At 64.2% G+C, this 57,482-nt stretch carries 50 protein-coding genes (2 of these 50 only partly in view); 39 read left to right on the top strand and 11 right to left on the bottom strand.

The features are described 5' to 3' along the window. The 4 genes from F3H26_RS09880 to F3H26_RS09865 form a co-directional block, all read left to right on the top strand. Positions 1-1,230 carry the 3' portion of an ABC transporter substrate-binding protein gene (locus F3H26_RS09880; RefSeq protein ID WP_149775895.1) on the top strand. Its footprint begins 441 nt before the window's first position, so only the last 1,230 of its 1,671 coding nucleotides appear in the window; its start codon lies off the left edge, out of view; the stop codon is at positions 1,228-1,230. A 137-nt stretch (positions 1,231-1,367) separates the two neighbouring features. Beyond that, on the top strand, positions 1,368-2,414 hold the full coding sequence (locus F3H26_RS09875; RefSeq protein WP_149775894.1) for an ABC transporter permease: 1,047 nt from the start codon (positions 1,368-1,370) through the stop codon (positions 2,412-2,414). Positions 2,415-2,427: 13 nt separating this feature from the next. Next, a complete protein-coding gene (locus F3H26_RS09870; protein ID WP_149775893.1) occupies positions 2,428-3,891 on the top strand; it encodes an ABC transporter permease in 1,464 nt (487 codons plus the stop codon). A gap of 92 nt (positions 3,892-3,983) precedes the next feature. After that, on the top strand, positions 3,984-6,071 hold the full coding sequence (locus F3H26_RS09865) for a dipeptide ABC transporter ATP-binding protein (RefSeq protein ID WP_149775892.1): 2,088 nt from the start codon (positions 3,984-3,986) through the stop codon (positions 6,069-6,071). A gap of 70 nt (positions 6,072-6,141) precedes the next feature. Here the strand turns inward: F3H26_RS09865 and F3H26_RS09860 are convergent, their stop codons facing one another. Further along, positions 6,142-6,720 carry a lytic transglycosylase domain-containing protein gene (locus F3H26_RS09860; RefSeq protein ID WP_149775891.1) on the bottom strand — a complete coding sequence of 193 codons (579 nt, stop codon included), beginning with the start codon at positions 6,718-6,720 and terminating at the stop codon, positions 6,142-6,144. A 204-nt stretch (positions 6,721-6,924) separates the two neighbouring features. Here F3H26_RS09860 and ssb point away from each other — a divergent pair, with 204 nt between their 5' ends. Together ssb and F3H26_RS09850 are read left to right on the top strand one after the other, a co-directional pair. Beyond that, entirely contained in the window at positions 6,925-7,407 is a 483-nt protein-coding gene (gene ssb, locus F3H26_RS09855) for a single-stranded DNA-binding protein (RefSeq protein ID WP_149775890.1), read from the top strand. A gap of 22 nt (positions 7,408-7,429) precedes the next feature. Beyond that, positions 7,430-8,500 carry a site-2 protease family protein gene (locus F3H26_RS09850; protein WP_149775889.1) on the top strand — a complete coding sequence of 357 codons (1,071 nt, stop codon included), beginning with the start codon at positions 7,430-7,432 and terminating at the stop codon, positions 8,498-8,500. 5 nt (positions 8,501-8,505) lie between these two features. On the opposite strand, the gene aroB is transcribed toward F3H26_RS09850, so the two are convergent. Beyond that, positions 8,506-9,618 carry a 3-dehydroquinate synthase gene (gene aroB / locus F3H26_RS09845; RefSeq protein WP_149775888.1) on the bottom strand — a complete coding sequence of 371 codons (1,113 nt, stop codon included), beginning with the start codon at positions 9,616-9,618 and terminating at the stop codon, positions 8,506-8,508. Beyond that, positions 9,619-10,206, bottom strand: a complete 588-nt coding sequence (locus F3H26_RS09840; protein WP_149775887.1) for a shikimate kinase — start codon at positions 10,204-10,206, stop codon at positions 9,619-9,621. It abuts the gene before it with no gap. Between the two features lie 79 nt (positions 10,207-10,285). Between F3H26_RS09840 and F3H26_RS19455 the strand changes: the two genes are divergently transcribed. The 9 genes from F3H26_RS19455 to F3H26_RS09800 all read left to right on the top strand — a co-directional run bounded on the left by F3H26_RS19455 (position 10,286) and on the right by F3H26_RS09800 (position 21,813). After that, entirely contained in the window at positions 10,286-10,435 is a 150-nt protein-coding gene (locus F3H26_RS19455) for a hypothetical protein (protein ID WP_188127738.1), read from the top strand. Continuing rightward, a complete protein-coding gene (locus F3H26_RS09835; RefSeq protein ID WP_149775886.1) occupies positions 10,425-11,951 on the top strand; it encodes a hypothetical protein in 1,527 nt (508 codons plus the stop codon). The genes F3H26_RS19455 and F3H26_RS09835 overlap by 11 nt, the downstream gene beginning before the upstream one ends. 2 nt (positions 11,952-11,953) lie before the next feature. Further along, complete coding sequence (locus tag F3H26_RS09830; protein ID WP_149775885.1) at positions 11,954-12,904, top strand: tyrosine recombinase; 951 nt, start codon at positions 11,954-11,956, stop codon at positions 12,902-12,904. Positions 12,905-12,972: 68 nt separating this feature from the next. Continuing rightward, a complete protein-coding gene (locus F3H26_RS09825; RefSeq protein ID WP_149775884.1) occupies positions 12,973-14,280 on the top strand; it encodes an HlyC/CorC family transporter in 1,308 nt (435 codons plus the stop codon). Positions 14,281-14,374: 94 nt separating this feature from the next. Continuing rightward, positions 14,375-16,792 carry a GcvT family protein gene (locus tag F3H26_RS09820; RefSeq protein WP_149775883.1) on the top strand — a complete coding sequence of 806 codons (2,418 nt, stop codon included), beginning with the start codon at positions 14,375-14,377 and terminating at the stop codon, positions 16,790-16,792. Between the two features lie 31 nt (positions 16,793-16,823). Beyond that, positions 16,824-17,429 (top strand): nucleotidyltransferase family protein, encoded by a 606-nt coding sequence (locus tag F3H26_RS09815; RefSeq protein WP_149775882.1) that lies wholly within the window; start codon positions 16,824-16,826, stop codon positions 17,427-17,429. Between the two features lie 745 nt (positions 17,430-18,174). Further along, entirely contained in the window at positions 18,175-19,602 is a 1,428-nt protein-coding gene (locus tag F3H26_RS09810; protein WP_149775881.1) for a DegQ family serine endoprotease, read from the top strand. 164 nt (positions 19,603-19,766) lie between these two features. Continuing rightward, on the top strand, positions 19,767-20,453 hold the full coding sequence (locus tag F3H26_RS09805) for a response regulator transcription factor (protein ID WP_149775880.1): 687 nt from the start codon (positions 19,767-19,769) through the stop codon (positions 20,451-20,453). Beyond that, complete coding sequence (locus tag F3H26_RS09800) at positions 20,440-21,813, top strand: sensor histidine kinase (RefSeq protein WP_149775879.1); 1,374 nt, start codon at positions 20,440-20,442, stop codon at positions 21,811-21,813. The genes F3H26_RS09805 and F3H26_RS09800 overlap by 14 nt, the downstream gene beginning before the upstream one ends. On the opposite strand, the gene F3H26_RS09795 is transcribed toward F3H26_RS09800, so the two are convergent. Then, positions 21,801-23,039 (bottom strand): cytochrome P450, encoded by a 1,239-nt coding sequence (locus F3H26_RS09795; RefSeq protein ID WP_149775878.1) that lies wholly within the window; start codon positions 23,037-23,039, stop codon positions 21,801-21,803. The genes F3H26_RS09800 and F3H26_RS09795 overlap by 13 nt on opposite strands. A 98-nt stretch (positions 23,040-23,137) precedes the next feature. On the opposite strand from F3H26_RS09795, the gene F3H26_RS09790 reads away from it, so the two are divergent. Continuing rightward, positions 23,138-23,488, top strand: a complete 351-nt coding sequence (locus tag F3H26_RS09790; protein ID WP_149775877.1) for a TfoX/Sxy family protein — start codon at positions 23,138-23,140, stop codon at positions 23,486-23,488. 67 nt (positions 23,489-23,555) lie between these two features. Here the strand turns inward: F3H26_RS09790 and ndk are convergent, their stop codons facing one another. After that, the gene (ndk, locus tag F3H26_RS09785) at positions 23,556-23,978 is read right to left on the bottom strand and encodes a nucleoside-diphosphate kinase (protein ID WP_040634798.1); all 423 of its coding nucleotides are present in this window, start codon (positions 23,976-23,978) and stop codon (positions 23,556-23,558) included. 142 nt (positions 23,979-24,120) lie between these two features. Between ndk and F3H26_RS09780 the strand changes: the two genes are divergently transcribed. The 10 genes from F3H26_RS09780 to F3H26_RS09735 all read left to right on the top strand — a co-directional run bounded on the left by F3H26_RS09780 (position 24,121) and on the right by F3H26_RS09735 (position 37,351). Next, positions 24,121-25,974 (top strand): ABC-F family ATP-binding cassette domain-containing protein, encoded by a 1,854-nt coding sequence (locus tag F3H26_RS09780; RefSeq protein ID WP_149775876.1) that lies wholly within the window; start codon positions 24,121-24,123, stop codon positions 25,972-25,974. Further along, positions 25,971-26,591 (top strand): MarC family protein, encoded by a 621-nt coding sequence (locus F3H26_RS09775; protein ID WP_149775875.1) that lies wholly within the window; start codon positions 25,971-25,973, stop codon positions 26,589-26,591. Before F3H26_RS09780 ends, F3H26_RS09775 begins: the two co-directional genes overlap by 4 nt. 42 nt (positions 26,592-26,633) lie before the next feature. Further along, complete coding sequence (locus F3H26_RS09770; protein WP_149775874.1) at positions 26,634-27,215, top strand: retropepsin-like aspartic protease family protein; 582 nt, start codon at positions 26,634-26,636, stop codon at positions 27,213-27,215. A 51-nt stretch (positions 27,216-27,266) separates the two neighbouring features. After that, positions 27,267-27,887, top strand: a complete 621-nt coding sequence (locus F3H26_RS09765) for an ImuA family protein (protein WP_149775873.1) — start codon at positions 27,267-27,269, stop codon at positions 27,885-27,887. Positions 27,888-27,953: 66 nt separating this feature from the next. Continuing rightward, complete coding sequence (locus F3H26_RS09760) at positions 27,954-29,168, top strand: MFS transporter (RefSeq protein ID WP_149775872.1); 1,215 nt, start codon at positions 27,954-27,956, stop codon at positions 29,166-29,168. Continuing rightward, positions 29,165-29,761, top strand: coding sequence for a YceI family protein (locus tag F3H26_RS09755; RefSeq protein WP_149775871.1), 597 nt, complete (start codon positions 29,165-29,167; stop codon positions 29,759-29,761). The genes F3H26_RS09760 and F3H26_RS09755 overlap by 4 nt, the downstream gene beginning before the upstream one ends. 74 nt (positions 29,762-29,835) lie before the next feature. Then, on the top strand, positions 29,836-31,059 hold the full coding sequence (locus F3H26_RS09750) for an MFS transporter (RefSeq protein WP_149775870.1): 1,224 nt from the start codon (positions 29,836-29,838) through the stop codon (positions 31,057-31,059). Between the two features lie 69 nt (positions 31,060-31,128). Further along, positions 31,129-32,847 (top strand): methionine--tRNA ligase, encoded by a 1,719-nt coding sequence (gene metG / locus F3H26_RS09745; RefSeq protein ID WP_149775869.1) that lies wholly within the window; start codon positions 31,129-31,131, stop codon positions 32,845-32,847. Between the two features lie 187 nt (positions 32,848-33,034). After that, a complete protein-coding gene (locus tag F3H26_RS09740) occupies positions 33,035-34,213 on the top strand; it encodes an efflux RND transporter periplasmic adaptor subunit (protein ID WP_149775868.1) in 1,179 nt (392 codons plus the stop codon). A gap of 3 nt (positions 34,214-34,216) precedes the next feature. Next, the gene (locus tag F3H26_RS09735; RefSeq protein ID WP_149775867.1) at positions 34,217-37,351 is read left to right on the top strand and encodes an efflux RND transporter permease subunit; all 3,135 of its coding nucleotides are present in this window, start codon (positions 34,217-34,219) and stop codon (positions 37,349-37,351) included. A 70-nt stretch (positions 37,352-37,421) separates the two neighbouring features. Here the strand turns inward: F3H26_RS09735 and glpD are convergent, their stop codons facing one another. Further along, positions 37,422-39,017: a glycerol-3-phosphate dehydrogenase gene (glpD, locus tag F3H26_RS09730; RefSeq protein WP_149775866.1), complete on the bottom strand. Its 1,596-nt coding sequence runs from the start codon at positions 39,015-39,017 to the stop codon at positions 37,422-37,424. Between the two features lie 226 nt (positions 39,018-39,243). Between glpD and F3H26_RS09725 the strand changes: the two genes are divergently transcribed. The 6 genes from F3H26_RS09725 (at position 39,244) to F3H26_RS09700 (ending at position 43,989) form a co-directional block, all read left to right on the top strand. Beyond that, positions 39,244-40,005: a DeoR/GlpR family DNA-binding transcription regulator gene (locus tag F3H26_RS09725; RefSeq protein WP_149775865.1), complete on the top strand. Its 762-nt coding sequence runs from the start codon at positions 39,244-39,246 to the stop codon at positions 40,003-40,005. A gap of 99 nt (positions 40,006-40,104) precedes the next feature. After that, entirely contained in the window at positions 40,105-40,260 is a 156-nt protein-coding gene (locus tag F3H26_RS09720) for a DUF5993 family protein (RefSeq protein WP_223162474.1), read from the top strand. A gap of 9 nt (positions 40,261-40,269) precedes the next feature. Continuing rightward, complete coding sequence (locus F3H26_RS09715; protein WP_149775863.1) at positions 40,270-40,839, top strand: disulfide bond formation protein B; 570 nt, start codon at positions 40,270-40,272, stop codon at positions 40,837-40,839. 34 nt (positions 40,840-40,873) lie between these two features. Continuing rightward, entirely contained in the window at positions 40,874-41,227 is a 354-nt protein-coding gene (locus F3H26_RS09710) for a DUF3302 domain-containing protein (protein ID WP_149775862.1), read from the top strand. Between the two features lie 21 nt (positions 41,228-41,248). After that, positions 41,249-42,394, top strand: a complete 1,146-nt coding sequence (locus F3H26_RS09705; protein WP_149775861.1) for an HlyD family secretion protein — start codon at positions 41,249-41,251, stop codon at positions 42,392-42,394. A gap of 2 nt (positions 42,395-42,396) precedes the next feature. Beyond that, a complete protein-coding gene (locus F3H26_RS09700) occupies positions 42,397-43,989 on the top strand; it encodes an efflux transporter outer membrane subunit (protein ID WP_149775860.1) in 1,593 nt (530 codons plus the stop codon). Between the two features lie 3 nt (positions 43,990-43,992). Here F3H26_RS09700 and mprF read toward each other — a convergent pair whose 3' ends face one another. Together mprF and F3H26_RS09690 are read right to left on the bottom strand one after the other, a co-directional pair. Continuing rightward, positions 43,993-46,602 (bottom strand): bifunctional lysylphosphatidylglycerol flippase/synthetase MprF, encoded by a 2,610-nt coding sequence (gene mprF / locus F3H26_RS09695; protein ID WP_188127737.1) that lies wholly within the window; start codon positions 46,600-46,602, stop codon positions 43,993-43,995. 94 nt (positions 46,603-46,696) lie between these two features. Beyond that, entirely contained in the window at positions 46,697-47,125 is a 429-nt protein-coding gene (locus F3H26_RS09690; RefSeq protein ID WP_005983707.1) for an Lrp/AsnC family transcriptional regulator, read from the bottom strand. 86 nt (positions 47,126-47,211) lie between these two features. Between F3H26_RS09690 and rocF the strand changes: the two genes are divergently transcribed. Genes rocF through F3H26_RS09675 form a run of 3 tightly spaced genes read left to right on the top strand, consistent with a single transcriptional unit; the run spans position 47,212 to position 50,103 of the window. Beyond that, positions 47,212-48,132 carry an arginase gene (rocF, locus tag F3H26_RS09685; protein ID WP_149775859.1) on the top strand — a complete coding sequence of 307 codons (921 nt, stop codon included), beginning with the start codon at positions 47,212-47,214 and terminating at the stop codon, positions 48,130-48,132. Continuing rightward, positions 48,132-49,052, top strand: a complete 921-nt coding sequence (gene ctlX, locus F3H26_RS09680; protein WP_149775858.1) for a citrulline utilization hydrolase CtlX — start codon at positions 48,132-48,134, stop codon at positions 49,050-49,052. Before rocF ends, ctlX begins: the two co-directional genes overlap by 1 nt. A 10-nt stretch (positions 49,053-49,062) precedes the next feature. Then, complete coding sequence (locus tag F3H26_RS09675) at positions 49,063-50,103, top strand: ornithine cyclodeaminase (RefSeq protein ID WP_149775857.1); 1,041 nt, start codon at positions 49,063-49,065, stop codon at positions 50,101-50,103. A 258-nt stretch (positions 50,104-50,361) separates the two neighbouring features. Here the strand turns inward: F3H26_RS09675 and F3H26_RS09670 are convergent, their stop codons facing one another. The 3 genes from F3H26_RS09670 to F3H26_RS09660 are packed head-to-tail and all read right to left on the bottom strand — an operon-like array spanning position 50,362 to position 53,471. Next, positions 50,362-51,765, bottom strand: coding sequence for a TRAP transporter large permease (locus tag F3H26_RS09670; RefSeq protein ID WP_149775856.1), 1,404 nt, complete (start codon positions 51,763-51,765; stop codon positions 50,362-50,364). 3 nt (positions 51,766-51,768) lie between these two features. After that, positions 51,769-52,398 carry a TRAP transporter small permease subunit gene (locus F3H26_RS09665; protein ID WP_149775855.1) on the bottom strand — a complete coding sequence of 210 codons (630 nt, stop codon included), beginning with the start codon at positions 52,396-52,398 and terminating at the stop codon, positions 51,769-51,771. Between the two features lie 56 nt (positions 52,399-52,454). Next, positions 52,455-53,471 (bottom strand): C4-dicarboxylate TRAP transporter substrate-binding protein, encoded by a 1,017-nt coding sequence (locus F3H26_RS09660; protein WP_149775854.1) that lies wholly within the window; start codon positions 53,469-53,471, stop codon positions 52,455-52,457. Between the two features lie 429 nt (positions 53,472-53,900). Here F3H26_RS09660 and acs point away from each other — a divergent pair, with 429 nt between their 5' ends. From acs to F3H26_RS09640, 4 genes are all read left to right on the top strand, one after another. Beyond that, the gene (acs, locus tag F3H26_RS09655; RefSeq protein WP_149775853.1) at positions 53,901-55,865 is read left to right on the top strand and encodes an acetate--CoA ligase; all 1,965 of its coding nucleotides are present in this window, start codon (positions 53,901-53,903) and stop codon (positions 55,863-55,865) included. Positions 55,866-55,872: 7 nt separating this feature from the next. Further along, on the top strand, positions 55,873-56,556 hold the full coding sequence (locus tag F3H26_RS09650; RefSeq protein ID WP_149775852.1) for an adenylate kinase: 684 nt from the start codon (positions 55,873-55,875) through the stop codon (positions 56,554-56,556). Between the two features lie 170 nt (positions 56,557-56,726). Beyond that, positions 56,727-57,011 (top strand): DUF4212 domain-containing protein, encoded by a 285-nt coding sequence (locus F3H26_RS09645; protein ID WP_149775851.1) that lies wholly within the window; start codon positions 56,727-56,729, stop codon positions 57,009-57,011. 15 nt (positions 57,012-57,026) lie between these two features. Further along, on the top strand, positions 57,027-57,482 hold the 5' portion of the coding sequence (locus F3H26_RS09640) for a sodium:solute symporter family protein (RefSeq protein ID WP_149775850.1). Its footprint extends 1,329 nt past the window's final position; 456 of the gene's 1,785 nt are visible here — the first part of the coding sequence; it begins with the start codon at positions 57,027-57,029; the stop codon falls past the right edge of the window.

Raw genomic sequence — 57,482 nt, 5'->3', positions numbered from 1 at the left:
GTCGCCCGCAACATCGCGCGCTGGTGTGACAAGAGCTCCGAAACCAACTCGATGGCCGGTCGTTTCGCCACGCTGATCGACGCCGATACCGGTCAGGCGATCGAAGGCGCGATCGAGGTGGTGGATTCGCACACCGTCAAACTGAACCTGCCGAACTCGGACATCTCGCTGATTCCGGGCATGGCGGATTACCCGGCCGCGATCATCCACAGCTCGTTCAGCGAAACGGACCTGACTAACAACGTGGGCACCGGCCCCTACCTGATCGAGAGCCTGGAAGTCGGCGTAAAGGCCGTTCTGGTGCGCAACGAAAACCACAAATGGTGGGGCGAGGACGTGTTCGGCCGCCCGGCGCTGGACCGTATCGAATATATCGACTATGGCACCGATCCGTCGGCCTGGCTGGCGGCGCTGGAATCCGACGAAGTCGACATGCTGTATGAATCGGTCGGTGAATTCATCGACGTGATGGACGGCTTGGGCTATGTCAAATCCGAGGTCGTCACGATGAACACCATCGTGATCCGCCCCAACCAGCTGGCCGAAGTGGACGGCAAGAAGATCTATGCCGACAAACGTGTGCGCCAGGCGCTGCAGATGGCCGTGGACAACTCGGTCTGTCTGGAACTGGGGTATGGTGGCCGCGGCTCTCCTGCGGAAAACCACCACGTCGGTCCGATCCACCCTGATTACTACGAACTGCCGCCGCAGAAAGTTGACCCGGAAGGCGCGCGCAAGCTGATGGAAGAGGCCGGCATGGCCGATTTCGAGCACGAGCTGATCTCGATCGACGACGACTGGCGCCGCAACACCACCGATGCGGTCGCAGCCCAGCTGCGCGACGCCGGCATCAAGGTCAAGCGGACGGTTCTGCCGGGCAACACGTTCTGGAACGACTGGGCGAAATACCCGTTCAGCTCGACCAACTGGAACCACCGCCCGCTGGGCGTGCAGATCTGGGCGCTGGCCTATCGCAGCGGCGAAGCCTGGAACGAATTCGGCTGGGCGAACCCCGAGTTCGATGCCCTGCTGACCGAGGCTCTGGCCATTGCCGATGCCGACAAGCGCCGCGAGATCGTGGCCAAGGGCGAAGCGATGATCCAGGAGGAAGGCGTGACCATCCAACCCTACTGGCGTTCGCTGTATCGCCACATGAAGGACGGTCTGGTCGGCACCGACATGCATGTGTCGTTCGAACACCATCACTACAAATGGGGTTGGGCGGCCTGAGCCTGACCTGAACCCTGATGGGGCGCCCGGATGCGGGCGCCCCTTTCCAGCCGCAGACACACCGACATGGGGTCGGAACGTCCGAGGCCAGGCAATGGTCCACTGATCTGCGGAAAACCCGAACAACAGGGGCCAACATGGGACTCTTCATCCTCCGACGATTGGGCGTGATGCTGCTGACGGCGCTGTGCCTGACCTTCGTGGTTTTCTTCCTCACGAACCTCTATCCGAACCTGGAAAAGCTGGCCAAGACGCAGGGCAACCAGCGCATGTCCGACGAACAGGTCGTCTCGTGGCTGGAAAATCGCGGCTATATGCAACCCACGCTGGTCAAGTACGGCCAGTGGCTGGGCGTGGTGCCGGGGTTCAGGAACACGTTGGATGACGGACAGTTCGTGGGCACCTGCGCCCGCCCCGGTTCGACGCCCGAGACCACGCCCCGTTTCTGCGGCGTTCTTCAGGGCGACTGGGGATATTCGACGGTGTTCAAGGAAGAGGTGGGGACGATTGTCGCCAAACGCCTGGGCAACACCGGATACCTGATGTTCTGGGTACTGCTGCTGATGGTGCCGACCGCCCTGCTGGTGGGGGTTCTGGCCGGCATGCGCGAAGGGTCGGCGCTGGACCGGTCGCTGTCCACCTTCTCGATCATCACCACGGCCACGCCGGAATATGTCTCGGGCGTGATCTTCATCGCCATCTTCACCTCGTCCACCGTGGGTCTGAAATGGTTCAAGGGCACGGCCACGCAGGCCATGGACAACCCGACCTTCGAGAATTTCTTTCTGCCGGTGCTGACCATCGCCCTGTACGGCATGGGGTATATCGCGCGGATGACCCGCGCCTCGATGACCGAGGTGATGACGGCGCAGTACATCCGCACCGCGCGGCTCAAGGGTGTGTCCTTTTCCAACATCGTGCTGAAACACGCGCTGCGCAACGCGCTGATCGCGCCCTTCACCGTCATCATGCTGCAATTCCCGTGGCTGCTGAACGGCGTCGTGATCGTCGAGACCCTGTTCAACTACAAGGGCTTTGGCTGGGCGCTGGTGCAGGCTGCGGGCAACAACGACATACAGCTGCTGCTGGCGATCTCGGTCGTGTCGGTCTTCGTGGTTCTGGTGACGCAGCTGATCTCGGATATCGGCTATGTCTACCTCAACCCGCGCATCCGCATTTCATAAGGGAGGATAGACCATGGAACCTCTGAGCTGGACTGGCTCCCTCGCCTTTCTGAACCCGATCCTGATGATCGCGCTGGTTGCGCTGGCCGTCTCGGTCCTGGTCTGGATCCTGGCCAGCATCGTGCTGCCTGAACCCCAGATGACCGTGAACGCGGATGGTACCGTCAGTTCGAGCGGCGGGCTGCGCAGCCTGGTCGAAGCCGCGCTGTGGTATTCCTTCCTGGCCAGCATCGCGACGGTGGTCGCCTATCTGCTGCTGGGCGTATTCATGGGAACCGGAGCCGGCATCGTCGGCGCCGTCGCGCAGCAGTTCCTGCCGGTTTGGGTGTCGCTGATCATCCTGTTTGCGATGTCGGTCGCGTTCAAGCGGCGGCTGGGCCTGTATGGCAAGCTGTTCGACAGCCCGATCGGCATGATCGGCTTTGCTCTGGTCATGTTCTGGGTGTTCACCGGCATTTTCGGCGCGCTCGACCTGATCGTGACCCATGACCCGCTGGTGCAGTTGTCGGGGATGAAGAACAAGGTACCCGGCACCCCCCTGCCCAACCCCGAGGACGGGCAGTTCGCCTGGTACCTGCTGGGCGGCGACAACCTGGCGCGCGATGTGTTCAGCCGAATGGTCAAGGGCGCATGGATCGTCGTGCAGATCGCGCCGCTGGCCACGATGTTCGCCTTCATGGTGGGCATCACGCTGGGCCTGCCGGCGGGGTATTATGGCGGACGTCTGGATACGTTCCTGTCGTTCCTCGCCAACCTGATCCTGGCCTTCCCGGTGATCCTGCTGTTCTATCTGCTGGTGACCCCGGAAATCGTGGCGACCGGCGTTCCGAACTATATGGCCGCCGTGTTGTTCATCTTTCCGATCCTGTTCATCGCGGTGCTTCTGAACTCGCGGTACTATACCCGCCCGAACTTTCGAACGCCGCTACTGATCGGGGTGCTGGGGATCGCGATCTGGCTGTATCTGTCGCTGATTTCGACCGGGGGCCACGTCATCAATACCGACGCCTACAGCATTTGGGGGTTGCCGACCTACCTGGATCTGTTCGACATTCCCGGCGGGATCCTGGTCGTGTTCGTATCAGTTGTCTTCGTCAATTCGCCCACGGTGTTCCGCATCGTGCGCGGCCTGGCCATGGACATCAAGACACGAGACTATGTGGCGGCCGCACAGACGCGCGGCGAAGGCCCCTGGTACATCATGCTTTGGGAAATCCTGCCCAATGCGCGCGGACCGCTGATCGTCGATTTCTGCCTGCGCATCGGCTACACGACCATCCTTTTGGGGACCTTGGGGTTCTTTGGACTGGGCCTGCCGCCGGAAAGCCCGGACTGGGGGTCTACGATCAACGAAGGGCGCAAGCTGCTGTCGATCTATCTGCACCCGGCCCTGCCGCCGGCGCTGGCGCTGCTGTCGCTGGTTCTGGGCTTGAACCTGCTGGCGGACGGCCTGCGCGAGGAAAGCCTGAAGGACTGACGTGAAAGCGGCCGGGGGGCCAGCCCCCCGGACCCCCCGGGATATTTTGAGCCAGATGAAGGGGACCCCCGATTTTGGCGAGGAGCGAAGAAATGAGCAAACTTGCAGATCATGACGGGCCGATCCTGGAAATCGACAAGCTTTCGATTTCCTTTTTTACCCGGCTGCGGGAAATTCCGGCCGTGATGGATTTTTCGGTTTCGGTAATGCCGGGCGAGGCAGTGGGGCTGGTCGGGGAATCCGGCTGTGGCAAGTCGACTGTCGCGCTGGGCGTGATGCAGGATTTGGGGAAGAACGGCCGTATCGTCGGCGGCACCATCAAGTTCAAGGGTCGTGACCTCAGCGAGATGAGCCCCGAGGAATTGCGCGACATCCGCGGCAACGAGATCGCGATGATCTATCAGGAGCCGATGGCCTCGCTGAACCCGGCGATGAAGATCGGCAAGCAGCTGATGGAAGTGCCGATGATCCACGAAGGGGTCAGCAAGGAAGAGGCCTATGCGCGCGCGCTGGAAGTGGTGACCGACGTGCGCCTGCCCGACCCCGAGCGGATGCTGAACAGCTTTCCGCATCAATTGTCGGGCGGCCAGCAGCAGCGCATCGTGATCGCGATGGCGCTGATGTCGAAACCGGCCCTGCTGATCCTGGACGAACCGACAACCGCGCTGGACGTGACCGTCGAGGCAGCCGTGGTGGAGCTGGTCAAGGATCTGGGCAAGAAATACGGCACCTCGATGCTTTTCATTTCGCACAATCTGGGCCTGGTACTGGAGACCTGCGATCGTTTGTGCGTGATGTATTCGGGCGAGGCGGTCGAGCGGGGCTCGATCCACGACGTGTTCGACGAGATGCAGCACCCCTATACGCAGGCATTGTTCCGCTCGATCCCCCTGCCCGGCGCGGACAAGAATTCGCACCCGCTGGTCGCCATCCCCGGCAACTTCCCACTGCCGCATGAACGTCCGCCAGGCTGCAATTTCGGGCCGCGCTGCGACTATTTCGAAGCGGGGCGTTGTGACGCGCAAGACATCCCGATGTTCCCTGTGCCGGGAAACGACCGCCACCATACGCGCTGCCTCAAGTTCCAGGAGATCGACTGGAACGCCCCGGTCACCGTTGCGGAGCAGAAAGAAAAAGCGCCCATCGGTCAGACCGTTCTGAAGATCGACAACCTCAAGAAATATTATGAGGTCGCGGCAAACGCGCTGTTCGGTGGCGGCGAGAAGAAAGTGGTGAAAGCCAACGAGACCTTGAGTTTCGAGGCCCGCGAGTCCGAAACCCTGGCCATCGTGGGTGAGTCGGGCTGCGGCAAATCCACCTTTGCCAAGGTGCTGATGGGGCTGGAAACGGCGACGGACGGGCAGATCCTGCTGGACAACCGCAACATCGAGCATCTGCCGATCGAAGAGCGAGATACGAAAACGATTGGCGAAGTCCAGATGGTGTTCCAGAACCCGTTCGATACGCTGAACCCGTCGATGACGGTGGGGCGGCAGATCATCCGCGCGCTGGAAATCTTCGGCGTCGGCAAGTCCGAGGCCGAGCGCAAGCAACGGATGCTGGAGTTGCTGGATCTGGTGAAGCTGCCCCGGGCCTTTGCCGACCGGATGCCGCGCCAACTGTCAGGCGGCCAGAAACAGCGCGTCGGGATAGCCCGTGCCTTTGCCGGGGACGCCCGGATCGTCGTCGCGGACGAACCGGTTTCGGCTCTGGATGTTTCGGTGCAGGCCGCGGTGACCGACCTGCTCATGGAGATCCAGCGCGAACACAAGACGACCCTGCTGTTCATCAGCCACGACCTGTCGATCGTCCGCTACCTCAGCGACCGCGTGATGGTGATGTATCTGGGTCATGTGGTCGAACTGGGTACGACCGATCAGGTGTTCTCGCCCCCCTATCATCCCTATACCGAGGCATTGCTGAGCGCGGTTCCGATCGCCGATACCTCGGTGGAAAAAGAGCACATCGTTCTCGAAGGGGATATTCCATCGGCGATGAACCCGCCGCCGGGATGTCCGTTTCAGACACGCTGCCGGTGGAAGTCCGAGGTCCCCGGGGGGCTGTGCGAACAGCAGGTTCCACCGACCAAGACCCTGGCCGAAGGTCATCAGATCAAGTGTCATCTGGCCGAGGACATCCTTGCCAGAATGCAGCCGGTCATCAAGATCGCGGCTGAATGACATACGCGATGTTCGACGTGTTTGGGCCGTCCACTGGACGGTCCGGACCATGTCCGCGACCGATGGGGCTTCAACCGCCCCAGATGGCCTTCACATAGTTCCGGGTTTCTGCATAAGGCGGGATACCACCGTGCTTTTCCACCGCTTGCGGCCCCGCATTGTAGGCGGCCAGCGCTAGGCGCCATGACCTGAACTTCTTGTATTGCCAGGACAGGTAGCGCGCGCCGCCTTCCAGGTTCTGCTTGGGGTCGTGCGGGTCCACTCCCAACAGACGCGCGGTCTGCGGCATCAGCTGCGCCAGCCCCAACGCGCCCTTGTGGGACCGGGCATGCGGGTTCCATCCGCTTTCCTGCTGGACCAGCCGCAGGAACAGCTCTTCGGGGACGTTGTGCATGCGCGCGGCCTGACGCGCCAGGGCCAGATACTGCCCCTTGTACTTGCCATCGTACCGCCTGTTGAACTTTCCCTGCGCCGACTTGGGCTTGAGACGCTCGCTGTCGCGGTATTGGCTGGCGGCACGGGTATCCAGCACCTTGGCCTGCTTGAGAAAGATGTCCCTGCGGTTCTTGGTCGAAAGAACTTCGGCGCCCGACGGAACAGAAGTCAGCGCAAGAAAGACAACCGCGAAACCAGTCAACACATACCGCATTCAAGCAAATCCCGCCCGTACTGCCATCGGGATGAGTATAGGTATTTCAGCCCGAAATGAAAGCTTGGTCGATCGCGGGTGGACATTCAAACGACAGGCTCGGCCATGATCCGTGTTCCAACCCGCGCGCGGGGGGTATAGGGTTCGGGTGAACACCGCGCGAGATTCGCGCCCCAACCCGCAAGACAGGATACGAGGAAGAACATGGCAGGTTCAGTCAACAAGGTCATTCTGATCGGCAATCTCGGGCGTGACCCCGAGGTTCGGTCGTTTCAGAACGGAGGCAAGGTCTGCAACCTGCGCATCGCCACGTCGGAAACCTGGAAAGACCGCAACACGGGCGAGCGCCGCGAACGGACCGAGTGGCACTCGGTCGCGATTTTCAACGAAGGCCTGGTCCGGGTCGCCGAGCAATACCTTCGCAAGGGGTCAAAGGTTTACGTCGAAGGCCAGTTGCAGACCCGCAAATGGCAGGACCAGTCCGGTCAGGACCGCTATTCGACCGAGGTCGTCCTGCAAGGGTTCAATTCGACCCTGGTGATGCTGGATGCCCGCGGCGAAGGCGGCGGTGGCGGTTACGGCGGCGGCCAGTCCGGCGGTTACGGAGACCCCTATGGCGCACCGATGGGCGGCAGTGCGCCGGCGCCGGCCTCGGGTGGCATCGACGACGACGAAATCCCGTTCTGATCTGATCTGACGGAGCCGCAACATGACATGGTCCTTCGCCGTCGGTCGTCTGCTTGGCTCGGAACTGCGGGTCCATGTCACCTTCTTCATTCTTCTGGCCTGGGTCGGATTCGCGGCCTATGCCGAGGGCGGCCTGCCTGCCGCATTGGACAACATCCTGTTCGTTCTGGCGCTGTTTGCCTGCGTGGTTGCGCACGAGTTCGGCCACGCGCTGATGGCGCGCCGCTATGGTATCCGCACGCCGGACATCACGCTTCTGCCGATCGGTGGGCTGGCGCGGCTGGAGCGGATGCCTGAAAAGCCCATGCAGGAAGTCGCCGTGGCGCTGGCCGGGCCGGCGGTGAACATCGTGATCTGGCTGGTGCTGGTGGGCCTTGGTGCGGGCATTCAGATGGATGTAATGGCCCATATCGACTCGGCGCGCGTCGATCTGTTCAGCCGGCTGGCCTATGTGAACCTGTTTCTGGCGGTCTTCAATCTGATCCCGGCCTTTCCGATGGATGGAGGCCGGGTGTTCCGGGCGCTGCTGTGCCTGAAGATGGACCGGGTCAAGGCCACGCGGGCCGCGGCCTCGGCTGGTCAGATCGTGGCGGTGGGTTTCGGCTTTCTGGGGCTCAGCACCGGAAACCCGATCCTGGTCCTGATCGCGGTGTTCGTCTTCATCGCCGCCAATGCCGAAAGCCAGGATGTCGAGATGCGCTCGGTCGCGCGCCGGGTTCTGGCCCGCGACGCGATGATCACCGAGTTCCACGCGCTGACGCCGCAGGACACGCTGGGCACGGCCGCGCAAGCCGTGATCCAGACCACCCAGCACGAGTTTCCGGTGCTGAGCCCAGACGGGCAATTGCTGGGCTTCGTGACGCGCAACCGGTTGTTCGCCGCCCTTGCTGGCGATCACCCGCGGTCAGACCCGGCCACATCGGTCATGGAGACCGAGATCCCCGTGGTGTCGCCGGCCAGCGGGCTCGAGGCGGTTCTGGACGGGTTGCATGGCGGCGCTCCGGCAGTGGCCGTCTGCACCAGAACGGGGCAGATGGTCGGGTACATCACCCGCGAAAACATCGGCGAACTGATGGTGATCCGGGGGCGCTGAGGCCGTCAGCAGGTGGCCAGCGCATCCTCGAGCACGGACAGAACCGCATCGCGCGGCACGTCCGACGTCACGAAGGCCTGCCCGATTCCGCGCGCCAGGATGAACCGCAACTGACCATCCACCACCTTCTTGTCCTGGGCCATCAGATCGACCAGCGCCTCGGCCCCCGGCAGATCGCCGGGAATGTCGGCCAGGTCGGTCTTCATCCCCATCGCGCGCAGATGCGCCCGAACACGGCTGGGGTCTTCCTGCGAACACAGGCCCAGACGCGCCGACAGTTCGAAGGCCAGGGCACAGCCGATGGCCACGCCTTCGCCATGCAGCAACCGTTCGGAATAGCCGGTCGCAGCCTCGAGCGCGTGACAGAAGGTATGGCCAAGATTCAACAGCGCCCGGTCGCCCTGTTCGGTCTCGTCGCGGGCGACGATGTCGGCCTTCATCTGCACCGATCGCGTCACCGCCTGAACCCGCGCCGCCATGTCGCCCTCGGCCAGCGCGGGGCCGTTGCGCTCCAGCCATTCAAAGAATTCGGCATCGCCCAGCAGCCCGTATTTCACGACCTCGCCATAGCCCGCCAGAAAATCGCGCGCCGTCAAGGTGCCCAGAACCGAGGTATCGGCCAGCACCAGCGACGGCTGATGGAAGGCGCCGATCAGGTTCTTGCCTTGCGGCGCGTTGATGCCGGTCTTGCCGCCCACCGAACTGTCGACCTGCGCCAGCAGCGAGGTCGGGATCTGCACGAACCGCACCCCCCGGCGCAGCACCGCAGCGGCAAACCCGGCCAGATCGCCGATCACCCCGCCGCCAAAGGCCACGACGACATCGCGGCGCTCGACCTTTTCGGCCAGCAGCCATTCGACCGCGCGTTCGAAATGGGGCCAGCTTTTGGTTGCCTCGCCCGGCGGCAGGGCCAGCGCCGTCATCTCGACCCCGGCCGCGGCCAGCCCGGCGCGCAGCGCGTCCAGATGCAGCGCGGCCACGGTTTCATCCGTCAGCACCGCCACCCGCGGCCGATGCAACAGCGGGCTGATCCGCGCCCCGGCCTGCGCCAGCAGGTCCGGCCCGATTTCAACGTCATAGGACCGTTCGGCCAGATCAACGAATACGGTTTGATGCATCTACTTCAGTTCCAGAACGTCAGGGCGCGTCGCCAGTTTCTCCAGGACCCGGTCCACCATGTCCTCGATCGCGGTTTCGCCATCCGAATCCACGACCAGATCGGCCTGTTGGTAAAGCGGAACCCGCGCCTGGTACAAGGCGCGCAGCGTCGCATGCGGATCGGGGGTGCGCAGCAGCGGCCGTGTGTCCTTGTGCCGGACGCGGTTCCATAGAACCTCAAGATCGGCCCGCAGCCAGACGGACACGCCGCGCTCTGAAATCATCCGGCGGTTCGTCTCGGACAGGAAGGCGCCGCCGCCGGTCGACAGAATGCCTTTCTGCTCGTCCAGCAAACGGCCGATGACCTGGCTTTCCTTGGCCCGAAAGAACGCCTCGCCATCGCGCTCGAAAATCTCGGGGATGGTCATGTTGGCAGCCGATTCGATCTCGGCATCGCTGTCCAGGAACGGCACGCCCAGCCGCGCGGCCAGCGCCCGGCCCACCGCCGTCTTGCCAGCGCCCATCATGCCGACCATAACCACCGTTTTGTGCAGGTCATAGGCCGGCCGGACCGATGCCGGCGATGCGTTATGCTTAATTTCGCTCATTTCCCCGTGAATGACGTGATCTTGGAAAAAATGCCAGTTATAACTTGGCCAAAATCAAAATTTGAGGCAGCGTTGCGCCATGGGCCGTCTGATCAAACTTCTTTTGTACCTTGTCTGCCTGAGCTTCATCGGGCTGGTGGCTTTTGCCTATCTGGGGCCGTATTTCGGCGCGGATTTCTCGGCCCCGCAAAGCGAAATCAGCGAACCGGTCATCCTGAATGTGGACTAGGGCCGCGGCGGTGACGATTGCCCTGGCCGGACAGGTCGCCGCCCAGACCACCGAGCCGCTGTCGGCGATCGACTGGCTGAAGGAACCGGGCAATCTGCTGCCCGGAACGGTGATGCTGGAACCTCCGGTGGCCGATGCGGTGACGGACCCGCAGATCCATGTCGCCCCACTCGAGGCGCTGTCTCCGCCACTGGGGCTGGTGGATGCCTCGGTGACGGGGCTGCCGGTGGATCTGTGGCGCCCAAGCGACCCGGCCCGTCTGGCCCGGCTGATCGGGAACGTTCCGGTGAAATCCAGCCCGGCGATGCAGAAACTGATGTTCACCTTGCTGCTGACCGAGGCCCGCGCGCCGGCGGGCGGCGCGGACCCCGACACCCTGCTGCTGGCGCGCCTGGATCGCCTGTTCCAGTTGGGGGCGGCCGACCCTGCGCAGGCGCTGGTGCAGCAGGCCGGGCCGGCGGATTCGCCGGACCGGTTTCGCCGCTGGTTCGACGCAACCCTGCTGACGGGTGACGAAGACCGCAGCTGTACCGCCCTGATCGCGCATCCCGGCCTGTCGCGCGACTACCGCGCCCACATTTTCTGCAAGGCGCGCCGCGGTGACTGGGCCTCGGCCGCGCTCATGCTCGAGGCCGCCCACGCGCTCGAGATCCTGCCCGTCGAAACGCTGGACCTGCTCGATCGGTTCCTCAGCCCCGAGATGTTCGAAGGCGCCCCCTATCTTCCGCAACCCCAGGACCCCGACCCGCTGACCTTTCGCCTGTTCGAGGCCATCGGCGAGCGGCTGCCCACCGCATCGCTGCCGCGCGCCTTTGCCAATGCCGATCTGCGCGACGTCGCCGGTTGGAAGGCCCAGGTCGAAGCCGCCGAGCGTCTGACCCGCATCGGCGCGTTGACCCCCAACCACCTGCTGGGGCTCTATACCGAGCGCGCACCGGCGGCTTCGGGCGCCGTCTGGGACCGGGTCGCCGCGGTACAGCGGTTCGAGGCCGCGCTGGACGGTGGCAAGCCGCAGGCCGTCGCGGATGCGCTGATCGCGGTCTGGTCGCAGATGGAAACCGTCGAGCTGCAGGTTCCCTTTGCCGAGCTGTTCGCGGACCGGCTGGCACCCCGCCCCCTGCCCGGCGCCGAGGCCGAGAACCTGCGTTGGCGCGTTCTGCTGCTGTCCGAGCTGTATGAAGACGCGGCCCAGTCCGTGCCCGAGGGACCAACCGCCAACGCCTTTCTGGCCGCGCTGGCCCGGGGGATGCCCGATCAGGCCCCGTCACCCTCGCCACTGGCCGATGCGATCACCGAAGGCTTTGCTTGGGCCGCCCCGGTCCCGCCCGACCTGCAGGCCATGCTGGACCGGAACCGGCTGGGCGAAGCTATACTGGAAGCGATGCAGCTTTATGCCCAAGGCGCGCGCGGCAACCTGGTGGACCTGACCGCCGCCATCGCGACCCTGCGCCGGGTCGGGCTCGAGGATACCGCGCGGCGGGCGGCGCTGCAGCTGCTGATCCTGCAGGGGGTCTGACCATGCCGGGCCCTGAAACGCCGGAACTTTGGATCTCAGCCTTTCTCGAGGCACAGGCCGCCGAGCTGGGCGCGGCCACCAACACGCTGCTGGCCTATGGGCGCGATCTGAAGGATTTCGCGGGATGGCTGAGCCGTCACGGCGCCGGATTTGCCCAGGTCGACCAGGCCCGGATCGAGTCCTATCTGATCGACTGCGACGCCCAGGGCCTGTCGCGCGCGACCCGGGCGCGCCGCCTGTCCGCCATCAAACAGCTGTACCGCTTCGCCTTCGAGGAAGGCTGGCGCGACACCAACCCCGCGATCCAGATCAAGGGGCCGGGCCGGCAGAAACGCCTGCCCAAGACGCTGGACGTGGTCGAGGTCGACCGCCTGCTGCAGGCCGCGCGCCAGACCGGCCGCACCCAGGCCGACCGGCTGCGCAACACCTGCCTGATGGAGCTGCTGTACGCCACCGGCATGCGGGTGACCGAACTGGTATCGCTACCCGTGTCCGCAGCGCGTGGCGACCCGCGGATGCTTCTGGTTCTGGGCAAGGGCGGCAAGGAACGCATGGTGCCCCTGTCGCCCCCGGCCCGCGATGCGTTGGCCGCATGGCTGGCCGCGCGCGATGCCGCCGAGGAGGCGACCGTGGCCAAGGGCGGGCAGCGGTCCCGTTTTCTGTTTCCGTCGCGCGGCAAGTCCGGACACCTGACCCGGCACAGGTTCTTTCTGCTGATCAAGGAACTGGCGGTGCAAGGCGGTGTGTCCCCCGACAAGGTCACCCCGCATACGCTGCGGCACGCCTTTGCCACGCATCTTCTGGCCAATGGGGCCGACCTGCGCTCGATCCAGACTCTGCTGGGCCATGCCGACGTGGCCACGACCGAGATCTACACGCATGTTCTGAACGAGCGGCTGTCGGACCTGGTGTTGCAGCATCACCCCCTTGCCAAGGACGACACCGAGGACTAGGGGCTTCCCCTTGATCGCATGCCCTCGCGCCCCCATAACCAAGGCGCGACAACAATCTTAGTGGAACGATGGACCCTGACCCTTCCCTTTTCGACAGTGCCTTCTGGATCACCACCGTCTCGATTCTGTTCCTGCTTGTTCTGTCCGGCTTCTTCTCGGGTTCGGAAACGGCGCTGACCGCGTCGTCGCGGGGCAAGCTGCGGGCGCAGGCCGACAAGGGATCTCGCGGCGCGAAGAAGGCGCTGGAAATCACTGACGACAACGAACGGCTGATCGGGTCGGTCCTGCTGGGCAACAACCTGGTGAACATCCTTGCGGCCTCGCTGGCGACGGCGCTGTTCACGCGGTTGTTCGGCGAAAGCGGCGTGGCGCTGGCGACGTTGGTGATGACCCTGCTTGTTCTGATCTTCGCCGAAGTTCTGCCCAAGACCTATGCGATCACCAATGCCGAAAAGGCCGCCGCAGCGGTCGCCCCGGTGATCGGTGTCGTCGTTACGGTGTTTTCGCCGGTGGTGGCTGCCGTACGCCTGCTGGTGCGCGGGGTCCTCCGCCTGTTCGGGGTTCAGATCGACCCCGACAGCAACATCCTTGCCGTGCGCGAGGAGATCGCCGGCGCTCTGCAACTGGGCCACTCCGAAGGCGTCGTGGAAAAAGAGGACCGCGACCGCATCCTGGGAGCGCTTGACCTCGGCGACCGCACGGTCGAGGAAATCATGCTGCACCGCTCGAACATCGAGATGATCGACGCCGATGCCGACCCCGAAGCGATCCTGAAACAGTGTCTCGAAAGCCGTCACACCCGCCTGCCGGTGTTCCGCGGTCAGCCCGAGAATATCGTGGGCGTCGTGCATGCCAAGGACCTGTTCCGCGCCATGTACGCGCAGGCCGGCGGCAGCGAGGGCGGTGCCGAGCGGCTGAAGTCATTCGACATCCTCAAGGTGGCCAACGCCCCCTATTTCGTGCCGGAAACCACCACTCTGGACGACCAGATGCGGGAATTCCTGCGCATGCACAGCCATTTTGCGCTGGTGGTCGATGAATACGGCTCGCTGCAGGGGCTGATCACCCTCGAGGACATCCTTGAAGAAATCGTGGGCGAGATCGCCGACGAGTTCGACGTGGAAGAAGATGTGACGATTACCCGAACCGAAGACGGTCAGTACCTGGTGGAAGGCTCGATGACCATTCGCGACCTGAACCGTGCGATGGACTGGAACCTGCCCGATGACGAGGCCAACACCATCGCCGGGCTGGTGATCCACGAGGCGCAGATGATCCCGACCGTTGGTCAGGTGTTCTCGTTCCACGGCTTCCGGTTCGAGGTCGTCGAGCGCGAGGGCAACCGGATCACCTGGTTGAAGGTGCGGCCACTCTGACGGACGGCGGGCGGAAACGACAAACCCGGTCGTTTTCGTGACAGATACCGGCGCGGCACCCCTGCACTTTCGGGCCAGACGCAAGGAGGTGCGGATGAAAACGACGTGTCAGGTGGCCGTGATCGGCGGTGGAGTTGTCGGGTGTTCGGTGCTGTATCACCTGACCAAGCTCGGCTGGTCGGACGTGATGCTGCTGGAGCGGTCGGAACTGACCAGCGGCTCGACCTGGCACGCGGCGGGCGGTTTCCACACGCTGAACGGCGACACCAACATGGCCGCGCTGCAGGGCTATACCATCCGGCTGTACAAGGAACTGGAAGAGATCACCGGCATGTCCTGCGGCCTGCACCATGTGGGCGGCATCACTCTGGCCGACAATCAGGACCGGTTCGACATGCTGCTGGCCGAACGCGCCAAGCACCGCTTCATGGGGCTGGAAACCGAAATCGTCGGCCCCGACGAGATCAGGAAGATCGCCCCGATCACCAACACCGACGGCATCATCGGCGCGCTCTATGATCCGCTGGACGGGCACCTCGACCCCTCGGGCACGACCCACGCCTATGCCAAGGCCGCACGGATGGGCGGGGCCACGATCGAGACCCACTGCATGGTGCGCGAAACCAACCAGCGCCCCGACGGCACTTGGGACGTGGTCACCGACAAGGGCTCCATCCACGCCGAGCATATCGTCAACGCCGGCGGCCTCTGGGCGCGCGAAGTCGGCGCAATGGCGGGCATCTATTTCCCGCTGCACCCGATGGAGCATCAATACCTGGTCACCGACACCATCCCTCAGATCGAGGCGATCATCGACTCGGGCGGCGAACATCCGCATGTCATGGACCCGGCCGGGGAAAGCTATCTGCGGCAGGAAGGGCGCGGGCTCTGCATCGGCTTCTACGAACAGCCCTGCAAGCCCTGGGCCGTGGATGGCACCCCGTGGGAGTTCGGGCATGAACTGCTGCCCGACGATTTCGAAAAGATCACCGACAGTATCGAGTTCGCCTATCGCCGCTTCCCGGTTCTGGCCGAGGCCGGTGTGAAATCGGTGATCCACGGCCCGTTCACCTTCGCCCCCGACGGCAACCCTCTGGTCGGGCCGGTGCCGGGCATGCGCAACTACTGGTCGGCCTGCGGCGTGATGGCCGGGTTCAGCCAGGGCGGCGGCGTCGGCCTGACGCTGGCGCAATGGATGATCGAAGGCGAGCCCGAGCGCGACGTCTTTGCCATGGACGTGGCCCGCTTCGGCGACTGGATCACCCCCGGCTATACCCGCCCCAAGGTGATCGAAAACTATCAGAAGCGTTTCTCGGTCGCCTACCCCAACGAGGAACTGCCCGCCGCGCGGCCCAACCGCACCACGCCGATGTATGACATCTTCAGCGATCTGGGCGCGGTTTGGGGCCAGCAATACGGGCTGGAAGTGCCGAACTATTTCGCGCAGGAGGGCGAGCCCGGCTATGAAACCCCGTCCTTCCGCCGCTCGGACGCTTTCGCGGCAACAGGCCGCGAGGTGCGCGCCGTGCGCGAGGGCGTGGGCATCAACGAGGTGCACAATTTCGGCAAATACCTTGTCACAGGCCCCCGCGCCCGCGACTGGCTGGATCGGATCATGGCCGGGCGCATCCCCAAGCCGGGCCGCCTGTCGCTGACCCCGATGCTGTCACCCAAGGGCAAGCTGATCGGGGATTTCACCGTGTCCTGTCTGGGCGAAGAGGAATTCCAGCTCACCGCCTCTTACGGCGCGCAGAACTTCCACATGCGCTGGTTCCGGCAGCATCAGCAAGACGGCGTAACCGTCGAGAATATCAGCGACAAACGCAACGGCTTCCAGATCGCCGGCCCCAAGGCCCGCGAGGTTCTGGCCGCCTGCACGCGCGAGGATGTCAGTGACATGCGCTTCATGGACGTTCGCCGGATGGTCGTCGGCATGACCGACTGCATCGTGCAGCGGGTCAGCTATACCGGCGACCTGGGGTTCGAGATCTACTGCGATCCGATGGCGCAGCGCCAGCTGTGGTGGACCCTGTGGCAGGCCGGGCAACCGCACGGCATCACACCCTTCGGGATGCGCGCGATGATGAGCCTGCGGCTGGACAAGTTCTTCGGCTCGTGGATGCGCGAGTTCTCGCCCGACTACACCCCCGCCGAAACCGGGCTGGACCGCTTCATCGCCTTTGGCAAGGACGCCGATTTCATCGGCCGCGCCGTTGCCGAGGCGGAACGTGCGGACGGACCCGCACGCAGGTTGGTGGCCTTCGAGGTCGATGCAGACGACGCCGACGTGAATGCCTATGAACCGATCTGGCTGGACGGCAAGGTCGTGGGCTTCTGCACCTCGGGCGGCTATTCGCACCACACGGGCAAGTCGATCGCGATGGGCTTCCTGCCCACCGACCGTATTGCCGACGGGCTGCAGGTGGAAATCGAGATCCTGGGCCAGATGCGCAAGGCCCGCGTGATCTCGACCCCGCCCTTCGACGCGGATGGCGCACGCATGCGCGGGTGACAACGCCCGCGCCGCGCGCCATGGTGGCGGCATGAGCACCATTCCGATCATCCTCCTCGCCGCCGGCCGGTCCAGCCGCATGGGGGGAACAGACAAGCTGATGCAGAAGATCGACGGCCAGCCCCTGCTGCGCCGAACGGTAAAAATCGCACGGGCCGTGGCCCCGGTCATCGTGGCCCTGCCCCCGGCCCCGCATCCGCGCCACGACGCGCTGGCCGGGCTGGATGTGCGCCAGGTTCCGGTTGCCGACGCAAAGGAAGGCATGAATGCCAGCTTGCGCGCAGCCCTGAAACACGTCCCCGATACAGCCGATGCCGCGATGATCTTGCTGGCCGACCTGCCGGACCTGACGGCCGATGACCTGGCAAAAGTGCTGCGCTCGGTCAGCGAAAACCCAGGCTGCCTGATCTGGCGCGGATCGGCAAGCGACGGAACCCCCGGTCACCCGGTGGTCTTCGCATCATGTCTGTTTCCGCAGCTGCGTACATTGACCGGAGATTCCGGCGCGCAGAGTGTCGTCAGGGCCCATCGCGACAAAGTCCACATCGAACCCCTGCCGGGGACCCATGCCACGCGCGACCTGGACACGCCCCGGGACTGGGCCGCATGGCGTGCCCGTCGGCAGGCCAAAAACTAACACGGCCCGGTCTTTTCAGACCGGGCCGGTTGCCCAAAATGCAGGACTACCACCTTCACCATTTCCAAGAACGCAACCGGCGCTTCAACAAACCGCCGGACGTGGCTCTGCAGAACTGAAACAAGACCCCCTCGTTAACATGCCACTGGCGTTCCCGGTAATCGAGATCTGCCTGGAGACACCCCCTTGATGTCTGTCAGGCCCCCCTTTTTTTGGACAGTTTCATCGTCACCGATCATTCGCTTCAAAACAATACAAAATTCGACGCAACATCCAACAAGGTTCAAATTGACATGGCGTCCGCGCAACATGAATCTCCGCATCGCTCTACCTAAGGTAGATTCGCGAAGTTTGGCCGATCGAACGACCAGAGCGTTCCACCTGCGTCTGTTGGAAGCGAGACCAAAAATAGTGCGCGGAGTGACAGCAGAAAGTGACCGTCGCCTTCAGCCCAACACAACCTAAGCGCTAATATCCAACTCATGGCCCCGGCCGCGCCGCCGTTGTGTCCCCTGAGTTATCAATGCAACACTTTTCTTCAAATACTGCCCTTTTCGGCAACAATCCGACGATTCGCACAGATTCGATTCCCGGGAAACCGCCTGCGCCCCTCGGGCATAGACCGCAAGAAGATGGCAGAATTAAGAAATTTTAACCAACAGGTCAGAAAACCAACAGGGCCGTTCTCCACCTATTCGTCAAAGAAACGATCCACTGCGACGAACTCAAGGAGCACAGTCGAGACATGAATACCCGCAAGCCCCTCCTGAACGCTTTCCGCACACCGCGCCTGTTTGGCGCGGCCGCGCTGAGCGCGGCCCTGCTGGCCGGAACCGCGATCCCGTCCCTGGCAGACGAGCGGGTGGCCGACCTGGTCGAATCCGTGTCGCCCGCCGTCGTGACCATCATTGCTTCGCAGGATGCAGTCCCGATGCCGGCCGGCAGCCCCGACTTCGATTTCGATGGTCATCCCTTCGGCGAATTCTTCAAGCGTTTCGGCGCGCCTGAAGGCATGGACATTCCGCGGCAAAGCCCCCGCCAGGGGCTGGGCTCCGGCTTTGTCATGGATGCCGACGGCTATATCATCACCAACAACCACGTCGTCGAGGGCGCCAGCAAGGTCACGGTGCGCCTGCATGACGACCGAAGCTATGAAGCCGAGATCATCGGGACCGACCCGCTGACCGACCTTGCGCTGCTGAAAATCGACGCCGATACCCCTCTGACCGCGGTGCCGCTGGGCGACAGCGACGAAATCCGGGTGGGTGAAGACGTGGTGGCCATCGGCAACCCCTTCGGGCTGAGTTCGACCGTCACCACGGGCATCGTCTCGGCCAAGGGGCGCAACATCTCGGACGGCCCCTATGCCGAATTCATCCAGACCGACGCGGCGATCAACAAGGGCAACTCGGGTGGCCCGCTGTTCAACATGGACGGCGAAGTGATCGGCGTGAACTCGGCCATCTATTCGCCCACGGGCGGCTCGGTCGGGCTGGGCTTTGCCGTGACATCGAACATCGTCGAACACATCGCCCAGGACCTGCGCGACGACGGGCAGATCAGCCGCGGCTGGCTTGGGGTCTCGATCCAGAATGTCAGCCCTGAACTGGCCGCCGCCATGGGGATAGAGGGCACCACCGGCGCGTTGGTCTCGGACGTGGTTCCCGGCAGCCCGGCCGACGGTGTGCTTCAGCAGGGTGACGTGATCATCGCGTTCGACGGCGAAAAGGTCGACAGCAGCAGCGAACTGCCGGTTCTGGTCGGCACGACCGCCGTCGGCACCGACAGCAAGCTGACCGTGCTGCGCAACGGCAAGACCGAGACGCTGAACGTCACCATCGGCCAGCACCAGACCAGAACCGCCGCTGCGGCACCCGACAAGGTGGCCGGCAAGACGCTGGGCGTGACCGTCGCGCCGCTGACCGACACCGCCCGCGCCGAGATGGGCGTGCCGGAAAACGTGCACGGCGTGGTCGTCACGGCGCTGCAACCCGACAGCCCCGCCGCCAAGGCCGGTCTGCGCCGCGGTGACGTCATCGTCCGGCTGGGCAGCGCCGAGATCGAGACACCCCAGGATCTGAAAAAGGCGCTGAGCGACCAGAAGGACGGCCCGGCGCTGGTGCTGATCAACCGGGGCGGCAACCAGATCTTCGTGGCCGTCGAGGTGGCCTGACGCTTGTCCCCGCGCGCGCCGCATGATGGGGATATCGGGCGCGCGCATCCCCCGCCCGCACGTCATGTCCGCGTGCGACGGGGCTGCCGGGTGCGATTTCCGCGCCCGGCAGTATTCTTTGACGGCCCCACATGCTTATATCCCGACCAAAAGGATATCCGACCATGAGCAGACGTTTGTTGATCGTTGAAGACGACGAGGACACGCGGGATTTCATCGCCAAGGGGTTCGCCGAGGAAGGCTATGCGATCGAAACCGCCGCCAACGGGCGTGACGGGCTGTACCACGCAACCGATGGCGGGTTCGACGCCATCGTTCTGGACCGGATGCTGCCCGAACTGGACGGGCTGGCGCTGGTGAAATCGCTGCGTGCGGCCGGGATCAAGACCCCGGTTCTGATGCTGACCGCCATGAGCGCGGTGGACGAGCGGGTCAAGGGCCTGCGCGCCGGCGCCGACGACTATCTGGTCAAGCCGTTCTCGTTCCAGGAACTCCATGCCCGGATCGAAGCACTGCTGCGCCGCCCGCAGGAATCCGAAGAGACCCCGACCCTCAGGTGCCGCGACCTCGAGATGAACCTGCTGACCCGCAAGGTGACCCGCAACGGGCGCGAGATCACCCTGACCCCGCGCGAATTTCAGATCCTTGAATTCTTCCTGCGGCGCAAGAACCGGGTGGTGTCGCGCACGATGCTGCTGGAAGGCGTCTGGGACTATCATTTCGACCCCAACACCAACGTCGTCGACGTGCATATCTCGAAACTGCGCAAACAGCTGGACGAACCCGGCGAGGCACCCCTGATCGAAACCGTGCGCGGCGCGGGGTACATGATGTCCGATGGCACGGCTTAGATTTTCGCTCCACAATTCCCGCACCCGGCTGGTGCTGCTCAGCATGGTGCTCAGCGCGCTGCTGACCGCGACGGTGCTGGCGCTGGTCTATGTCACCGCGACCCGGTCGATCAACGGCGAGACCCGCTCGGTCGTTTCGGCAGAGCTGACCGGGCTGGCCGACGAATACGAACGGCGCGGCCTGATCGGACTGATGACGGCCATCGAGCGCCGCCTGCCCTCGGCCTCCGAACGCGATGCGCTGTATCTGCTGACCGACCGGTTCGGCAATGTCCTTGCGGGCAATCTTGCCCGTTGGCCCGAGGGTGTGACGCCGGGCAGCGGCTGGACCGAGCTGGAGTTGCGAAAAACCGAGACGAATGAGATGGTTCCGGTCTCGGCCGCATCCATCCGCCTGCGCGGCGGCGAGCGCCTGCTGGTGGGGCGCGATGCGCTGGCCCGGCAACAGTTCGACAGGGTTCTGTTCCATTCGGTCGCGTTGGCGCTGGGGGCCGCCCTGGCGCTGAGCATCCTGACAGGCTGGCTGCTGACCCGGCTGGTCTTTTCCCGGCTGCGGGACATCGCCGATACGGCCGATTCCATCATGTCGGGCGACCTGACGCAGAGAATGCCTCAGCGCGGCACCGGCGACGAGTTTGATCAGGTTTCGGCCACGCTCAACACCATGCTGGACCGGATCGAAGATCTGGTGAACAACCTGCGGACCACGTCCAACTCCATCGCCCATGATCTGCGGTCGCCGCTGTCGCGGCTCCGGCAGCGGGTCGAGGCGCTGGGCGACAGCCACCGAAACGACAGCGAACGCGAGGCCGATACCGCCCGCGCCACGGCCGAGATCGACCATATTCTTCGGGTCCTGGCGCAACTGACCGAGATTTCGCGGGCCGAGGCCGGGCTGGGCCGCGAACAGTTCGAGCAGGTCGACCTGCGGCAACTGGTCGGTGACGCGGTCGAACTGTACGAACCCGTCGCGGCGGACCTCGGCATCCGGCTTGAGATCGAAGGCAGCGCCAGTCCCATCCCGGGCCACAGGCCATTGCTGTCCCAGGCGCTGTCGAACCTTCTGGAAAACGCTCTGCGCTATGCCCCCGAGGGCAGTGCGATCACCATCACCCTGCGCGACGATGGCCCCTTTGCCGAACTGGGCGTCCGCGACCAGGGACCCGGCGTGCCCGAAGAGGACCTGCCGCGCCTTGCGCTGCCGTTCGTCACGCTCGACCCGGCGCGATCCGAACGCGGCGCCGGGCTGGGCTTGGCGCTGGTTGCGGCAATTGCCCGGATGCATCACGGAAGCTTTCTGGCGCGCAACCGCAACCCGGGCCTGGAGACCACCTTGCGCCTGGCCCGTCAGCCCGCCTGACCGTCCAGCACCGCCGGCAGGCTGGCGTAGCCGCGGAACCGGATCCGCCCGCCTCGCACACGCCCGTCCAACAGGCGGTAGCCGGGGAACCGCGCCAGCAGCCGCCCGATGGCGATGCGCCCCTCCATCCGCGCCAGCGTCAGCCCCACGCAGACATGCGGCCCACCGGCAAAGGCCAGGTGCCGGTTCGGCTTGCGGGTGATATCGAACCGCGTCGGGTCATCGAACACCTCGGGGTCGCGGTTCGCCGCGCCGATGCACAGGTGCAGGTTGGTGCCCGCCGGGATCGCCAGCCCGTCCAGTTCGATGTCCGCGGTGGTCTCGCGGTTGCCGAACTGGTTGGGCGAGCGAAAGCGCAGGATCTCCTCGACCGCCGGGGCGATCAGCTTGGGGTCGTCCAGCAGGCGTTGTTTCTGGTCCGGGTGGTCATTCAGCAGCGCCAGCCCGTTGCCGATCAGGTTCGTCGTGGTCTCGTGCCCCGCATTAAGGATGAAGATGCAGTTCTGCAAAAGCTCGGTTTCGCTGAGTTTTTCGTCCGCCCCCTCGCCTCGGATCAGCCGGGTCAGCACGTCGGTCTCGGGATCGCCCGGCGCCGCCCGCCGCCGCGCCACCAGATCGGTCAGATAGGCCTTGAATTCCGCGACCGCCGCATGGCCCTGCGCCAGCTGCTCCTCGGTCAGCGCCGGCTCGAGCGCGCCCAGAATGGCCAGCGACCAGTCGCGCAGCGGCCCGCGCTCGTCCATCGGAACGTCCAGCAGGTTTCCGATGATCTGGATCGGGATGGTCGAGGCGAAATCCTCGATCAGATCGACGCGGGGCTTGTCCGCCATCGCATCCAGAAGGTGATCCACCGTCTCGATCAGCCCCGGCTCCATCCGGGCGATCGCCCGCGGGGTCAGGGCCGAGGTCATGATCTTGCGCACCCGCGTGTGCAGCGGCGGATCGGAAAACACCAGCGAGGTCGTGTGATGTTCGAACAGCGGAGAGCCGACGCCGAATTTCGGGCCAAAGGCGGCCTTCTTGTCCGACGAATACAGCCTTGTGTCGCGATAGATGCGGTCCAGATCCCGGTGGCGGCTCAGCAGAACCGAGCCGTCCGGCTGCGGCAGAACCGGCGCATGGGCCAGCAGCGCGTCGTAGAACGGAAACGGGTTCTCGACGAACCCCTCGGGCGGGTCGGTCAGACCAAGCGCCCGCGCCGCCTGCGCCACATCCAATGCGTTCATACCGTCCTCCCCTGCCGTATGCGCCCTTGCATTGGGTAACTCAGGCCGAGACCTCGGACAAGCGTGACATCGCCGCCGAGCGCCGCTAGACAGACCCCATGCCCAGCCCCGTCTCCTCGATCCGCAATCTCGGCCCCGCCTTCGAGCAGGCCTGCGCCCGCGCCGGCATCCATTCGGCCGAGGAGCTGCGCGAACTGGGCGCCGACGCGGCCTATGCAAGGCTGATTCAGGCCGGAACCCGCCCGCATTTCATCGGCTATTACGTTCTGGTCATGGGTTTGCAGGGCCGCCCGTGGAACGACTGCAAGGGCGACGAGAAAAAGGCCCTGCGCGCGCGGTTCGACCGGATCAAGGCCGGCGCGCGTCAGGCACCCGTCTCGAAACTGGTCGCCGAACTGGACGCCGTCGGCGTGCGCGTCTCGGCCGCCGACCTCACGCCCGAGGGCTGACGCGGCACGAAGAAGGGCCGCACCCGGCAACGGGCGCGACCCTTTTCGATGTCAAACGACGGGCGGCTTAGCCGACCAGTTCGGTGCCCGAGAAGAAATAGGCGATCTCGACCGCAGCGGTTTCGGGTGCATCCGACCCGTGGACCGAGTTTTCACCGACCGATTCCGCGAACTCGGCGCGGATGGTGCCGGGGGCTGCGTCTGCCGGGTTGGTGGCGCCCATGACTTCGCGGTTCTTGGCGATGGCGTTTTCGCCTTCCAGAACCTGCACCACGACCGGAGCCGACGACATGAATTCGCACAGCTCGTCATAGAACGGACGGTCCTTGTGGACTTCGTAGAACTTGCCGGCCTGTTCCTTGGTCATCTTGATCCGCTTCTGCGCGATGATGCGCAGGCCGGCTTCTTCCAGCTTGGCGTTGATCTTGCCGGTCAGGTTGCGGCGGGTTGCGTCGGGCTTGATGATCGAGAAAGTGCGTTCCAGTGCCATGTCGGCGTCTCCTTAATCTGACGGCGCGAACCGCTCCGCGCCGGAATATACCGCGCGCCGCCTAACATGGACCGCGGCGGTTGGAAAGCCTCTTGTTGCGGTCGCGATTGACACCGCCCCCGCCCTGCGCCACACCGCATCCATGCTACGGATCGAGAACATCACCTACGCGGTCGAGGGCCGCCCCCTGTTCGAGGGCGCCAGCGCCACCATTCCCGACGGCCACAAGGTGGGTCTGGTCGGTCGCAACGGCACCGGCAAGACCACTCTGTTCCGCCTGATCCGGGGCGAACTGGCGCTGGAATCGGGCAGCATCACCCTGCCCCGCCGCGCCCGCATCGGCGGTGTGTCGCAAGAGGTGCCCTCGTCGAACGTGTCGCTGATAGACACGGTTCTGGCCGCCGATACCGAACGGACCACCCTGATGGCCGAGGCGCAGCAGGCCACCGACCCCGACCGGATCGCCGAGATCCAGACCCGGCTGGCCGATATCGACGCCTGGTCGGCCGAGGCCCGCGCGGCCACGATCCTCAAGGGGCTGGGCTTTGACGATGCCGATCAGCAGCGGCCCTGTTCCGATTTCTCGGGCGGTTGGCGGATGCGGGTCGCCTTGGCGGCGGTCCTGTTCTCGCAGCCCGACCTGCTGCTGCTGGACGAACCGACCAACTATCTGGACCTCGAAGGCGCGCTGTGGCTGGAAAGCTATCTGGCGAAATATCCGCATACGGTCATCGTCATCAGCCACGACAGGGGCCTGCTGAACCGGGCGGTCGGCTCGATCCTGCATCTGGAAGACCGCCAGCTGACCTATTACGCGGTGCCCTATGACAAGTTCGCCGAACGCCGCGCCGAACGTCTGGCCCAGGCCGAGGCCGAAAACGCCAAGGCCAAGGCCCGCATCGCCCATCTGCAGAGCTTCGTTGACCGGTTCCGCTACAAGGCCTCCAAAGCCGTTCAGGCGCAATCGCGGCTGAAGATGATCGAACGCATCCAGTTGATCTCGACCCCGCAGGAGGCCGCCCTGCGCGCCTTCTCGTTCCCCGAGCCCGAGGAACTGTCGCCGCCGATCATCCAGATCGAAGGCGGCGTGACCGGCTATGGCGACACGCCGGTGCTGCGCCGTCTGAACCTGCGCATCGATCAGGACGACCGGATCGCGCTGTTGGGGAAGAACGGTCAGGGCAAATCGACCCTGTCCAAGCTGCTGTCGGACCGGCTGCCGCTGATGGCGGGCAAGATGACCCGCAGCAGCAAGCTGCGCATCGGGTATTTCGCCCAGCATCAGGTGGACGAGCTGCATGTGGACGAAACGCCGCTGGATCACCTGCGGCGCCTGCGCCCGACCGAGACCCCGGCCCAACTGCGCGCGCGCTTGGCCGGGTTCGGGTTGGGCGCGGATCAGGCCGAAACCGAGGTGGGCCGCCTGTCGGGCGGCCAGAAGGCGCGCCTGTCGCTGCTGATCGCGACGATCGACGCGCCGCACATGCTGATCCTCGACGAGCCGACCAACCATCTGGACATCGAAAGCCGCGAGGCGCTGGTCGAGGCGCTGACCGCCTATTCCGGCGCGGTGGTTCTGGTCAGCCACGACATGCACCTGCTGGGGCTGGTGGCCGACCGGCTGTGGCTGGTCTCGGACGGGACGGTCAAACCCTTTGACGGCGACCTGGAAGCCTATCGCCAGATGCTTCTGGCGCGCGACAAGCCACCGGCCCGGGAAAAACCCGCCGCCAAGCCCAAACGTGCCCCACGCGACACCATCCTGGCGTTGCGGGCCGACCTGAGGAAATGCGAGGAAAGGCTGGAGAAATTGACCGCGATGCACGAAAAGCTCTCGGCCAAACTGTCCGACCCGGCCTTGTACGAGGATGACCGCGTCGGTGATCTGGAAACCTGGAACCGCAAGTTTGCCGAGGTGGTCGAGGCCATGCAGCGCGCCGAGGCGCTGTGGCTCGCCGCCGCCGAACGGCTGGAAAACGCCGAGGCCGCCGCATGATCGACACCGCCTTTTTCATCACCGCTTTCACCACCCTGTTCGTGGTGATCGACCCGTTTGGCACCACGCCGATCTTCGTGGCACTGACGCAGGGCATGAGCCCGGCGACGCGCCGCAAGATCGCTTATCGCACCTGCCTGACCGCGACCGGGGTGTTGATCGCCTTTGCCGCCTTCGGCGAGGCCGTGCTGGGCTTTGTCGGCATCTCGATGCCGGCCTTCAAGGTTGCGGGCGGCGCATTGCTGTTCCTGACCGCGCTCGACATGCTGTTCGAACGGCGCACCAAGCGGCGCGAAGACCGGGCCGAAGAGGAAGAACATCCCGACCCGTCGGTGTTCCCGCTGGCCATCCCGCTGGTGGCCGGGCCGGGGTCGATCGCCACGATCATCCTGCTGGCCGGGCAGCATCCGGGCGTTCAGGGCACCCTCATGGCGGTGGGCGTCATGCTGGCGGTGATGGCGGTGGTTCTGGCGTTCTTCCTGTCGGGCGGCCTGATCGCGCGCATTCTGGGCAAGACCGGGCTGACGGTTCTGACGCGGTTGCTGGGCATGTTGCTGGCGGCGCTGTCGGTACAGTTCATTCTGGATGGGCTCAAGGCCTTTGGTTTTGCCGCCTGACCCCCCATATTCCGAGGGCGGGACACGGTTTTGGATGTGCTGATGGATGGTTATGATCTTGGACGGCTGACCTATCTGGCTCTGCTCGGCGGGGCGCTTCTGCTGTGGTTCTTCACTCAGAACCGCCAGTCGCTGGGCAAGACCTTGCAGATGGTCATGGCCTGGGTCTTCATCTTCATCGGCGTCATTGCCGTGGTGGGCCTGTGGGATGACATCCGCTCGACCGTGGGCATCACGCCGCAGCTGGCCGTGGCCGGAGATGTGATCGAGGTTCCGCGGTCGATTGACGGGCACTACTATCTGCCGATGCTGGTGAACGGCAAACCGGTCACCTTCCTGGTGGATACCGGCGCCAGCCAGATCGTGCTCAGCCCCCGTGACGCGAAACGCGTGGGGATCGACCCGGACTCGCTGAATTTCGTGGGCCGCGCGGCCACGGCCAATGGTCTGGTGCGCACCGCCCCAGTGCGTCTGGACAGCCTCGAACTGGGCCCGATCGCGGATCGCAACGTGTCGGCCTGGGTCAACGAGGGCGACATGGACCGATCCCTGCTGGGCATGGACTATCTGCAGCGTTTTTCCAACATCCAGTTTGCCGACGGCCGGATGATCCTGTCACGCTGAACGGCGGCTTTCGGGGTTGAGAACAAAATAGGAACATGCTAGCATTCGGCCATGTCCACGCATCTTCTTGGCCGCAAACCGGCGCGCGCGGCGCCGGGGCTGACCCTGCATGATGAGATTTCGCTGCAACTGGCCCGCGTGCACGAGGCCTGCGGCCCCGCGCGGCGCAGCTTTGCCATGTGGCTGGCCGGTCAGGCACAGGGGCCGGTTCTGTGGATCTCGCCCTCGTGGGAGACCGATCAGCTGAACCCCGACGGCATGATGCCCTTTGCCGATCCCGCCCGGTTCCTGTTCGTCCGCCCCACCCGGGCCGAGGACCTGTTGTGGTGCATCGAAGAGGCGCTGCGCAGCGGGGCGGTGCCGCTGGTGGTCGGCGATCTGCCGGGGGCACCGGGCCTGACGCCGGTGCGCCGGATGCATCTGGCCGCCGAACAGGGGGGCACGATGGGTCAGGCCCCGCTGGGGCTGCTGCTGACCCCGGGCGACGGCGGTGCGCAGGGGATCGAGACGCGCTGGCACATGGCCCCGGCGCACACGGGCCAGACCCGCCGCTGGACCCTGACCCGCCGCCGCGCCCGCGCCCTGCCCCCGGTCAGCTGGCACGCCACCCAGACCGCGCCGCGCGCCGGGCTGCACCTGCAACGGATCGGCGCCGAGGAAACCTGCGCCTGACCGACCGGCCCCGGATCACGCAAGTTGTGACTGGTCAAACCGCATCCCGCCCCCTAGCGTGCCGGAATGACCCACCCGATCCACGACAGCCGCTATTCCTGGCTTCGCCTTCTGGTCACGCTGGCCATCGCGGCCGTGGCCAATGTGGGCATGTGGGCGGTGATCGTGGTGATGCCCGCGATCGAAAACCAGTTCGGCGCCAGCCGGGCCGAGGCCTCGATGCCCTACACGCTGGCCATGATCGGCTTTGCGCTTGGCAACATGTGGCTGGGTCAGGTGGTGGACCGGTTGGGCGTGACCAAGGCGCTGATCGGTGCCGCAGGCCTCAGCGCGCTCAGCTATCTGCTGGCGACATGGGCGCCGACGATCACGATGCTGTCGGTGGCGCATCTGCTGCTGGGTCTGGGCACCGCCGTCGGATTCGGCCCGCTGATCTCCGACATCTCGCACTGGTTCCTGCGCCGACGCGGGATCGCCGTGGCGCTGGTGGCCAGCGGAAACTATCTGTCCGGCGCGATCTGGCCCACGCTCCTGTCTGATATCCTCTCCCGTGACGGGTGGCAGCAGGTCTATCTGACATTGGCGGTCATCACTCTGATCGTGGTCATCCCGCTGTCGCTGCTTCTGCGCCGGCAGGTCCCAGCCGAGGCGCATGGCACCGCCGCAGCCGCCGCGCAGATCAACGCGCGCAGCGTCGGCCTGTCACCGCGGAGTCTTCAATATGTGCTGGGCCTCGCCGGAATCGGCTGCTGCATCGCCATGTCGATGCCGCAGGTGCACATCGTCTCGTACTGCGTGGGGCTGGGCTATGGCCCGGCGGTCGGGGCCGAGATGCTGTCGCTCATGCTGATGGGCGGTGTGGTCAGCCGGGTCATCTCGGGGCTGGTGGCCGACAGGTTGGGCGGCGTTCACACGTTGCTGATCGGGTCGATCCTGCAATGCATCGCCCTGTTCCTGTTCCTGCCTTATGACGGGATGGTGTCGCTTTATGTCATCAGCCTGTTGTTCGGTCTGGCGCAGGGCGGCATCGTCCCCAGCTATGCGTTGGTCGTGCGCGAATACATGCCCCCGCAAGAGGCCGGCGCGCGTGTCGGGTTCGTGATGATGATGACCATCCTGGGCATGGCGCTGGGCGGCTGGATGTCGGGCTGGATCTATGACGTGACCGGGCAGTACACACTGGCCTTCGTGAACGGCATTCTTTGGAACGGGCTGAACATCGCCATCATCCTGACGTTGCTGCACCGGTCCCGCCCGCGCCGGCAGAAGGCCGTGGCATGACCCGGTTGCGCCGCCGAGACCTGGTGGCCGCCCTCGCGGCGTTGGTAGCCACGGCCCCGGCCTTTGCGGCACCCGTTCCCTACGCGCTTGCCCGCTCGAAAACCCTGATCGCCTTCACGTTCCAGCTGTCGGGCACGCCGCAGACCGGCACCATGCCGATCCGGACGGCGGATGTATGGGTGGACACGCGCCGCCTGCAGAACAGCCGCGCCACGGTCGTTCTGGACGTGGCGCGGGCCGAAACCCGCCTGCCCTTCGCGCGCGAACCGATGCTGGGCCCCGAGGTTCTGGACGCCGCCCGTTTTCCAACGATTCAGTTCCGCTCGACCCGCATCCGCCTGGGCCGGGGTGGACGCATCTCTGACGGCGCCACCATCACCGGAGACCTGACCCTGCGCGGCGTCACCCGCCCGATCGTCCTTCAGGCCGCGCTGTACCGACCGCCCGGCTCGGCGCGGGACGAGCTGGACCGCCTGTCCATCCACCTGACGGGCGCCCTGAACCGCCACGTTTTCGGGGCTTCGGGCTATGCCGACCTGGTCGGACCGACGGTCGGGCTGGATATTCGCGCGGAAATCGAAAGAAAACCCTGAGGCGGGCGGAAAACGACATCGGCGCGTCGAATAGGCGCGCGCATCGCGGAAAGATAGGCTCAAACAGGGACATCATGCGCACGATCATTTCCTTCGCCGCCCTTTTCCTGTCGGTCGTTCTTTTGCAGCTTTCCACCGGTGGCGTCGGCCCGCTGGATGCCATTTCCGGCCTGACGCTCGAGTTCTCGACCGAACAGATCGGCCTGTTGGGCTCGGCCCATTTCCTGGGGTTCTTCGTGGGCTGCTGGTGGGCACCGCGCCTGATGGGCAGCGTTGGTCATTCGCGCGCCTTCGCGGCCTGCACCGCGTTGGGGGCCATGGGGCTGATCGGCCACACGCTGACCGAAGACCCCTATGCCTGGGCGGCCATGCGGGTCGCCTCGGGCCTGTGCGTGGCCGGGTGCTATACCGTCATCGAGGCGTGGCTGAACGACAAGGTGACCAACGAAACCCGCGGCCGGGCGATGGGCACCTATCGGATCGTGGACATGGGCGCATCGCTCAGCGCGCAGCTGATCATCGCGGTGCTGCCGCCGGCCTCGTATGTCTCGTACAACCTGCTGGCCATCCTGTGCTGTGCGTCGCTGCTGCCGCTGACCCTGACCCGCGCCAGCCAGCCAAAAACGCCCGAGGCCCCGCGCCTGCGTCCGAACCTGGCCTGGCAGTGCTCGCCTCTGGCGGTGGCCGGGGTGATCGTCTCGGCGCTCAGTTCGGCGTCGTTCCGCATGGTCGGGCCGGTCTATGGGCAAGAGGTCGGGCTGGGCGTCGACCAGATCGCCTTCTTCCTGGCGGCCTTCGTCCTGGGCGGCGCGCTGGCGCAATACCCGGTGGGCTGGCTGGCCGACAAATACGACCGGCGCTGGGTGCTGATCTGGATGTCCGTGGCCGCCGTCGCCAGCTGCGGCGTGACCATGGCCGCCAGCGGGACCGGTACCGTGGGCGTCATGCTGGCCGCCGGGCTGTTCGGCATCACCACCTTCCCGATCTTTTCGATCTCGTCCGCCCATGCCAACGACTTTGCCACCACCGAACAACGGGTGGAACTGTCGGCCGCGCTGATGTTCTGGTACGCGCTGGGGGCCATTGCCTCGCCCTTCGTGTCCTCGACATTGATCGAGCAATTCGGCCCCGGCGCGCTGTTCGCCTACGTGGCGCTGGGCCACGTGGTCCTGATCGTCTTTGGACTGGCGCGGATGCGCTCGCGCCCGACGCCCGAGGACCGCACGAACTATGTCTACGCGCCGCGCACCTCCTTCACCATCGGCCGCCTGCTGAAGCGTTCGCGCGAGGGGCGCTAGGAAACAAGGGCTGGGATTTCCCGATCCGGTTTGATAGAGCGCCCGCAGACAGTTAGGCGGAAACCAAACATGGCTCGGATTCTCATTACCTCGGCAATTCCCTACATCAACGGGATCAAGCACCTTGGAAACCTGATCGGCTCGCAGTTGCCGGCGGATCTGTTCGCGCGCTACCAGCGCGGCCGCGGCAACGAGGTCATGTTCCTGTGCGCCACCGACGAACACGGCACCCCGGCCGAACTGGCCGCGGCCAAGGCGGGCAAGCCTGTGGCCGAATACTGCGCCGAGATGCACGAGGTACAGGCCGACATCGCCAAACGCTTTGGCCTCAGCTTCGATCATTTCGGGCGGTCCTCCAGCCCGCAGAACCACAAGCTGACACAGCATTTCGCCGGCAAGCTGGCCGAGGCCGGGCTGATCCGCGAAGTGACTGAAAAGCAGGTCTATTCCAACGCCGACGGGCGGTTTCTGCCCGACCGGTATATCGAGGGCACCTGCCCCAACTGCGGCTATGAAAAGGCCCGCGGCGACCAGTGCGAGAACTGCACCAAGCAGCTGGACCCGACCGACCTGATCGACCCGCGCAGCGCCATTTCCGGCTCGACCGACCTTGAGGTGCGCGAGACCAAGCACCTGTATCTGCGCCAGTCGGCGATGAAGGATCAGTTGGACGCCTGGATCGACAGCAAGACCGACTGGCCGGTGCTGACCACCTCGATCGCCAAGAAATGGCTGCATGACGGCGACGGCCTGCAGGACCGCGGCATCACCCGCGACCTGGACTGGGGCATTCCGGTCAAGAAGGGCGATGAGGACTGGCCCGGCATGGAAGGCAAGGTCTTCTACGTCTGGTTCGACGCGCCGATCGAATACATCGCCTGCGCCAAGGAATGGGCCGACGCGCACGGCAAGCCGGATGCGGAATGGGAACGCTGGTGGCGCACCGACAAGGGCGCCGACGACGTGCGCTATGTTCAATTCATGGGCAAGGACAACGTGCCCTTCCACACCCTGTCCTTCCCGGCCACCATCCTGGGCTCGGGCGAGCCGTGGAAGCTGGTCGATTACATCAAGTCGTTCAACTACCTCAACTATGACGGCGGCCAGTTCTCGACCAGCCAGGGCCGTGGCGTCTTCATGGATCAGGCGCTGGACATCCTGCCGGCTGACTACTGGCGCTGGTGGCTGCTGAGCCACGCGCCCGAAAGCAGCGACAGCGAATTCACCTGGGAGAACTTCCAGCAATCGGTCAACAAGGACCTGGCCGACGTGCTGGGTAATTTCGTCAGCCGGATCACCAAGTTCTGCCGCTCGAAATTCGGCGAAGAGGTTCCGGCCGGCGGCGCATACGGCGAGCGCGAGCAGGCACTGATCGAGGAGCTGACCAAGCGCATCCGCGCCTACGAGTCCCACATGGAGGCGATGGAGGTCCGCAAATCGGCGCAGGAACTGCGCGCGATCTGGGTTGCGGGCAACGAATACCTGCAGGCTGCGGCCCCATGGTCCACCTTCAAGGAAGACCCCGAACAGGCCGCCGCGCAGGTGCGGCTGGGCCTGAACCTGATCCGGCTTTACGCGGTGCTGAGCGCCCCGTTCATCCCCGAGACCTCGGCCAGGATGCTGAGCGCGATGAACACGCTCGACACCAGCTGGCCCGAGGACGTGACTGCCGCGCTGAGCGCCCTGCCCGCCGGACACGCGTTCACGGTGCCGGACGTTCTGTTCGCCAAGATCACCGACGAACAGCGCGAAGACTGGCAAACACGCTTTGCCGGAACGCGCGCCTGACCCGCGCAGCGACCGGGTACAACAGGGGGCCATCTGGCCCCCGTTTTTTTTGCCCGTACCAAGCCTGCGCAATCAAAGGCTTGAGAAATAATCCCTTTGCCTCCATCCTGACCAAGAATTCCGTCTGGTCCCTCGGATCCGGACAGCAGGTCCGGGCTGCGCGCCCGCATTGAACGAGGCAATTGTCATGAACCCTGTTTCCCCGCCGCGCCCCTCTCCTCTGCCCCGCGCCATCGGCCGCGCGGGACGGTTGGCTGCCGCCGTCCTCGCAATTGGCCTGATGCAGCCGGCGTCGGCGCAGGAAGATTCCAGCGCGCCGGCCCCCAAGGTCTCGATCGCGGCGGCCTATACGCAGGAGATCACCGAGGAAGCCACCTTCATCGGCCGCGCCGAGGCGATCAACAAGGTCGACATCATCGCTCGCGTAAGCGGTTTCCTGGAGAGCCGCGAGGTCGAAGACGGCGCCGAAGTCAAGAAAGGCGACCTGCTGTTCACCATCGAGCCCGACCTTTATCAGGCCACGCTCGAGGCGCGGAAGGCCGATCTGGACCGAGCCGAGGCCAATCTGGAACTGGCCAAGGTGGATCTGGCCCGAAAGGAAGAGCTGTACCGGCGCGATGCCACGCCGGAATCCGAGCGCGACATCGCACGCGCCAACGAATTGGTGGCCGAGGCCGAGGTCAAGGCGGCACAGGCCGCGATCCGGCAGGCCGAACTGGACCTGAGCTATACCAAGATCCACGCACCGTTCGACGGCCGGCTGGGCCGGATCAACGTCAGCGTCGGCGATGTCGTCGGCCCCAACACCGAACCGCTGGTGAACCTGGTCAGCGAGGCTCCGATCTATGTGACTTTCTCGTTGAACGAGAAACAGTTCACCTCGGTTCTTCAAGCGGTGAACGAAACCGCGTCGACCCTGGCCGAAAGCGACAAGAGCCCGGTGGTCAAGCTGACCCTGCCCAACGGAACCGAGTTGCCCGAGACCGGCAAGATCGTGTTCGTCGACAACCGGATCGACCCTTTGACCGGCGCCATCACCCTGCGGGCCGAGTTTGAAAACAAGGACCGCCTCATCGTCGACGGCGCTTTCGTCAACGTCCAGATCGAGGCGCTGGAACCCACGCTCGAAGTTCTGATTCCACAGGCCGCCCTGCAGCGCGACCAGCGCGGCGAGTTCGTTCTGGTCGTGAACGACAAGCAGATGGTCGAACAACGGTACATCACCACGGGCGACAACGTGGGGTCTGCCGTGATCGTGAAGGAGGGCCTGCGCGAAGGCGAAAGCGTCATCGTCGAGGGGCTGCAGCGCGTGCGGCCCGGAGTGGCCGTCGACGCGGTCGTCGCCGAAGAACAGCCGGGGGAATAACCGATGTTTTCCGCCCTGTTCATCAGCCGGCCCAAGCTGGCCTTCGTCATTTCACTGGTCCTGACGATCATGGGCCTCATCGGTTACCTGGTCTTGCCGGTGGCGCAGTTTCCCGACATCACGCCTCCGGTCGTCAGCGTATCCACGACCTATACCGGCGCAAATGCCGAAACCGTGGAAAACACCGTGGCCGCCCCGATCGAGGCGCAGGTCAACGGCGTGGACGACATGATCTACATGACCTCCACCTCGTCGGACAACGGATCCTATTCACTGAACATCACCTTCGAGGTCGGCACCGACCCGGATATCGCCTCGGTCAACGTCCAGAACCGGGTGGCGCAGGCCATGTCGTCGCTGCCCTCCGAGGTTACCGCATCGGGGGTCGTGACCCAGAAGGCCTCGACCAACATGCTGCTGCTGGTGACGCTGACCTCGCCCAACGGCACCTATGACAGCGTGTTTCTGTCGAACTACGCGTCGATCAACCTCAAGGATGCGCTGGCGCGGGTGCAGGGCGTGGGCAAGGCCGACGTTCTGACCAACCTGGAATACGCGATGCGGATCTGGATGGATCCCGACAAGATGTCCGCCCTGTCGATCACGCCGGGTGACGTGATCTCGGCCATTCGCGAGCAGAATATCGAGGTGTCGGCCGGCTCGATCGGCGCCCCGCCGGTGCCCGAGGGCCAGACCTTTCAATACACGATCAAGACCAAGGGGCGCCTGACGTCGGCCAATGAATTCGGCGACATCGTGATCCGCACCGGCGACGCCGGATCCATCGTGCGGGTCCGTGACATCGCGCGCGTCGAGCTGGGGGCGGAATACTATGCCGCATCGGGGTATTTCCAAGCCGTGCCTGCCACCGTGATCGGCATCTATCAGGCACCCGGCGCCAACGCCCTGGCCGTGTCCGAACGGGTCGAGGCGGAACTGGAGCGCCTGTCGCGCGCCTTCCCGACGGATGTCGAATACGCGATTCCGTTCAATACCACCGATTTCGTCGAACAATCCCTGAACGACGTGGTTTCTACCCTGATCCTGACCTTCATCCTGGTGATCTCGGTCGTGTTCGTGTTTCTGGGCAGTTGGCGGGCCACGATCATTCCGGCGGTGGCCATTCCGGTTTCGCTGATCGGGACTTTCGCCTTCCTGCTGCTGTTCGGCATGTCGCTGAACACGATCTCTCTGTTCGCGCTGGTGCTGGCCATCGGCATCGTGGTCGATGACGCCATCGTGGTGGTCGAGAACGTGGAACGCATCATCGCCGAGGAAGGCCTGCCGCCCGCCGAGGCGACGCGCAAGGCGATGGGCCAGATCACCGGCCCCGTCATCGCGACCACGCTTGTCCTGCTGGCGGTGTTCGTGCCCGTAACATTCATGCCCGGGATCTCGGGGCGGCTGTATTCGCAGTTCGCGGTCACCATTTCCACCGCGGTCGTGATCTCGTCCATCAACGCGCTGACGCTGTCTCCGGCCTTGTGCGGGATGGTCCTGCGGGCGCGGTCCGGCCCGCCCAAGGGGCTGCTGGCCGCGTTCGAGGGGTTCATCGGCTCGATGCGCGCGGGCTATGTGGCCATCGTGCGCAAGCTGCTGATCATCCCGGCAGTTTCATTGGCCATCATCGCTGGGTTCGGCTTTGGCGGGGTCACGATCATGTCGAACACCTCCAGCGGCTTCCTGCCGCTCGAGGACAACGGTTACCTGTTCGTCGACATCCAATTGCCCGACGCGGCCACCCTGGAACGGACCGAGGCCGTGACCACGCGCGTCGACGACCAGATCCGCCAGATCCCCGGCGTGGCCAATACCGTGCTGATCAACGGTTTTTCGCTGCTCAACGGCACCATCACCAACGGCGCGGCGATCTTCGTGAACCTCGACAACTGGGACGACCGCCAGGATGAAGACCTGAGCGCCGACGCCATCCTGCAGAAGGTGCTGGCCATCGCCAATGGCGAATCCGCCGCCTCGATCGTGGCCTTCAACCCGCCGCCGATCCAGGGTTTGGGCATGTCGGCCGGTGTCGAAATGGAGGTGCAACAGACCGGGGGCGGCTCGCCGCAGGATCTGGCCTCGGCAGTCGGGTCCTTTGTCTATGCCGCCAACCAGAGGCCGGAAATCGGCCACGCCTATACGACCTTCCGGGCCAACGTGCCGCAGCTGTTCGTGGACCTGGACCGCGAGAAGGCCAAGACGCTGCAGGTCTCGGTGGCCGAGATCTTTCAAACCATGCAGGCGCAGTTGGGCTCGTACTATGTCAACGACTTCAACCTGTTCGGCCGTGTCTATCGTGTAATGATCCAGGCCGAGGGGTCGTATCGCGACAATGTCGAGGACATCTCGAACCTGTATGTGCGCTCGAACGAGGGCAAGATGGTGCCCCTGGGCACGCTGATCGACGTCGAAAACGTGCTGGGACCGGTATTGCTGAAGCGGCACAACCTGTTCCGCTCGGCCACGGTAACCGCGGTGCCAGCCGAAGGCCTGTCGACCGGAGACGCGATCAACGTGATGACCGAGGAATCGGCCACCGCCCTGCCCCCCGGCTATGCCTTCGAATGGACCGGTACGGCGCAGCAGCAGCTTGCCTCGGGCGGGCTGGTCGTGGTGATCCTGGGGCTGGCGGTTCTGTTCGGCTATCTGTTCCTGGTGGGTCAATACGAAAGCTGGACCATGCCGGTTTCGATCCTGCTGTCGGTGATCGTGGCCTTGTTCGGCGCGGTCGCGGCGGTGGCGATTGTGGGCAGTGACATCAACCTTTACACACAGATCGGGATGATCATGTTGGTGGGGCTTGCCTCGAAAAACGGCATTCTGATCGTGGAATTCGCGATGGAGCAGCGCGCCAAGGGTCTGTCCATCAAGGACGCCGCCGCCGAGGCCGCGCATCAGCGGTTTCGGGCGGTGATGATGACGGCGCTGTCCTTCCTGCTGGGCGTCGTGCCGCTGCTGGCGGCCAGCGGGGCCGGTGCGGCCAGCCAGAAGGCCATTGGCGTAGCCGTGTTCGGCGGCATGTTGGCGGCTACGCTGGTCGGCGTGATCGTGGTTCCGGTTCTCTATGCCGTGATGCAGGGGCTGCGGGAATGGATCAAGGGCAGCAAGGGCTCGGGGCCATCCCAGGAAACGGCCTGAGCCCCCGACGGTGGAAAAAGTCAAACGCCCCGCTGATGCGGGGTGTTATTTTCTGGCACCCACAATGTGATCAGCCCGCCGACGCGGGTTCCGCCTGTCGGCGCGCCTGCATCCACGCGTCCAGCCGCGCGACCTGATCGGCGCTCAGGCGCAGTCCCAGCTTGTTGCGCCGCCAGATCACGTCCTGTGCGGTGCGGGCATATTCCTTGTCCATCAGCCAGACCACTTCGCGCTCGGTCAGGGTCGCCCCGAAATCTTCGCCCAGATCCGCGGCGGATTTTGCATCGCCCAGGATCAGCCGCGCCTCGGTGCCATAGGCCCGCACCAATCGACGCGCCCAGCTTTGGGTCAGAAAACCGTATTCGGCCATCAAGCCGTCGATCAGGCCTTGCACCCCATCCACCGGGAAATCTCCGCCCGGCAGGGCAACGCCCGCGGTCCAGGGGCCGGGCAGGTCCGGGAAATGCTCGGCGACCTTGTCCATCGCGCTTTCGGCCAGCCGGCGATAGGTGGTGATCTTGCCCCCGAAAATGTTCAGAACCGGCGCGCCGCCCTCGGCGTCCACCTTCAACGTATAGTCCCGCGTCGCTGCCGTGGCGCTTTGCGCGCCGTCGTCATACAGGGGCCGCACCCCCGAATAGGTCCAGACGATCTGATCCCGCGTGACCGGTTCCTTGAAGTATTTCGACGCGAAGGCGCACAGATAGTCCTGCTCGGCCTCGGTGCAGACGGGCGGTTCCGACGGATCGGGGTGGTCCTGGTCGGTGGTGCCGATCAGGGTGAAGTCCTGCTCGTAGGGGATGGCGAAGATGATGCGGCCGTCCTCGCCCTGGAAGAAATAGCATTTGTCATGGTCATACAGGCGCGGCACCACGATATGGCTGCCCCGCACCAGCCGGACGCCTTCGCGCGAATTCGAGCGGATCTTGGTGCGGATGATGTCGCCGACCCAAGGCCCGCCCGCGTTGATCAGCATCCGGGCGCGCATCTCGCGGGTCGCGCCGCTGTCGCAATCCTGCACGGTGATCCGCCAGACGCCTTCGGCCCGCTCGGCCGACAGGACCTTGGTGCGCACCATGATCCGCGCCCCGCGCGCCTCGGCGTCGCGGGCGTTCAGAACCACCAGGCGGGAATCCTCGACCCAGCAGTCCGAGTATTCATAGGCGGTTTCGAACCGGTCCTGCAGCGGCGCCCCCTCGGGCGCGGCGCGCAGGTTCAGCGACGTCGTGCCGGGCAGGGTCTTGCGTCCGCCCAGGTGGTCATACATGAACAGACCCAAGCGGATCAGCCAGGCGGGCCGGCGCCCCTTCATCCACGGCATGACGGTCCGCAACAGGCGCGACGTGGGGGTTTCCGAGTCGAACCGCATGTCGGGGTGATAGGGCAGCACGAACCGCATCGGCCAACTGATATGCGGCATGGCGCGCAGCAGGGTTTCCCGCTCGATCAACGCCTCGCGCACCAGGCGGAACTCGAAATACTCCAGATATCGCAGCCCCCCGTGGAACAGCTTGGTCGAGGCCGAAGACGTGGCCGATGCCAGGTCGTTCATTTCGGCCAGCGCCACCGACAGGCCGCGGCCCGCCGCATCGCGGGCGATGCCGCATCCATTGATGCCGCCGCCAATGATGAAAAGATCGGTGATCGGGGTGTCGTCCTGTGCCATCTGAGCGTGATTCCATATTGCCCGGGAGATGCGCGCATTAACGCCACCGAAGTTCGTTTGGTCAAGGTTTATGTTCGTTTTTCTTCTTCGCAGATACCGGCCGAGCAACTGGTGATACAAAGTTTCGCTGGTCTTCTGCGCAACAGGACGGGTCGCGCTCCGATACGGGCTTGCGAAATCACGCAAAAACGACCAAAAACGAACACAGACTCGGATCGGAGCCCCCATGTCGCTGTCCTTTCGCCAAACCGACATCCTTGAACTGGCCAAACGGAACGGGCGCGTTTCGGTTGATGACCTGGCCGAGCGCTTCGGGGTCACGGTCCAGACCATCCGCCGCGATCTGACCGAACTGGCCGAGGCCGGCAAGCTGGACCGGGTGCATGGTGGCGCGGTGCTGCGGTCGGGCGTGACCAATATCGGCTATGAGGACCGGCGCGACCTGAACGAAGAGGCCAAGGCGCGCATTGCCCGGCGCTGCGCGGCCGATATCCCCGATGGTGCCTCGGTGTTTCTGAACATCGGAACCTCGACCGAGGCCGTCGCGCGCCAGTTGCTGGGCCACAAGAACCTGATGGTGGTCACCAACAACATGAACGTCGCCAACATCCTGGTCGAGAACCCCGACTGCCAGATCGTCGTGGCCGGCGGTATTCTGCGCCGCGCCGATGGCGGTCTGATCGGAAATCTGACCGTGAACACGATCCGCCAGTTCAAGTTCGATCACGCGATCATCGGCTGTTCCGCCCTGGATGCCGAAGGCGATCTGCTGGATTTCGATTTTCAAGAGGTCAGCGTCAGCCAGACGATCATCGCCCAGGCCCGGCGGGTGTGGCTGGTGGCGGATGGGTCCAAGTTTCAGCGCTCGGCGCCTGCCCGCATCGCCTCGCTGGCCGAGATCGACACCTTCTACACCGACACCCCCCCCCCGGCGCCGCTGCCGGACCGCTGCCGGGAATGGCAGACCCGTCTGGTGATCTGCCGCTGACGGCCATTCACGGCCATCGTCGGCAAAGCTTGCCAGATGGCCGACCGCCTGCCACTATCGCGTGAACTGCATCATCGCACGGGAAGGGAGGACCGGGCCATGATCGCACTTTTGTTTGCGCTTTTGGCGGCCGTGATGGCCTTGAATTACTTTGGAAGACACCGGATCGGCACCGCCGTGTTCTTCTTCACGCTGGCGTTGAGCGTCTATTGGCTGAAATACCACGCCACCAGCCAACTGAGCATTCAGCTGTAGGAGACGCCGATGACACCGGACCTGTCCCGTACGTTGAACGCCATCGGCATGCTGGCCGTCAGCCTGGTGCTGGTGCTGGCCTATGTCTATCAGCTGGCGCTGTATGAACTGCCCTGCCCGCTGTGCCTGCTGCAACGGGTGGGTTTCGTGGCGGTGGGCGTCGGGCTGGGGCTGAACCTGCTGTACGGGCCGCGGCCGCAGCACTATGCGATGGTGCTGATCGCGGCGCTCTATGGCGGCAGCGTCTCGGTCCGGCAGATCCTGCTGCATATCGTGCCGGGAACCGGGCACTATGGGTCTCCGGTTCTGGGCCTGCACTACTACACCTGGGCCGCGATCTGCTTTTTCCTGATCCTCCTGGGCACTGCGATCATGCTGATGTTCGACCGGCAATATGTCGACGACCGCCGCGCCCAGCCGCGCTTTGGCGGCAACAGGCTGGCGAAGGTCGCGTTCTTTGTCATGCTGGGTCTTGCGGTTCTGAACGCTGGTTCGACGCTGTTGGAATGCGGTCCGGGCGTCTGCGCGGACCCCCCCACCGACTACAAACTGATTGACGACCTGGCCCCGGGAAACTGACGATGGGGCCGCCGGCCCGGAAGGAGGTGCGAAGATGGGACTGCTGGGACAACCGTTGGGCTTCTATGACTATCTGACTTTCGTCGCGCTGATCCTGTTGCTGGCGGCGGTGATGGCGCTGTTTCTGTTCATCATGGGCCTGCCCGGCCGGATCGCGATCAAGCGGAACCACCCGCATGCCGAGGCGGTCAAGATGATGGGCTGGATGGGTTTCCTGGCCGTGATCCCTTGGGTCCATGCCTTCATCTGGGCCTATCACGACGGGATGACCGTCGATATCCGCCGCCTGCCCGAAGGCGAGCGAGAAGCGATCCGCAAGGAGATCGAACGCCTTGGCGGACAGGTCAAGGACGAGTACCGGGCGCCCGTGGCGCCGAAGGAAAGCTGAAGTCAAAGGACCCAAAACACCATGTTCGTCGCCCTCGGCATCACGCTTTTCTACATCATCTTCGTCTGGTTCATATTCTTCAAGGCGCAGTGGCTGAAGTTCAACATCGTCTGGGGAATCGTGTCGTTCTGGGTCGGCGCCCATCTGTTGCTGATCTTCCTTGTCGCGCTGCGTTTCTTCCAACCTTTTTCGATCGACGGCCACGTGGTGCGGTCCACCATCCAGATCGTGCCGAAGCTGACCCAGCCGACCATCCTGACCGAAGTTCTGATCGAACCCAACACCCCCATCACCAAGGGCGATCCGCTGTACCGGTTCGATGACACGGTATTCAAACTGGCGGTCCAGAACGCGCAGGCGCAACTGGTGGCGGCCGAGCAGAACGCCAAGATCCTGGAACAGGACGTGATTGCCGCGACCGAGGCGGTGGAGCGCGCCAATGCCCAACTGGCCTATGCGATGACGCAGAAGGCGCGCTATGAAAACCTGGTGCCTGCCGGCGGCGCGCGCCAGGATGATCTGGATCGCTGGAACGAGCAAGTGACCGAGGATCAGGCCGCCGTCAAACAGGCCGAGGCCAATCTGAAAAAGGCGCAGCTTGCGCAGGAATCACAGATCGACGGGGTGAATACCGGGATCCTTCAGGCCAAGGCGCAGCTGGCCGAGGCGCAGTATTTCCTGGACAACACGACGATCTACGCCCCTGAAAACGGCATGATCGTCTCGCAACAGGCCCGTCCCGGGCTTGTGGTCGGTGATATCCGCCTTGGGGCCATCGCCAGCTTCGTGACCGAGGACTCGCCCTATATCCTGGCAACATACCGCCAGCAGAACCTGAAATTCGTCGAACCCGGTCAGCCCGTCGAAGTCGCGCTGGACCTCTATCCGGGTGAAATTCTGACCGGCAGGGTCGAGGCCATCTGGTGGGCCACCCGGCAAGGGCAATACCTGCCCTCCGGCCGCCTGCCGGGGTTCGAGCTGCCCAAAATTCCCGGGCGCATCGCGGTGCAGATTTCGGTCGACGTTCCCGAAGGCCACACCTTCCCGGCCGGCGGGCACGCGGCCGTGGCCATCTATACCGGGCAAGGCAAAAGCTTCGAGTTTCTGCGGCGCATCAACATCCGCCTCTATTCCTTCGCCAATTTCATCCGACCGTTGGATATCTGAGCATGACACACATGAACCCGGACCATCCGCACAGGCCCTCAAACCGCCGCCGCATGTTGATCGGCACCGCGCTGAGCGCCGCGTTGCTGTTGGCCTGCACCCCGGTCGGGCCGGATTTCGTGCGCCCCAACTCGCCGGTCGTGAAACAGTGGATGGAGGCCAACAGCCCCAGCGCCAGCCAGGCCAGCGGGCTGACATCACGCAGCGCCCCCGTGGTCAAATGGTGGCAGAGCTTCAATGACCCGACCCTGAACAAGCTGGTGGCCGAGGCCTACGCCCAGAACCTGACCCTTCAGGTCGCAGGCGCGCGCGTGTTGCAGGCCCGCGCGCAACTGGGCATCGCCTTCGGCGAACTTTATCCGCAATCGCAGGCCGTGGGTGGCGCGTTGGAGCGGCGCCGGATCAGCGACAATCTCGGTCCCATTGCCGATATCAACCGGATCATTCCGCTGGATACCGAGTTTTCGACTTCACAGGTGGGATTTGACGCCCAGTGGGAACTGGACGTCTGGGGCGCGCAGCGACGCGGGGTGCAGGCGGCGCGGTCGAACCTGGCGCTGCAGGTGGCCAACTATGACGATGCGCTGGTGACGCTGACGGGCGATGTGGCCGCGCTGTACATCAACATCCGCGCGCTGCAGGAATCGCTGGCCGTCGCGCGCGAGAACATCAAGCTGCAGCAGGAAGCCAATGATCTGACGCAGTTGCGGTTCAACAATGGCGTGACGACGGAATTGGATGTGCAGGAGTCCACCGCCCTGCTGAACAACACCAAGGCGCTGGTGCCGACGCTGGAAAGCGATCTGCAGCAGGCCAAGAACGCGCTGGCGGTACTGTTGGGTACGACACCGTCGCGCATGACCGGCCTTCTGGGAACGTCCGGGCGGATCCCGGTGGCCCGGTCGAACGTGGCCGTCGGCGTTCCGGCCGAACTGCTGCGCCGCCGCCCCGACGTTCGCGCGGCCGAACTGGCCGCGGCCACGCAATCGGCGCAGGTGGGCATCGCCATGGCGGACCTGTATCCACAGTTCATTCTGTCCGGCTCGATCGGCCTGCAGGCGTCGGGCGGGCGCGACCTGTTCAGTTCCAACAGCACCACGGGTCTGGCCAGCGCCGGCGTGGTCTGGAACGTTCTGAACTATGGGCGGATCAAGAACAATGTGCGTGCGCAGGACGCCGCCTATCAGGCGCTGATCGCCAACTATCAGAACACCGTGCTGACCGCCTATTCCGAAGTCGAAAGCGCCATGGTCGCCTATGCCCAGGCGCGCAATCAGGTGACGCTCTACCAACGCAGCGTGGACGCGGCGCGCAAGGCCGCCGACATCGCCGTCAGCCAGTATCAAGACGGCATCGCCGACTATTCCCGCGTCCTGAACACGCAGACCGCGCTTCTGCGCGCGCAGGTCAATCTGATCGAGGCGCGCCAGCAGGTGTCGTCGAACCTGGTCGCGGTCTACAAGGGGCTGGGCGGGGGCTGGCAGATCCGTCAGAACCAGGAATTCCTGCCGGAAACCGTACTGGCCGAGATGTCCTATCGCACCGATTGGGGTGACCTGCTGCAGCAGGACCCTACACGGGCGAGTCTGAACTAGGCGCTATTTCGTCAGGCCCGTCAGGCCTCCAGAGATCAGGATGTTCACCTCGTAAAGGATGCGCGGCGCGGCCAGACCGCCTGGGCTGGCAAGATAGTTGGGGCTCCACTCCGGGTCGAACTTCTGCTTGAAGGCGCGCAGACCCTCGAAGTGATAGAACTGCTCGCCGTGCTCGTACACGAAGCCGCCGATCCGGTTCCAGAGCGAGGCGAGTTGCCGGTTCTCGATCCCGGAAAACGGCGCGGCCCCCAATGAGAACCAATGAAACCCTTGGCCGGCGCCCCAGTTCATCATCTCGGCGAACAGAGCGTCCATGACAAAGCTGGGGCAGTCGGGCGCGTACCGCATCAGATCCAGCGACAATTCCGACTTGTTGCCGCCCTGAAACAGGTTGGCAAAAGCCACGATCTTGCCTGTTGCGCCGTTCTTCAGAACCGCATGATCGAAATAGGACAAATACTGTTCGTCGAACCCGCCCAGGGCAAAACCCTTTTCCGCGCCCGCCTTGCCTTCCAGCCAGTGATCCGAGATCTGGCGCAGCTCGGGCAGGACTGGTGCTAGCTGTTCTTTGGGAATGATCTCGAAGACATATCCTTCACGCTCGGCCCGGTTCCGGGCCTGACGGAACCGCTTGCGGGATTTGCCGCCCAGCGTGAAGTCCTTCAGCGGAACGCGGGCGACTTCACCGATCTTGAGGATCGACAGCCCGAGGTCCAGAAACGTAGGCAGATACTTGGTGGACACGCTGTAAAATGCGCAGAGCTTGCCTTCGGCATCGGCCATTTCGCGCAACTGCCAGATCAGCTGCTGGCCGGCGGCCTCATCGCCGACAGGCTCGCCCTTGCTGATCAGCGCGATGCCGGTGTCCGCATAGGCCAGAAAGGCGCTTTCATCCGGCGCGATCAGGAACTGCTTGTCGCCGGTCAGGCTGATCTGCGCCTCGGTGTCTTCGCTGGCCAGCGCCAGACGTTCGACCGCCGCAGGGATCTCGGTGCGGTGACGTGCGGGGATCGTACGTCCGAACAACGAGTTCACGGCCACCACCCCGACGATGACCGCCACCACCATGCTGGAGCGCAGGAACCGCGAGGCATCGCCATCCCAGGCAAACTCCCACCACAATGCGTTATCGTATTCGACATGGGAATAGGCGAACAACCCGATCCAGAAGATCACCGCCAGCAACGCGATCAGGCTGACCAGCCAGGGAATGTTCAGTCGGAAGATGGATGCGCCGCTGACCCGGTAGAAAGCCCCCCGAAACAGCGCCAACAAACCGATGGCTACAAGCATTCCGATGGCCTCATGCGTATCCAGCCCCTTGGCCAGTGACGCAAAGAACCCGGCCAGCATCAGGATCATGGCCACGATCCATGCCCGGTACAGCTTGCGGTACAGCCCCCGCGCCACAAGCAGCAGCAGAACGCCAATGGCGCTGCCGGCCAGATGCGATGCCTCGACGAAGGACAAGGGCAGAACATCGCGCAGGATCCCCAGCTTCGTCGAGCTGGCCGGCAAGGTGCCGGACACCAGAAGAACCACACCGGCCACTGCCGCAATACCGGCAGCCACCATCGGCACGATGGGACGGATGGCGCGATAAAACCAGGTCGCCGCGCCCCCCAGCCGGCGGCGATGCGCAAGGGCGGTTGCAACGGCGATCGACAAGCTGGCAATCGCAAAGGGTAGAAAGGTGTAGATCACCCGATACAGCAGCAAGGCGGCGATCACGTCGGACCGGCCCGAGGCCCCCAGCCCGGCGATCAACGTGGCCTCGAACAAGCCAAGCCCTCCGGGGGCGTGGCTGAGAATTCCGACAGCGATGGCGCAGATGAAGATCGTGAAGAACAGCGGATAGCCGACGCCCAGGTCATCCGGCATCAGGACATACAGAACCATCGAGGCGCCCAGCAGGTCTCCGGCCGCCGCGAGTGTCAGAAGCCCGGCCAGTCTGCCGCCCGGCAGGTTGAAGCCGAAACCCGCAACCGAAAGGCGCCGGGCACCGTGAGACAGCCACAGGAACAGCGCAGCAAAGCCCGCCAGCAACCCAAGGCCGATCACGGTTTCAACCGACGCGCTGATGGGCAGCACCTGGGCAATTCCGTCCGGGTGAAAGGTCAGCAGCCCCCCCAGGATCAGCACCAGCCCCATCCAGAACGCCACCCACGAGGTCGCGATCACCGCCGCGACGCGCCCCAGGTCCAGGCCCAGCGAGGCATAGATCCGATAGCGGATCGCCGTGCCGGTGATGTAGGAAAAGCCGAGGCAATTCGACACGGCATAGCCACAGGCCCCGGCCAGGCCGGCAACGCGCAGCGGAACCTTGCCTTCGGCGACGCTCTGAACCGCAAAGACGTCATACAGCGACAAGGATACGAAGCTGAACGCCGTCCAGAACACGGCCAGTGCAACCACCCGCCATGGCGTCTGCGCCATGTCCGCCCTGACATCAGACCAACGAACATGCCCGGCCAGATCATGCAGAACGGTCAGCGCGATCAGGGTCACCAATACGGGCACCGCCACCCGCAGCACGGGTTTTTCAAGCATGGCGGTCACCCGCGCAACCCACGGTTCGGGATTGGGTGGCTCGCCTGTTTCGCCCGTACTCATCCTGCGCCTCCCCACCGTTCCGGTCGCCGCCCCCTCAGCGGTGGCAGCCGCCCGCGAAGCTTGGCACAGGTTTGGCCCGGCTCAAAGCGCCCGATTAATACCGCCCCTTGCGGGTGGACAGCAGAAGGTTGGTCTCGGACCGGGTGACGCCTTCGATGCGGCGGATCTGGAACAGAACCTCGTCCAGTTCGGCCAGGGTCTCGGTGCCGATCTCGGCGATCAGATCCCAGCTGCCATTGGTGGAATGAACCGCCCGCACCTGCCGCATGGCCGCGATCCGGGCCATGATCCGCTCGGTCCCGCGGCCTTCGATTTCCAGCATCATCAACCCGCGCACCGGGCTTTGCGCCACGTCCCGACGGGTCAGGACGGTAAAGCCCACGATCTCGCCCGATTGCTTGAGCCGCTGCAGCCGGCTTCGCACGGTCGTCCGAGTGACGCCCAGCAGTTCGGCCAGTTCCGACAAAGACGCCCGTGCGTCTCGGTGAAGGGCGCTCAGCAGCCGACTGTCCAGATCGTCCATGTTTTCTTACCAAATTGAAAATACCTGTTCCTTTTTGAGCAATTTGGTCTCTTCCCGCAACCCATGCTGCGCGGATAAATGGGCACATGGATAGAAAACACCTCATTCTGGTCGGTGTGCCGATGGATGCCGGCAAGCGGCGACAGGGCTGCCGAATGGGGCCCGACGCCTATCGCGTTGCCGGGCTGGCCAAGGCCCTTGCGGATCTTGGACACAGCGTCACCGACATGGGCAATGTTCAGCCCGACCCGGTTGATCTGCCCGAACATGACCACCTGTTTGCCCTGCCCGAATGCGTCGGCTGGACCCGCGCATTGGCCCGCACCGCAAGGGACGCAGCAGCGACGGGCGTGCCGATCTTCATGGGCGGGGACCACGCCCTGTCGATGGGCACGGTGTCAGGCATGGCCGCCCATGCGCAGCAGATCGGGCGCCCGCTGTTCGTGCTTTGGCTGGACGCGCACAGCGATTTCCACACGCCCAACAGCACCGGCAGCGGCAACCTGCATGGCACGCCGGTCGCCTATTTCACCGGCCAGCCCGGGTTCGACGCCTTCCCTGCACTGGCGGCCCCCGTTTCGACCGACCGCGTCGGCATGATCGGCCTGCGCTCGGTCGATCCGGCCGAGCGCGCCGCGCTGGAGAAAGACCGCGCCATGCTGGCCGACATGCGCAGCATCGACGAACACGGCATCAAGGCCCCGCTGATGGCCTTTCTGGACCGCGTGCGCGCCGCGAACGGGATTCTGCACGTCTCGCTGGACGTGGATTTCCTGGACCCCGCCATCGCGCCGGCCGTCGGCACCACCGTTCCCGGCGGCGCCACCGAACGCGAGGCGCATCTGGTCATGGAACTGCTGCACGAAAGCGGGCTGGTCTGCTCGCTGGACCTGGTCGAACTGAACCCCTTTCTTGATGAACGCGGCCGCACCGCGAAACTGATGGTCGACCTGGCCGCCTCACTGCTGGGCCGCCGCATCTTCGACCGCATTACCCGGAGCTTCTGATGCATTCCCTTCAGGCCCCTTCGGCGGTAGTCATGATCCGGCCACACGCCTTTGCCTCGAACCCCGAAACCCGTGACGACAATGCGTTCCAGACGCTGGCCAACCGCTCGGCCGAGGCGACCTCGGCCGCCGCCCGCAACGAGCATGACCGCGCGGTCGAGCAACTGCGCAACGCCGGCGTGACCGTGCATGTGTTCGACGATTTGGGTGACAACGACACGCCCGACAGCGTGTTTCCGAACAACTGGTTCTCGACCCATCCGGGCGGACACGTGGCGATCTATCCGATGTTCGTTCCCTCGCGCCGGCGCGAACGTCGGATGGATGTGATCGAGATGCTGAAACGCGACTATCGCGTTCAGGACGTGATCGACTATTCCGGGCTCGAGCAGGACAACCTCGCGCTGGAGGGCACCGGTGCGATGGTGCTCGATCATGTCGGGCGCATTGCCTATACCGTCAAATCCAACCGTGCCGACCCGGTGCTGCTGGAACGGTTCTGCACCCATTTCAACTATGAACCCATCGCCTTCGAGGCCCGCGACGCGCAGGGCCGCGATGTCTATCACACCAATGTGCTGATGGGGATCGGCACGCATTACGCCCTGATCTGTCTGGACATGATCACCGACCCCGAGCGGCGCGCGACCGTTCGGGCGCGGCTCGAGGAGTCCGGCCGCAGGGTGATCGACCTGACCCACGAACAGATCTCTGAATTTGCCGGCAACGCCATCGAACTGACGGGCCGCGACGGGCTGGTTCTGGCGTTGTCGAGCCGGGCTTTGGCCGCGCTGCGCCCTGATCAGATCGACATCATCCAGGACAGCGCGACGCCCCTGCCGTTGTCCGTTCCCACCATCGAAACCGCCGGCGGGTCGGTGCGCTGCATGATCGCAGGCATCCACCTGTCACGCCGCTAGGAGAGACCCCATGCAACCTTCCGACAAGGCGCTTGTTCCCTTCGTATCCGTCGACAACATGATGCGGCTGATCCACCACATCGGTGTCGAACGAATGATCACCGAGATCGCCGCCCAGATCGAGGACGACTTCAAACGGTGGGAGAGCTTTGACAAGACCCCGCGCATCCCGGCCCATTCGCCACACGGTGTGATCGAACTGATGCCGACCTCGGACGGCGAGGCCTATGGGTTCAAATATGTGAACGGCCACCCCAAGAACACGTCCGAAGGCCTGCAGACCGTCACCGCGTTCGGCTTGCTTGCGGACGTGTACACCGGCTATCCGACCCTCTTGACCGAGATGACGATGCTGACCGCGCTGCGCACCGCAGCCACTTCGGCGCTTGTCGGCAAGTACCTGGCCCCCAAGAATGCGTCCACGATGGCGATGATCGGCAATGGCGCGCAATCCGAGTTCCAGTGCCTGGCCTTCAAGGCCATGTGCGGAATTGATACCGTTCGCCTTTATGACATCGATCCCGCCGCCACCGCGAAATGCGCGGCCAACTTGCAAGGGACCGGGTTGAAGGTGGTTTCGTGCCGCTCGGCCGAAGAGGCGATCGAGGGCGCGCAGATCATCACCACCTGCACCGCCGACAAGAAATATGCCACCATCCTGACCGACAACATGGTCGGCCCAGGCGTGCACATCAACGCGATCGGAGGCGACTGCCCCGGCAAGACCGAATTGCATCGCGATATTCTTCTGCGGTCCGACATTTTCGTGGAATACCCCGAGCAGACCCGGATCGAAGGCGAAATTCAGGCCTTGGACCCTGACCACCCGGTCACCGAGATGTGGCGGGTCATCACCGGTCAGGCCGAAGGTCGCCGTGACGACCGGCAGATCACTCTGTTCGACAGCGTCGGTTTTGCGATCGAGGACTTCTCGGCCCTGCGCTATGTCAAGCGCGCGATCGAAGGGACCGAGTTCTTCGAGCCCCTGGACATGCTGGCCGACCCGGACGATCCGCGCGATCTCTACGGCATGCTGATGCGGGCCAAGTGAAGCCCCTTGCCGCAGTCTCGCCGGCGGGCTGAGCGGGGGCTCTGCCCCCATCGCCTTCGACGATCCCCCCGGGATATTTCTGGCCAGATGAAAAGTCTCGCACTCGAATGGAATGCCGATACTCCATCCCTTTCCGTCCGCGCTAAAGGTGGGAAATGTGTGGACTGATAAACCGCAAACTTCATCTGGCCCAAAATATCCCGGAGCGCGAGGCAGAGCCTCGCACATACAGTCAGTCGCCGCTGAGTCAGCAGCCCCCTAGCCGGCAAGAGAGGGCAAGTAGAGAACGATTGCCGGAAACGCGACCAGCAGTGCTATCGTGACCGCATCGGCCACAAAAAACGGCGCCACGCCCTTGAACACGTCCTGAACACTCAGGTCCGGGCGCACACCGGCCACCACGAAACAGTTCAACCCGATTGGCGGGGTGATCAGGCAGAACTCGGCCATCTTGACCACCAAGATGCCGAACCAGATCGCGCACATCGGTCCGGACATGCCGAATGTGCTGTCGACCGCGCTTACCGCTTCTCCGCCGTTCAGGGCCATGACCGCCGGGTAGACAACCGGCAGTGTCAGCAGGAGCATCCCGATCGCGTCCATGAACATGCCCAGCACGGCGTAAGCCAGCAAAATGCAGATCAGGATCAGCATGGGCGACATGTGCAAGGACGTGATCCAATCGGAGAACGCGCCGGGCAGATCGGCAAAACCAAGGAACCGGACATAGATCAGAACACCCCAGATGATCGTGAAGATCATCGCCGTCAGCTTGGCGGTTTCCAGCAGCGCTGATTTCAGTTGCTGCCAGCGCATGCCGTTGAAAACCGCGAAGCAGAACACGATGAATGCGCCGATGGCTCCGCCCTCGGTCGGTGTTCCCCACGCCTTTTCGCCGAACGGGTTGTAGACGAAGCAGATGATGATCAGGACCACTGCTACGATCGGCAAGGCCCCCGGCAACGCCGCAAAGCGTTGCTTCCAGGTGAAACCCGTTACCGGAGGCCCGACCGACTTGAAAACCATCGCGATGCCGACGATCAACATCCCGTAGACCAGGGCCGAGAAGGCTCCGGGAATGAAGCCGGCCAAGAGCAGTTTGCCCACGTCCTGTTCGACGATGATTGCATAGATCACCAGGATCGCCGAAGGCGGGATCAGCGATGCTAACGTTCCACCGGCAGCCACCACGCCGGCCGCGAAACGTTTATTGTAACCGACCTCCAGCATCTCGGGGATGGCGATGCGCGCGAATACGGCCGAGGTGGCCACCGAAGCCCCCGATACCGCAGCGAAACCCGCGGTGGCAAAGACCGTGGACACCGCCAGACCGCCGGGCACCCAGGCGATCCAGCGCTTGGCGGCCTCGAACAGGGAACGCGTCAACCCTGCGTAGTAGGCGAGGTATCCGATCAGGATGAAGGTAGGGATCAGGCTGAGCGTGTGCGACGCCACTTTGGAATGCGGCACCTGTCCGGCCGTCTTGACCGCGACGGTCAGCGCCTTGCCGAACCGGTCCGGATCATAGCCGAACTTGGCCCAGAAGACCCAAACCAACCCGACAAGCCCCGCCAAACCGGCGGCGAAGGCCACACGCATTCCGGCAACCACCAGAACCAGCAGACCGCCCGTGACCCAGAGGCCGATGTCAATCGTGTCCATGTGTCAGTCCCGCTTCTCAAACTGCTCGGCTTCGGCCGCGGCCTGCGCGGCCACATCCTGAATCATCGGAACCGCCGCAGGCGCATCAAGGCCCAGCACGAAGGCGCGCCCATAGCCCCAGATCTGCAGACACAGCCGCAGGCAAAGGACGGAGAACGCAACGGGCGCCAACAGCTTTGCGGGCCAGATCGGGATGCCGATGTCGATTGAACTGTCGCGGCTCCACATCGGGGCGCCGAGATCGAAGGACCGGTCGAAATGTGCCCAACTACCCCAGACCAACGCGGCCATCAGCAAAAGGATCAGAACGACCGAGACAAGTTCGAACAGCCACAGTGCCCGACCGTGCAGGCGTGCGATAGCGATGTCCATACGGATATGCCCGCCCTCGCGCTGCACAAACGAGATCCCAAGGAAGGCGATCAGCGGCATGGCCTGTTCGATCCAGTCGACATAGCCCGGCAGCGGCGCATTGATCGCATTGCGACCACCGACGGAAATCACCGCCAGAACCATCAATCCGAAAACGGCCAGCCCGCTGAGCAAAGCCAGGAACCGTTCGAGTTTCAACAAATGCCGATCAAGACGGCTGAGCAGACTGCCGTCTTCCAGCACCGTGGCCTGTCCTGCCATCCGGTCGTCCCCTATCTGGAAAAAAACCGGGGGCGATGCGCCCCCGGTCAGTGGCGTCAGTTGCCGCCGCGCTGCTGCTTGAGCGTGGATTGCACCAGGTCATACAGCTCTTGCGCCGGAAGACCCTGGGCCGACATGTCGGCGATCCACTGTTCGCGGATCGGGTCGGCCGCCTTGGCGCGGAACTCGGCCAGGACCGCGTCGTCGATCATCACCTTCTGCACACCCTTCTCTTCCAGAACGCTGTCCCACTTCTTGAGCAGCTCGCCATAGTTGGCAAGGTAATGCGCGATGGCTTCGTCGATCGAGCTGTCCAGCGCCTCGCGGTGTTCCGGCGGCAGCGCCTCGTAGGCGTCGATATTCACCACGACCGGGCAATTCACCGTGCCGGGGTTCAGGTTCGCGGTCCACCAATCGGCCTCGTTGATGGTGCCGAAGGACAGATGCGCATGCTGGGCGAAAGCCACGGTATCGACGACGCCGGACTGCATAGCGTTGTAGGCCTCGGTGGCCGGAACCGACGTGGGCACCGCGCCCACCGCTTCGAACGCCTTGCCGATGCCGCCGGTCGCGCGCACGCGCATGCCTTCGAACTCCGACAGCTCGTCGCGCGGCTCGCCCTTGCCGACCAGATTGTACTGCGGCATCGGCGAAGTCATGAGGATACGCGCATTCCACTGTGCCATTTCTTCCTGCACCGCAGGGTGCGCGTACACCGCGTGGCTGACCGCGACTTCTTCGTCCAGCGTGTTCACGCCCAGGAACGGCAGTTCCAGCACCGTGATCGCGCGGTTCTTGTCGCGGTGATAACCTGCGCAGAACTGGGCCATCTCGAAGGCGCCGATCTCGATCCCATCCAGGTTTTCCTTGGGTTTGGACAGGCCGCCATAGCTGACGTTGATGGTGAAGGCGCCGTCGGTTTTCTCGCTGACCAGTTCGGCCAGCTTTTCCACATGTTCGGTGAAGGCGCGGCGCTTGCCCCAGACCGAGGCGTTCCATTCCGTCGCCGCCGCTTCGGTCACGAAAGACACGGCCAGGGCGGCGATCGCTGCGCCGCTCAACATCTTGTTCATTATGATCTCTCCCTTTGGCACACCCCCTCCCGGGGCGCTTGGGGGTCAAGCTAGCGCCAACATGCGAATGTGCCAAGCCCCCGATCCGGCCTGCACCTCGGCTGTCAGGCCATGGACACGCCGTGCGGGAAATGCGCCTGTGCAGGCGACCCCATGGCGGGAAGAGACTGCACAATGGGCTCATTTACAAAGTCACTGGACACATCTTGTTGTTTTTCACGCTCTTCGACCTGGAAGGTCAACCCAAACTTTACACGTTTCGACTGCTCTCAGAAAATTGTTTACAAACAAATCCTGCGATTACGGCAATTTATTTCTTTCTTTTCCCGATTCCGTATTATCCCGCCAAGGGAGGAACTGGATCGACACTGCCCAGAGATCGGGCAATTCTGATCCGCACGAAATCCAGTCAGAGGGAGGAGCCTCAGTATGACCAGCGCTGCCCAGGCAGAAACCAAGGTTTATCCGCCATCCGCCGAAACCGTCGCCCGCGCCCATGTGGACGCCGAAAAATACGCCCGGATGTATGAAGAGTCGGTCAGCGACCCTGAGGCATTCTGGGGTGAGCACGGCAAGCGGATCGACTGGATCAAGCCCTATACCAAGGTCAAGGACGTCAACTACGATTTCGGTTCGGTCAGCATCAACTGGTATGCCGACGGCACGCTGAACGTCTCGGCCAACTGCCTGGACCGTCACCTGAAGACCCGCGGCGATCAGACCGCGATCATCTGGGAACCGGATGATCCGAATGACGAAGCCCAGCACATCACCTATGCCGAGCTGCACCGCCGCACCTGCCGGATGGCCAACATTCTTGAATCGATGGGCGTGCGCAAGGGCGACCGGGTGGTGATCTATCTGCCGATGATCCCCGAGGCCGCCTATGCCATGCTGGCCTGTGCCCGCATCGGCGCGATCCACTCGATCGTGTTTGCCGGCTTCTCGCCCGACGCGCTGGCGGCCCGGATCAACGGCTGCGACGCCAAGGTCATCATCACCGCCGACGAGGCGCCGCGCGGCGGCCGCAAGACTCCGCTGAAGTCGAACGCCGACGCCGCCCTGCTGCACTGCAAGGACACGGTGAAATGCCTGGTGGTCAAGCGCACCGGCGGCCAGACCACCTGGATCGACGGGCGCGACTTTGACTACAACGAAATGGCGCTGGAGGCCGACGACTACTGTGCGCCGGCCGAGATGAACGCTGAAGATCCTCTGTTCATCCTCTATACCTCGGGTTCGACCGGCCAGCCCAAAGGCGTGGTGCATACCACCGGCGGCTACCTGGTCTATGCCTCGATGACGCACGAGATCACCTTCGATTACCATGACGGCGACATCTATTGGTGTACCGCCGACGTGGGCTGGGTCACCGGCCACAGCTATATCGTCTACGGCCCGCTGGCCAATGGCGCAACCACGCTGATGTTCGAAGGCGTGCCGACCTATCCTGACGCGTCGCGGTTCTGGCAGGTCTGCGAAAAGCACAAGGTCAACCAGTTCTACACCGCCCCCACCGCGATCCGCGCGCTGATGGGTCAGGGCAACGAGTTCGTCGAGAAATGCGACTTGTCCAGCCTGCGCATCCTGGGAACCGTAGGTGAGCCCATCAACCCCGAGGCCTGGACCTGGTATCACGAGGTCGTCGGCAAGGGGAAATGCCCGATCGTCGACACCTGGTGGCAGACCGAGACCGGCGGCCACATGATGACCCCCCTGCCCGGCGCGCATGCGACCAAACCCGGCTCGGCGATGAAGCCCTTCTTTGGCGTCCAGCCCGTCGTTCTGGACCCGCAGTCGGGCGTCGAGATCAACGGCAACGGAGTCGAAGGCGTTCTGTGCATCAAGGACAGCTGGCCGGGCCAGATGCGCACCGTCTGGGGCGACCATGAGCGGTTCGAGAAGACCTATTTCTCGGACTATAAGGGGTACTACTTCACCGGCGACGGCTGCCGCCGCGACGAGGATGGCGACTACTGGATCACCGGCCGCGTCGATGACGTGATCAACGTTTCGGGCCACCGGATGGGCACCGCCGAGGTCGAAAGCGCGCTGGTGGCGCATCCGGCCGTGGCCGAGGCCGCCGTGGTGGGCTATCCGCACGACATCAAGGGTCAGGGCATCTATTGCTACGTCACCCTGATGAACGACCGCGAGCCCTCGGAGGAACTGCGCAAGGAACTGCGCCAGTGGGTCCGCACCGAGATCGGCCCGATCGCCAGCCCCGACGTGATCCAGTGGGCCCCGGGCCTACCCAAGACGCGCTCGGGCAAGATCATGCGCCGCATCCTGCGCAAGATCGCCGAGAACGACTTCGGCTCGCTGGGCGACACCTCGACCCTGGCCGACCCTTCTGTGGTCGAAGACCTGATCGAAAACCGCGCGAACAAGTGAGGGCGTGATGCAGGCTGATACGATCACCAAGCCCGCCGTCCTGATCCTTCTCGGCCCTCCGGGCGCCGGGAAGGGCACGCAGGCGCGCATGCTCGAGGAAAAATTCGGTCTGGTGCAACTGAGCACCGGCGACCTGCTGCGCGCCGCCGTGGCCGCCGGAACCGAGGCCGGCAAAGCCGCCAAGGCGGTGATGGAGGCCGGTGGCCTGGTCAGTGACGACATCGTCATCGCGATCCTGCGCGACCGCCTGGCCGAGCCCGACTGCGCGCGCGGCGTCATCCTTGACGGGTTTCCGCGCACCACGGTGCAGGCCGAGGCGCTGGACAAACTGCTGTCGGAAAACGGTCAGAAGGTGAACGCCGCCATCAGCCTCGACGTGGAAGACGCCGAGATGGTGGCCCGGATCGCCGGCCGCTATACCTGCGCCAATTGCGGCGAGGGCTATCACGACCAGTTCAAGCAGCCAAAGGTCGAAGGCGTCTGCGACAAGTGCGGCGGCACTGCCTTCAGCCGGCGTGCCGACGACAACGCGGAAACCGTCGCCTCGCGGCTGGCGGCCTATCACGAACAGACCGCGCCCCTGATCGACTACTACCAGCGTCAGGGCGTGTTGAAGCGGCTGAATGCCATGGGTCAGATCGACGAGATCGCCCGCGGTCTGGAAGGCATCGTGGGGGAGGCGATGCGCTAAAGGGGACAGGCAAGCCCCCAAATTACGTTTCTTCACTGGAACCGCCCTGGCGGACCAGAGGAGCTTTGCCTGCCGCCGCCCCCGGCGGTCAGGCCCAATCGAAGGGTGGCCCGGCGTTTCGGAGGACAAGGGCAACGGACCACCCAGGAGGAAGCAAGGAGGAAACCGCAATGGCGGATCATTCAACAAACTCCGCGCAGACTGCCGAAGCCGGCAAGGGCTATTGGCAGGCAAACCTGCGTCTCATCTACATCAGCCTGGTCATCTGGGCGCTGGTGTCGTTCGGGTTCGGCATTCTGCTGCGCCCGATGCTGTCGGGCATCGCCGTCGGCGGTACCGATCTGGGCTTCTGGTTCGCGCAGCAAGGCTCGATCCTGGTCTTTCTGGCGCTGATCTTCTTCTACGCCTGGCGCATGAACAAACTGGATGCCGAATACGGCGTCGACGAAGAATAAGGGAGCCAGGGGACAATGGATCAGTTTACCATCAACCTGCTGTTCGTGGGCGCGTCGTTCGCGCTCTACATCGGCATCGCGATCTGGGCCCGCGCGGGGTCCACGTCGGAATTCTACGCCGCCGGTCGCGGCGTTCACCCGGTCACCAACGGCATGGCCACGGCGGCTGACTGGATGTCGGCGGCTTCGTTCATCTCGATGGCGGGCCTGATTGCCTTTACCGGCTATGACAACAGCTCGTTCCTGATGGGCTGGACCGGCGGCTACGTGCTGCTGGCGCTGCTGCTTGCGCCCTATCTGCGCAAGTTCGGCAAGTTCACCGTGTCCGAGTTCATCGGCGATCGCTTCTACAGCCAGACCGCGCGCGTCGTGGCGGTGATCTGTCTGATCGTGGCCTCGGTCACCTATGTGATCGGCCAGATGACCGGCGTGGGCGTGGCCTTTGGCCGGTTCCTGGAGGTGTCGAACACC

Source organism: Ruegeria intermedia (assembly GCF_900129345.1).
GTDB lineage: Bacteria > Pseudomonadota > Alphaproteobacteria > Rhodobacterales > Rhodobacteraceae > Ruegeria > Ruegeria intermedia.
Note: the sequence above shows the minus strand (reverse complement) of the source record. Positions and strands in the feature narration are given on the sequence as shown.

Excerpts from the sequence above, each read along its gene's own strand:
- F3H26_RS09875 (WP_149775894.1), top strand. The coding sequence starts at position 1,368 with ATGGGACTCTTCATCCTCCGACGATTGGGCGTGATGCTGCTGACGGCG.
- F3H26_RS09870 (WP_149775893.1), top strand. The coding sequence starts at position 2,428 with ATGGAACCTCTGAGCTGGACTGGCTCCCTCGCCTTTCTGAACCCGATC.
- F3H26_RS09865 (WP_149775892.1), top strand. The coding sequence starts at position 3,984 with ATGAGCAAACTTGCAGATCATGACGGGCCGATCCTGGAAATCGACAAG.
- F3H26_RS09860 (WP_149775891.1), bottom strand. The coding sequence starts at position 6,720 with ATGCGGTATGTGTTGACTGGTTTCGCGGTTGTCTTTCTTGCGCTGACT.
- ssb (WP_149775890.1), top strand. The coding sequence starts at position 6,925 with ATGGCAGGTTCAGTCAACAAGGTCATTCTGATCGGCAATCTCGGGCGT.
- F3H26_RS09850 (WP_149775889.1), top strand. The coding sequence starts at position 7,430 with ATGACATGGTCCTTCGCCGTCGGTCGTCTGCTTGGCTCGGAACTGCGG.
- aroB (WP_149775888.1), bottom strand. The coding sequence starts at position 9,618 with ATGCATCAAACCGTATTCGTTGATCTGGCCGAACGGTCCTATGACGTT.
- F3H26_RS09840 (WP_149775887.1), bottom strand. The coding sequence starts at position 10,206 with ATGAGCGAAATTAAGCATAACGCATCGCCGGCATCGGTCCGGCCGGCC.
- F3H26_RS19455 (WP_188127738.1), top strand. The coding sequence starts at position 10,286 with ATGGGCCGTCTGATCAAACTTCTTTTGTACCTTGTCTGCCTGAGCTTC.
- F3H26_RS09835 (WP_149775886.1), top strand. The coding sequence starts at position 10,425 with ATGTGGACTAGGGCCGCGGCGGTGACGATTGCCCTGGCCGGACAGGTC.
- F3H26_RS09830 (WP_149775885.1), top strand. The coding sequence starts at position 11,954 with ATGCCGGGCCCTGAAACGCCGGAACTTTGGATCTCAGCCTTTCTCGAG.
- F3H26_RS09825 (WP_149775884.1), top strand. The coding sequence starts at position 12,973 with ATGGACCCTGACCCTTCCCTTTTCGACAGTGCCTTCTGGATCACCACC.
- F3H26_RS09820 (WP_149775883.1), top strand. The coding sequence starts at position 14,375 with ATGAAAACGACGTGTCAGGTGGCCGTGATCGGCGGTGGAGTTGTCGGG.
- F3H26_RS09815 (WP_149775882.1), top strand. The coding sequence starts at position 16,824 with ATGAGCACCATTCCGATCATCCTCCTCGCCGCCGGCCGGTCCAGCCGC.
- F3H26_RS09810 (WP_149775881.1), top strand. The coding sequence starts at position 18,175 with ATGAATACCCGCAAGCCCCTCCTGAACGCTTTCCGCACACCGCGCCTG.
- F3H26_RS09805 (WP_149775880.1), top strand. The coding sequence starts at position 19,767 with ATGAGCAGACGTTTGTTGATCGTTGAAGACGACGAGGACACGCGGGAT.
- F3H26_RS09800 (WP_149775879.1), top strand. The coding sequence starts at position 20,440 with ATGGCACGGCTTAGATTTTCGCTCCACAATTCCCGCACCCGGCTGGTG.
- F3H26_RS09795 (WP_149775878.1), bottom strand. The coding sequence starts at position 23,039 with ATGAACGCATTGGATGTGGCGCAGGCGGCGCGGGCGCTTGGTCTGACC.
- F3H26_RS09790 (WP_149775877.1), top strand. The coding sequence starts at position 23,138 with ATGCCCAGCCCCGTCTCCTCGATCCGCAATCTCGGCCCCGCCTTCGAG.
- ndk (WP_040634798.1), bottom strand. The coding sequence starts at position 23,978 with ATGGCACTGGAACGCACTTTCTCGATCATCAAGCCCGACGCAACCCGC.
- F3H26_RS09780 (WP_149775876.1), top strand. The coding sequence starts at position 24,121 with ATGCTACGGATCGAGAACATCACCTACGCGGTCGAGGGCCGCCCCCTG.
- F3H26_RS09775 (WP_149775875.1), top strand. The coding sequence starts at position 25,971 with ATGATCGACACCGCCTTTTTCATCACCGCTTTCACCACCCTGTTCGTG.
- F3H26_RS09770 (WP_149775874.1), top strand. The coding sequence starts at position 26,634 with ATGGATGGTTATGATCTTGGACGGCTGACCTATCTGGCTCTGCTCGGC.
- F3H26_RS09765 (WP_149775873.1), top strand. The coding sequence starts at position 27,267 with ATGTCCACGCATCTTCTTGGCCGCAAACCGGCGCGCGCGGCGCCGGGG.
- F3H26_RS09760 (WP_149775872.1), top strand. The coding sequence starts at position 27,954 with ATGACCCACCCGATCCACGACAGCCGCTATTCCTGGCTTCGCCTTCTG.
- F3H26_RS09755 (WP_149775871.1), top strand. The coding sequence starts at position 29,165 with ATGACCCGGTTGCGCCGCCGAGACCTGGTGGCCGCCCTCGCGGCGTTG.
- F3H26_RS09750 (WP_149775870.1), top strand. The coding sequence starts at position 29,836 with ATGCGCACGATCATTTCCTTCGCCGCCCTTTTCCTGTCGGTCGTTCTT.
- metG (WP_149775869.1), top strand. The coding sequence starts at position 31,129 with ATGGCTCGGATTCTCATTACCTCGGCAATTCCCTACATCAACGGGATC.
- F3H26_RS09740 (WP_149775868.1), top strand. The coding sequence starts at position 33,035 with ATGAACCCTGTTTCCCCGCCGCGCCCCTCTCCTCTGCCCCGCGCCATC.
- F3H26_RS09735 (WP_149775867.1), top strand. The coding sequence starts at position 34,217 with ATGTTTTCCGCCCTGTTCATCAGCCGGCCCAAGCTGGCCTTCGTCATT.
- glpD (WP_149775866.1), bottom strand. The coding sequence starts at position 39,017 with ATGGCACAGGACGACACCCCGATCACCGATCTTTTCATCATTGGCGGC.
- F3H26_RS09725 (WP_149775865.1), top strand. The coding sequence starts at position 39,244 with ATGTCGCTGTCCTTTCGCCAAACCGACATCCTTGAACTGGCCAAACGG.
- F3H26_RS09720 (WP_223162474.1), top strand. The coding sequence starts at position 40,105 with ATGATCGCACTTTTGTTTGCGCTTTTGGCGGCCGTGATGGCCTTGAAT.
- F3H26_RS09715 (WP_149775863.1), top strand. The coding sequence starts at position 40,270 with ATGACACCGGACCTGTCCCGTACGTTGAACGCCATCGGCATGCTGGCC.
- F3H26_RS09710 (WP_149775862.1), top strand. The coding sequence starts at position 40,874 with ATGGGACTGCTGGGACAACCGTTGGGCTTCTATGACTATCTGACTTTC.
- F3H26_RS09705 (WP_149775861.1), top strand. The coding sequence starts at position 41,249 with ATGTTCGTCGCCCTCGGCATCACGCTTTTCTACATCATCTTCGTCTGG.
- F3H26_RS09700 (WP_149775860.1), top strand. The coding sequence starts at position 42,397 with ATGACACACATGAACCCGGACCATCCGCACAGGCCCTCAAACCGCCGC.
- mprF (WP_188127737.1), bottom strand. The coding sequence starts at position 46,602 with ATGAGTACGGGCGAAACAGGCGAGCCACCCAATCCCGAACCGTGGGTT.
- F3H26_RS09690 (WP_005983707.1), bottom strand. The coding sequence starts at position 47,125 with ATGGACGATCTGGACAGTCGGCTGCTGAGCGCCCTTCACCGAGACGCA.
- rocF (WP_149775859.1), top strand. The coding sequence starts at position 47,212 with ATGGATAGAAAACACCTCATTCTGGTCGGTGTGCCGATGGATGCCGGC.
- ctlX (WP_149775858.1), top strand. The coding sequence starts at position 48,132 with ATGCATTCCCTTCAGGCCCCTTCGGCGGTAGTCATGATCCGGCCACAC.
- F3H26_RS09675 (WP_149775857.1), top strand. The coding sequence starts at position 49,063 with ATGCAACCTTCCGACAAGGCGCTTGTTCCCTTCGTATCCGTCGACAAC.
- F3H26_RS09670 (WP_149775856.1), bottom strand. The coding sequence starts at position 51,765 with ATGGACACGATTGACATCGGCCTCTGGGTCACGGGCGGTCTGCTGGTT.
- F3H26_RS09665 (WP_149775855.1), bottom strand. The coding sequence starts at position 52,398 with ATGGCAGGACAGGCCACGGTGCTGGAAGACGGCAGTCTGCTCAGCCGT.
- F3H26_RS09660 (WP_149775854.1), bottom strand. The coding sequence starts at position 53,471 with ATGAACAAGATGTTGAGCGGCGCAGCGATCGCCGCCCTGGCCGTGTCT.
- acs (WP_149775853.1), top strand. The coding sequence starts at position 53,901 with ATGACCAGCGCTGCCCAGGCAGAAACCAAGGTTTATCCGCCATCCGCC.
- F3H26_RS09650 (WP_149775852.1), top strand. The coding sequence starts at position 55,873 with ATGCAGGCTGATACGATCACCAAGCCCGCCGTCCTGATCCTTCTCGGC.
- F3H26_RS09645 (WP_149775851.1), top strand. The coding sequence starts at position 56,727 with ATGGCGGATCATTCAACAAACTCCGCGCAGACTGCCGAAGCCGGCAAG.